Genomic DNA, 41,865 nt, shown 5'->3' on the forward strand with positions numbered 1-41,865 from the left:
GCCTCAAGCCGTCAACCCAAGGCGCTCATGCCACTGAGCAATGGACTCCTCAGGGTAAACCTCGAACTGCTGGTCACGCGGATGCGCCTCGACCTCGACCCACGGCGCCTTGGAGCCGAGCATCAGGTGGGTGTGCTCCGGCGGTACCGGCAGTGGTGTGTCGATGGCTGAGGCAAATGGGTGGATCAGCTCCGGCCATTCGGGGCTGAACAACCACAACCCCGAGCCGCACACTGAACAGAAATGCCGTTCGGCGCTGCTGCGGTGGGCGCGTTTCTCACCTTCTTCCTTGAGCCGCGCATGATAGATCGAGATGTGCTTGCGACCGCGTACTTTCAGGCTCGTGGCATCGCCCCCGAGGTTGATCGCAAAACCGCCGCCGCCCTGAGTCTTGCGACAGATCGAGCAGTAGCAGCGCTGGTAAGGGTAGGGGTGGACACAGGTGAGGCTGAACGATACCGCGCCGCAGTGGCAGGATCCTTCTAAGTGCATGGGGGCCTCCGGTTGGCAAGGGTTGGGCTCAGGAGAGCCTGGACGTACAGCGTTTGCAATCAGTGAAATCATCTGCGACAGCACTGGCCGCTTCGCGAGCAAGCCCGCTCCCACACCGTCCACTGACTGGCACGGAATATCTGCCTGACACAAAGCCCTGTGGGAGCGGGCTTGCCCGCGAAGAGGCCGGCACGGCCACCTCCGCAAGGGGGCGATGAACGATCACGCCGTACCGCGGGCAGGCACCCGCCACAGATACCACGCCGCCACCGTCCGATGCGGACTCCAGGCCAGGCCGATATCGATCATCTGCCGGCGGCTGGGCTGCTGCTCCAGTCCCTTGAGCCGACGATAACCTTCGCGTACGCCAAAATCATCGACCGGCAAAATGTCCGGTCGTTCCAGGCTGTAGATCAACAGCATCTCCACCGTCCAGCGGCCGACCCCGCGCAAGGTGACCAGGCGCTCGATCAACTGCTCATCCTCCATGGCCAGGGCGCTGGCGTAGTCCGGTACCACGCCGTCCAGCGCCGCTTGGGCGATGCCTTGAATGGTTGCAATCTTGCTGGCGGAGAATCCGCAGCCGCGCAACAACTCGAAATCCGTCGCCAGGATCTGTTCCGGCCTGGGAAAGTCCTGCTCGGGAAACAGTGCCAATAGCCTGCCGAAAATCGCATCGCCGGCCTTGGCGTGCAATTGCTGATAAGCGATGGAGCGCACCAGCACTTCGTAGGGATCACGGGCCGGCTTGGGTCGCAGCAGGCACGGGCCGACCGTTTCGACGTGGCGTTGCCAGTCTTCATCGAGGCTTGCCAGGAAGACACTGGCATCGTGGTACGGCACGGGCATTGGCTCTTCGCTCTGCGGGTCGATCAAAACGCCAGGGGCAGGGAAACCTGCACGGCGGCTTTTTCCAGCCGCAACAAGAACGCTTTGCGCGGTTGCCCGCCACCATAACCGGTCAGCGCGCCATCGGCACCGATCACCCGATGGCAGGGGACGACAATCGCCAGGCGATTCTGGCCGTTGGCCAGCCCGACGGCGCGACTGGCGCCGGGGCTGCCCAGGGCACTGGCGATCGTGCCGTAGCTTCGGGTTTCGCCATAGGGAATCGCTTGCAACTGCGCCCAGACCCTTACGGCAAAGGCACTGCCGGGCATGTGCAGCGGGACGGTGAACGCGGTGAGCTTGCCGGCGAAGTAGTCGGCCAGCTCGGTTTCGATCCGCTGCAAGTGCGCGTTGTGCCCCGGCGCGACGGTGTAGCCATAGCGCTGCTGCAACTCTTCGATCTCTCGGGTCAGTGCCGGGCGGTCGAGAAATTCCAGCAGTACCAGGCCGCGCTGCTCGGCCATGGCCAGCATGGGTCCCAGGGGCGTGGTCAGGCGCGTAAACAACAAGGGTTCGCTGAGGGCGGCCCGGCCCGGGGTGATGTGGAACGATTTTACGAAGGCGTCACGAAAGCCGCTCAGGGATTCGTAGCCGGAATCGAACGCCGCGTGGTCGATGGAGCTCCCTTGCTTGATGCCGCCCAGGGCGATACCCAGGCGGCGCGTGCGCAGGTACGCATGGAAGGTCATGCCGAAATGCTGCTTGAACCAGCGCCGCAACTTCAGCGGTTCGATGCCTTGTTCCAGCAGCAGGGCGTCGGTCCAGCGTTGCTCCGGCTCGGCGTCCACGGCCTTGAGCAGCGTCTGGATCCAGTCCGGGGCGATGGCGGCGGCGTCCAGCGGCTTGCAGCGCAGGCAGGCGCGGTAGCCGGCCGACATCGCTTCATCGGCATGGGCGAAGAACTCGACGTTCTCCGGTTTCGGCTTGCGCGCCGTGCAACTGGGGCGGCAGAAAATACCGGTGGTCTTGACCGCCGTGAAGAACACCCCCTCGTAGGCGGTGTCTCGTTCGAGCATGGCGCGGACCATCTCGGCGTGGGGTGGGAGCAGCGAGTCTTGTAGGTTCATGGGTTGAGCATAAGGCTGGGGCCGGGACGGCTCCACCGGAAAATCGACAGTGAATTTTATTCCCTGCGGTTGTAGAGGAACCGCCTCCTGTGGGAGCAAAGCTTGCTCGCGATGCAGGCAGCGCGGTTCACATGAGGCGCGGATGACTTCGTCGCGAGCAAGCTTTTATTGCCACTGATGTAGGCAGTTTTCTTCAATACCTTCGGCCTCGGGCCACTTACCTTGGTCGCTACCTCACGTACATTGAAAGAAGGTATGCAATGAATCTGATTTTTTCCATGGCGGCATTTGCCCTGGTCGCCTCGATCACACCGGGGCCGGTCAACATCGTGGCACTCAGTTCCGGGGCGCGCTACGGGTTTCGCGCGACGCTGCGCCATGTGGGCGGCGCGACCCTGGGGTTTGTCCTGCTGTTGGTGCTGATGGGCCTCGGATTGCATGAAGTGTTGCAACGCTGGCCCGGCCTTACGCGAGTGGTGCAACTGGGGGGCGTCGGGTTTCTGCTGTTCATGGCCTGGAAACTGGCGATGGACAACGGCCATCTGGGTAGCGGCGAGGAGGGACGGGCGCCCTCGATGTTCTACGGCGCGCTGATGCAATGGCTCAATCCCAAGGCCTGGCTGGCCTGCGTGGCGGGGATGGGCGCCTTCGTCGCCGATGGCGAGGCGCGGCTGGTCTGGCAGTTCGCGGCGATCTATCTGGTGATCTGCTATGTCTCGGTGGGGTGCTGGGCCTATGCCGGAAGCTTTCTGCGCAGTTGGCTGGGTAATCCGTCGACCATGCGCCTGTTCAACCGGGCGATGGCGGCGTTGTTGGTGGTGAGTGCGGTTTATCTGGTATTGCCTTGACAAACCCGCTTCTGTGGCGAGGCTTCTGTGGCGAGGGAGCTTGCTCCCGCTGGGTTGCGAAGCAACCCCCCCCGCTTTTTAATCCCTGCACAATCAACGCGCCTGCTGCGCAGTCGAGCGGGAGCAAGCTCCCTCGCCACAAGCAAGCTCCCTCACCACAAGCAAGCTCCCTCGCCACGGGTATCTGTCTGGCCCGGAAATCGCTGCGTCAGCCGCGATATTGCCCCGGCGTCGCTGCCAGGTGCTGCTTGAACGCCCGCTGGAAATGCGCCTGGTCGGCGAAGCCGCTGTCCAGCGCCACGTCGGCGATCAGCTTGCCTTCGCGCAGTTGGTGGCGGGCGAACTGGATCCGGCGATTGACCAGGAAGGCGTGGGGCGTCATGCCGTAATGGCGCTTGAAGGCGCGGCTCAGGTACGACGGTGAAAGTTGCGCGGCGGCGCAGATGTCCTCGAGCTTCAAGGCTTCGGTGCAATGGTCATGGATGAACTGCGCGGCCCGCATCAATCCCGGATGGCTGCCCCGGTCCGGACGTCCGGCGGGGTTGAGTCGCTGTTGCAGGTCGCTGAAAAACGCCTCGGCGGCGGCCTGTTTGTGGCGCGGGTCGAGCCGTTCGTCCACCAGCCGTTCATACAGCTCCTGCAAGGCGCCGAACAGCTCGGCATCGCGGCTGTGGGTCGTGGCAAAGGCCTGGAAGTCCAGGGTTTCGTCGAAGCCGATACGGCGTTGCAAGTCACGCAGCCACTGGGTATCGACGTACAGCATCACGTACGACCAGGGTTGATCGTCGATCGGATTGCAGGCATGGACATCGCCGGGGTTCATCAGCACCACTGTGCCGGCCTCGACCTGGAAGTGGGAGCGCTCGTGGACATAAGTGCTGCGCCCGGCGGTGATCGCCCCGATGGAGAAGTGATCATGGGCGTGGCGCCCATAGCAGACTTTGCGCCCGTCGGCGATTGCCCGGGCCTCGATGAAGGGCAGGGCCGCGTCGCGCCAGAAACGTGGGGCAGCGTCATGGGAGGCGTGCTTCATCGGTCAAGGTCCTCGTCTTGGATCGTGCTTCAGTGTATTAGCCCTCGTCGGCAAATGCCCGTTGGATTTTGTCGTTTGAAGTGCGACGGGTCTGGACTAGACTCCAGCAGTCCGCCCTCACAGGAGTTGTCGATGCTCGCGCCTGGTAAACCTGAAAATGAAGCCACTCGGCTCAACAGCCTGCACTCGCTCAAGCTGCTCGATACCGCGCCCGAAGAACGGTTCGATCGCCTGACGCGGCTTGCCCGGCGTCTGTTCAATGTGCCGATTGCCTTAGTGACCCTGGTGGACGCCAACCGTCAGTGGTTCAAGTCCAACGCGGGCCTGGACGCCAGCGAGTCCGGGCGCGATGTTTCATTCTGTGGGCATGCCATCCTGCAGGATCAGATCATGGAAGTGTGCGACGCTCGGCAGGATGAGCGGTTTCACGACAACCCGTTTGTCACGGACAGTCCGGGTATCCGCTTCTATGCCGGGCAGCCGTTGGGGCTCGCTGACGGCAGCAAACTCGGAACGCTGTGCCTGATCGATACCCGGCCACGCAAACTTGACGACGAGGAACGCGAACTGCTGCGCGACCTGGCGCGCATGGCCGAGGAAGAAATGATCGCTGTGCAGATGGCGAGCATGGACGAACTGACTCTGCTGTCCAATCGGCGCGGCTTCAGGACGCTGGCCCAACATGCGCTGAACGTGTGCACACGCCTGTCCCGCCCGGCGACGCTGCTGTTTTTCGATCTCAATGATTTCAAGCCCATCAACGACAGGTTCGGCCACGCCGAAGGCGATGCGGCGTTGAAAACCTTCGCCGACGTGCTGCGCATCGCTTTTCGCGAAAGCGACGTAATTGGCCGCTTGGGCGGCGATGAGTTCGTGGCGCTGCTCACGGGGTCGTCTCATGTGGAGACGACCGCGATCATGGCCCGCCTGCGAGAAATCCTCGACGAGCGCAACGCAACGTTGCAGCGCGGCTATGACATCCGCTTCAGCGTGGGCCAGATCGAATACGACCCATCGCGCCATGAGTCCATCGACAACCTCCTGGCCGATGCAGATGCGGCGATGTATGCACAAAAGCAGGCGGCACGCCGGTAAAAAAGTGGGGCGTGCCCACGACGGCGGCATATTCAGATCGATGCAAGCCGATCCACCGCTATCGCGAGCAAGCTCGCTCCCACAGGATCTGAGGCGTGCACACAATTTTCAGCCAAACAAAATCCCCTGTGGGAGCGGGCTTGCCCGCGAAGGCTGAGGCACATTCAACATTTTTGCTGACTGACACACCGCTATCGCGAGCAAGCTCGCTCCCACAGGGAATCTGCGATGTAGTCAAATAATCAGGCATAAAAAACGCCGCTTGCCCTGTCCAGGTCAAGCGGCGTTTCTACGCAGCGGTGCGCTGAAGATTACTCTTCGATGTTGCCCATGGCGGTGGTGTTGAAGCCGCCGTCCACGTACATGATTTCACCGCTGATGCCCGACGCCAGGTCGGAGCACAGGAAGGCGCCGGCGTTGCCGACTTCTTCGATGGTGACGTTGCGACGCAGTGGGGTTTGCGCCTCGTTGGCGGCCAGCATCTTGCGGAAGTTCTTGATGCCGGAAGCGGCGAGAGTGCGGATCGGACCTGCCGATACGGCGTTGACGCGAGTGCCTTCCGGGCCCAGGGAGCCGGCCAGGTAGCGTACGCCGGCTTCCAGGGAGGCCTTGGCCATGCCCATCACGTTGTAGTTCGGCATGGTGCGCTCGGCGCCCAGGTACGACAGGGTCAGCAGGCTGCCGTTGCGGCCTTTCATCATTTCGCGACCGGCCTTGGCCAGCGCCACGAAGCTGTAGGCGCTGATGTCATGGGCGATGCGGAAACCTTCACGGGTGGTGGCTTCGGTGAAGTCGCCGTCCAGTTGGTCGCCAGGGGCGAAGCCCACGGAGTGCACGATGCAGTCCAGGCCATCCCACTTCTTGCTCAGTTCTTCGAAGACCTTGGCGATTTCTTCATCGCTGGCCACGTCGCACGGGAAGCACAGCTCAGGGCTCGAACCCCAGCCTTGCGCGAACTCTTCGACACGACCCTTGAGTTTGTCGTTCTGATAAGTGAAGGCAAGCTCAGCGCCCTCGCGATGCATGGCGGCAGCGATGCCGGATGCGATGGACAGCTTGCTGGCGACACCGACGATCAGTACGCGCTTACCGGCGAGAAAACCCATGTGTTGCTCCTCTTTCAGGTTATTCGGCAGTCGTTGGGGCCAGGAAGGCGGCCTCCAGCAACTGCTGTGTATAGGGGTGCTGCGGCGCGGCGAATATGCCGCGGGCATCACCTTGTTCGACCACTTGGCCATGCTTGACCACCATCAGTTGGTGGCTCAGCGCTTTGACGACAGCCAGGTCATGGCTGATAAACAGATACGTCAGGTTGTACTTGGTTTGCAGCGACCGTAACAGCTCCACCACCTGGCGTTGCACGGTACGGTCCAGGGCCGACGTCGGTTCGTCCAGCAGAATCAACGCCGGCTTGAGCACCAGGGCCCGGGCAATGGCGATACGCTGCCGTTGCCCTCCGGAAAATTCATGGGGGTAGCGGTTCCGGGTTTCCGGATCCAGGCCTACCTCCTTCAGTGCCTCGATAATCGCTTGTTCCCGCTCGGCTTCGGTGCCGATCCCGTGGATCCGCAGGCCTTCGCCGACAATCTGGCTCACGCACATCCGCGGGCTCAGGCTGCCAAACGGATCTTGAAACACCACTTGCATTTCCCGGCGCAGCGGTCGGACCTGTTGCTGCGTCAGGCCGTCCAGCGCCTGGCCCTCGAAGCGGATCGCGCCCTGGCTGCCGATCAACCGCAGGATCGCCAGCCCCAGGGTCGACTTGCCGGAACCGCTCTCGCCGACGATGCCCAGGGTCTGGCCCTGGGGCAGGCTGAAGCGGATACCGTCCACGGCCTTGATGTAGTCTACCGTACGTTTGAACAGGCCTTTCTTGACCGGAAACCAGACTTTCAGGTCCTCGACCTCCAGCAATGGCGGCCCGATCACATTGTCTGCCGGGGTGCCGCTGGGCTCGGCGCCCAGCAGTTCCCGAGTGTACGGATGCTGCGGTGCGCGGAACAATTGTTCGCACGATGCCTGTTCGACGATGCAACCGCGCTGCATGACACATACGCGATGCGCAATTCTTCGCACCAGGTTCAAATCGTGGCTGATCAGCAGCAACGACATGCCCAATCGTGCCTGCAATTGCTTGAGCAATTCGAGGATTTTCAGCTGGACGGTGACGTCCAGGGCCGTGGTCGGCTCGTCGGCGATCAACAGTTCCGGCTCGTTGGCCAGGGCCATGGCGATCATCACCCGTTGGCGCTGGCCGCCAGACAGCTCGTGGGGCAGCGCCTTGAGGCGCTTGTGCGGCTCGGGGATGCCCACCAGCTCCAGCAATTCGAGGGTGCGACGGGTCGCGACCTTGCCGGTCAGGCCCTTGTGGATGCCAAGCACTTCATTGATCTGCTTTTCAATGCAATGCAGTGGATTGAGCGAGGTCATCGGCTCCTGGAAAATCATCGCGATCCGGTTGCCGCGGATGTGGCGGATGGTTTTCTCCTTCAGCCCCAGCAGATCTTGGCCGGCGTACTGGATGCTTCCGCTGGGATGATGGGCCAGCGGGTAGGGCAGCAAGCGCAGGATCGAGTGGGCGGTGACCGATTTGCCCGAGCCGCTTTCCCCCACCAGGGCCAGGGTTTCGCCGCGCTTGATGTCGAAACTGACGCCTTCGACCACCCGTTGGCGCCGTTCGCCGACAATGAATTCCACCGCCAGGTCGCGGACTTCGATCAGATTATCCTGGTTCATTTCACTTCCTCGGATCGAAGGCATCGCGAGCGGACTCGCCGATGAACACCAGCAGGCTCAGCATCAGGGCCAGCACGGCGAATGCACTGATGCCCAGCCACGGCGCCTGGAGATTGGATTTGCCCTGAGCCACCAGCTCGCCCAGGGACGGCGCGCCGGGTGGCAGGCCGAAGCCGAGGAAGTCCAGGGCGGTGAGGGTGCCGATGGCGCCCGTGAGGATGAACGGCATGAAGGTCAGGGTCGACACCATGGCGTTGGGCAGGATGTGGCGGAACATGATCGCGCCGTTCTGCATGCCCAGCGCCCGTGCGGCGCGCACATACTCCAGGTTGCGCCCGCGCAGGAACTCGGCGCGGACCACGTCCACCAGGCTCATCCAGGAAAACAGCAGCATGATGCCCAGCAGCCACCAGAAGTTCGGCTGCACGAAACTGGCGAGGATGATCAGCAGGTAGAGCACCGGCAGCCCCGACCAGATCTCCAGGAAACGCTGGCCGGCCAGATCCACCCAGCCGCCATAGAAGCCCTGCAACGCGCCGGCGATCACGCCGATGATCGAACTGAGCAGCGTCAGTGTCAGGGCGAACAGCACCGAGATGCGGAAGCCATAGATCACCCGGGCCAGCACGTCGCGGCCCTGGTCGTCGGTGCCCAGCCAGTTCATCGCCGAAGGTGGTGCCGGGGCCGGGACCTTCAGGTCGTAATTGATGCTCTGGTAGCTGAACGGGATCGGCGCCCACAACACCCAGGCGTCCTTGGCGGCCAGTAGTTCACGGATGTACGGGCTCTTGTAGTTGGCTTCCAGGGGGAATTCGCCGCCGAAGGTGGTTTCCGGGTAGCGCTTGAGGGCCGGAAAGTACCAGCCATTGTCGTAGTGCACCACCAGCGGCTTATCGTTGGCGATCAGTTCGGCGCCCAGGCTCAGCCCGAACAGGATCAGGAACAGCCACAGCGACCACCAGCCACGCTTGTTGGCCTTGAACAGTTCGAAGCGCCGACGATTGAGCGGGGACAGGTTCATCTCAGTGCTCCCGGCTTTCGAAGTCGATGCGTGGATCGACGAAGGTGTAGGTCAGGTCACCGATCAGCTTCACCACCAACCCCAGCAAGGTAAAGATGAACAGCGTGCCGAACACCACCGGGTAGTCACGGTTGATGGCCGCTTCGAAACTCATCAGCCCCAGGCCGTCAAGGGAGAAGATCACTTCCACCAGCAAGGATCCGGTAAAGAAAATCCCGATGAACGCCGAAGGAAAACCCGCGATTACCAGCAGCATGGCATTGCGGAACACATGGCCATAGAGCACTCGGCGGCGGGTCAGGCCCTTGGCCTTGGCGGTAACGACGTACTGCTTGTTGATTTCGTCGAGGAAGCTGTTTTTGGTCAACAGGGTCATGGTCGCGAAGTTACCGATCACCAGGGCGGTCACGGGCAGCGCCAAGTGCCAGAAATAATCGAGGATCTTGCCGCCCAGCGACAGTTCATCGAAGTTGTTGGAGGTCAGCCCGCGCAACGGGAACCAGTCGAAGTAACTGCCGCCGGCAAATACCACGATCAGCAGAATGGCGAACAGGAACGAGGGGATCGCATAACCCACGATGATCGCCGAACTGGTCCAGACGTCGAAGTGACTACCGTGGCGCGTGGCCTTGGCGATCCCCAGCGGGATCGACACCAGGTACATGATCAGCGTGCTCCACAGCCCGAGGGAGATCGACACCGGCATCTTTTCCTTGATCAGGTCGATGACCTTGGCGTCGCGGAAGAAGCTGTCGCCGAAATCCAGGTGGGCATAATTCTTGATCATGATCCACAGGCGTTCAGGGGCCGGCTTGTCGAAGCCGTACATCCGTTCGATTTCCTTGACCAGCGCCGGGTCCAGACCCTGCGCGCCACGGTAGGAGGAACCGGCTACCGAGACTTCCGCACCGCCGCCGGCGATACGGCTGGTGGCGCCTTCGAACCCTTCGAGCTTGGCAATCATCTGTTCGACCGGTCCACCCGGCGCGGCCTGGATGATCAGGAAGTTGATCACCAGGATGCCGAACAGGGTCGGAACGATCAGCAGCAGTCGCCGGATAATGTAAGCCAGCATCGGTTTACTCCACGCTCGCCGGAGCAGCGTTGTTCTGTTTTTCGATCACTTGTTCCACTTCTTCGGCAGGCTTGGTGTCCGGCTTGACCCACCAGGTGGTGGTGCCGATGTCATAGGTCGGCGTGACTTTCGGATGACCGATGTGGTTCCAGTAAGCCACGCGCCAGGTCTTGATGTGCCAGTTGGGGATCACGTAATAGCCCCATTGCAGCACCCGGTCCAGCGCCCTGGCATGGGCCACCAGGCTCTTGCGCGAATCGGCGTTGATCAGTTGCTCCACCAGTTGGTCCACCGCCGGATCCTTCAGGCCCATCGTATTGCGGCTGCCAGGCTTGTCGGCGGCGGCCGACATCCAGAATTCACGCTGTTCGTTGCCCGGTGAGCTGGACTGCGGGAAGCTGCCCACCACCAGGTCGAAATCCCGCGAGCGCACGCGGTTGATGTATTGGGACACGTCCACCCGGCGGATCACCAGGTCGATGCCCAGGTCGCTCAGGTTGCGCTTGAACGGCAGCAGCACCCGTTCGAACTCGGTCTGGGCCAGCAGGAACTCCAGCACCACCGGCTTGCCCTGGGCGTCGACCATCTTGTCGTCGACGATGCGCCAGCCGGCTTCCTGCAGCAGTTGGTAGGCCTTGCGCTGCTGGTCGCGGATCATGCCGCTGCCATCACACACCGACGGTTGGAACGCCTCGGTGAAGACCTGCTCGGGAATTTTGCCGCGCAGCGGTTCGAGAATCTTCAATTCGTCTTCGCCGGGCAGGCCGGTGGCCGCCATTTCCGAGTTTTCAAAATAACTGCGGGTGCGTGCATAGGCACTGTTGAACAGTTGCTTGTTGGTCCACTCGAAGTCCAGCAGCAGGCTCAGGGCCTTGCGCACCCGCACGTCCTGGAACACCGGGCGGCGCAGGTTGAAGACAAAGCCCTGCATGCCAGTGGGGTTGCCGTTGGGGATCTGCTCTTTGATCAGCCGGCCTTCCGTGACGGCGGGGATGTTGTAGGCGTTGGCCCAGTTCTTGGCGGTCATCTCCAGCCAGAAATCGAACTGCCCGGCTTTCAGGGCTTCGACCGCGACGGTGTTGTCGCGGTAGTAATCGGTGGTCAGCACGTCGAAGTTGTAGAAGCCGCGGTTGACCGGCAAGTCCTTGCCCCAGTAGTCCTTCACGCGTTCATAACGGATCGAGCGCCCGGCCTTCACTTCGGCCACCCGGTACGGGCCGCTGCCCAGAGGGATTTCCAGATTGCCCTTGTTGAAATCGCGATCCGCCCACCAGTGCTTGGGCAATACCGGCAGTTGGCCAAGGATCAGCGGCAGTTCACGGTTGTTCGTATGCTTGAACTTGAACAGAACCTTGAGCGGGTCTTCGGCGATGACCTCGGCGACGTCGTTGTAGTAGCCGCGAAACATCGGCGCGCCGTCCTTGGTCAGCGTCTGGAAGCTGAAAACCACGTCTTCGGCGCGCACCGGATGACCGTCGTTGAAGCGTGCTTCGGGCCGCAGGTAGAAGCGCACCCAGGCGTTGTCCGGGGCCTTTTCGATTTTTTCGGCGACCAGGCCGTACTCGGTGAAGGGTTCGTCCAGGCCTTGCTTGGCCAGGGTGTCGTAGATCAGGCCGATGTCATCGGCCGGCACACCTTTGCTGATGAATGGGTTGAGGCTGTCGAAGCCGCCAAAGCCGCCCTGGCGGAAGATCCCGCCCTTGGGCGCGTCGGGGTTCACGTAGTCGAAGTGTTTGAAGTCGGCCGGGTACTTCGGCGGTTCGTTGTACAGCGTCACGGCGTGCTGCGGCGCGGCACAGGCCAGCCCGGCGAACAGCAGGCCGCCGGCCTGTAGAAGCAGGGCGCGAAAAGGCTTCATTGATCTTTCTCCGAAGATTTCAGCCACCACGCGCTCAGGCCCAAGGTATAGGGCGGCGTGGTGACGAAGGCGAACCGGTTATGGTACGCGAGGCGATGATAGTTGATATACCAGTTGGGAATGCAGTAGTGCTGCCACAGCAGCACGCGGTCCAGGGCCTTGCCGGCGGCGACCTGTTCGTCGCGGGTCTGGGCGGCCATGAGTTTTTCCAGAAGGTGATCGACTACCGGGTTGGCGATCCCGGCGTAGTTCTTGCTGCCCTTGACCCCGACTTGGCTGGAGTGAAAGTACTGCCATTGTTCAAGGCCCGGGCTGAGGGTCTGGTTCAAGGTCAACAGAATCATGTCGAAGTCGAACTGGTCCAGCCGCTGTTTGTACTGGGCCCGGTCCACGGTGCGCAGTCGGGCCTGGATGCCGATGCTGGCGAGGTTCTCGACGTACGGTTGCAGGATCCGCTCCAGGTTCGGGTTCACCAGCAGGATCTCGAAACTCAGGGGCTGGCTGTTCGCGTTCAGCAGGCGCTGCCCGTTGAGGGTCCAGCCGGCCTCCTTCAATAGTCCCAGCGCCTTGCGCAAGGTTTCCCGCGGAATGCCGCGCCCCTCGGTCTGGGGCAGCCCGAAGGGCTCGGTGAGCAGGCGCGGCGGCAGTTGCTCGCGGTAGGGCTTGAGCAGTAGCCATTCATGCCCCACGGGAACGCCGGTGGCGGAGAACTCGCTGTTGGGGTAGTAACTGAGGGTGCGTTTGTAGGCACTGCTGAACAGCGTGCGGTTGGTCCACTCGAAATCGAACATCAGCCCCAGGGCTTCTCGCACCTTGACGTTGGCAAAGGTATTGCGCCGGGTGTTCATGAACAGGCCCTGGGTCTGGGTCGGGATCTGATGGGGAATCTGCGCCTTGATCACATCGCCGCGCTGGACCGCCGGGAAGTCATAGCCGTTGGCCCAGTTCTTGGCCTGATGCTCGATGTAGATGTCGAACTCACCGGCCTTGAAGGCTTCGAACGCGACGTCGCTGTCGCGGTAGAACTCGACCTCCATGCGGTCGACGTTGTATTTGCCGCGATTGACCGGCAGGTCCTTGCCCCAGTAATCCTTGACCCGTTCGAACACCAGCTGGCGCCCCGGTTGCACCTTGGTGATGCGGTACGGACCACTGCCCAGGGGCGGCTCGAAGGTGGTGACCTTGAAGTCGCGGTCTTTCCAATAGTGTTGGGGCAACACCGGCAACTCACCCAGGCGCAGGATCAGCAGCGGGTTGCCGGCGCGCTTGAAGACAAAACGGATTTTCAGCGGGTTGAGGATGTCGACCCGTAGCACCTCCTGCAGGTTGGTGCGGTATTGCGGATGGCCTTCCTTGAGCAGCGTGCGGTAGGAGAAGGCCACGTCGTACGCGGTAATCGGTACGCCATCATGGAACCGTGCCTCGGGCCGCAGATTGAATACCACCCAACTGCGATCCTCGCTGTACTCCACCGACCGGGCGATCAGGCCGTAGCTCGACGTCGGCTCGTCACCGGACGGCGCATACTGGCCGGTGCCGACCATCAGCGGTTCGTTCAGCTCGTTGATGCCATATTGCAGGAAGTTCGGTGTGGATACCGGGCTGCTGCCCTTGAAGGTATAGGGGTTGAGCGTATCGAAGGTGCCGAATGCCATGACCCGCAAGGTACCGCCCTTGGGCGCCTGCGGGTTGACCCAGTCGAAGTGGGTAAATCTGGCCGGGTACTTGAGCGTACCGAACTGCGCGTAGCCATGGCTTTCGCTGATGGTTGCGCTGGCGGGATAGCTCAAGGCCAGGCTGATCAGGAACAGGAGGAGGGGACGTATCAAGTCTGAGATCCGATCCAGGCGGCTTGGGCTTTTATGGCCTGTACAGTAACAGCTTGTATCGGCAGGAAAAAGGCGGGGGTGGAGGGGCGTCAGTTGAACGGCACCGCCGGGCACCGGACCTGTGGCGAGGGAGCTTGCTCCCGCTGGGTTGCGAAGCAGCCCCCGAAGCAGTGGCTTGATCTATCAGGTTCACCGAGGCGGCTGATTTGGGGCTGCTGCGCAGCCCAGCGGGAGCAAGCTCCCTCGCCACAGGGAGGCTGTCAGCGCTTAGTGCGGGGAGTAGACCGTAAGCATTTGCCCAGGCTTGAGGGCCTTGCCCATCCTTGGATTCCAGCGCTTGAGGTGTTGCATCTCGACGTTGAAGCGCTTGGCCACTACGTACAGCGAGTCGCCTTGCTGGACCTTGTATTGGGTTTGCTTGGTTTTTCCGTTCTTGCTGTTGGCGGCGACCACGGTGTTGATGCGCTTGCCAGTGCTCTTTGCCGCCTTGGTGGCCTTGGCGTCCTGCATCACCAGGGTCTGGCCGACCTTGAGCCTCTTGCCGCTGAGTTTGTTCCAGCGTTGCAGGTCCTTGGTCTGGACGTTGTTGGCCTTGGCGATCTGGGCCAGATTGTCGCCGCGCTTGACCCGGTAGGTGCGGCGTACGCCTTCCACTTCGCTGTCGTCGGCGGTTTCGAAGACTGGTTTGAGCGAGCGTTGGCTGATCAGCTCTTCCGGGCGCATGGTCGACAGGCTGGCGGACAGCAGTTGCGCCTTGGAGGTGGGCACCAGCAGGTGCTGGGGACCGTCGATGGTGGTGCGTTGCTTGAAGGCCGGATTGAGCTGGAACAGCTCGTCTTCATCGATGTTCGCCACCGCCGCGACCTTGGACAGGTCCATGCGCTGGTTGATCTCGACGACCTGGAAGTACGGCTCGTTGGCAATCGGGTTGAGGTTCACGCCATAGGCATCCGGGGACAGCACGACCTGGGACAGCGCCAGCAGCTTGGGCACGTAGGCCTGGGTTTCGGCCGGCAGCGGCAGGTTCCAGTAGTCGGTGGGCAGGCCGAGCTTCTCGTTGCGTTCGATGGCCCGGCTGACCGTGCCTTCGCCGGCATTGTAGGCGGCCAGCGCCAGCAGCCAGTCACCGTTGAACATGTCGTGCAGACGCGTCAGGTAATCCATGGCGGCCGTGGTGGAAGCGGTGATGTCGCGACGCCCGTCATAGAAGCGGGTCTGGCGCAGGTTGAAATAGCGCCCGGTTGACGGGATGAACTGCCACAGCCCCACGGCGTTGGCACGGGAATAGGCCATCGGGTTGTAGGCGCTTTCGATCACCGGCAGCAGCGCCAGCTCCAGCGGCATGTTGCGCTCTTCCAGGCGTTCGACGATGTAATGCATGTACAGGCTGCCGCGTTCACCGGCGCCTTCCAGAAAGGACGGGTTGCTGGCGAACCACAGGCGTTGCTGCTCGATACGTGGGTTGACCCCGGCGGTTTCCTGCAACTGGAAGCCCTGGCGCATGCGCTCCCAGATGTCCTGAGGCGCTTGGGGGCTGGGCTTTTCGCTGAGCCAGACAGGCTTCTGCTTGGCACGGGCGGCCATGTTCTTCGGCACTTGCGCCGTATCGGTCTGGGGCAGCTGGCCGCTGCTCTGGCAGCCCGCCAGTGTGGCGGACACAGCCACCGCGATGGCTTGAGCCAGGCGGGTCAAAGTGTCGGACTGGGCGGACCTGCGTATAGATGACGACATTGGCTGGAAGTAAGTTCCGGGCAAAAATGTCGGCCGATTCTAGAAAGCGCACCCCAACAGGTCAACCATTCAGAATTTTTGTATCAACCGGTAGGTCCCTTAGAACTTATCTTTCCAAGCTCTCAAGGCTGCAAAAACCTCACTCGGCGTCTGGTTTCGCTGGCCGTTCCGTTCGTCTGCTTTTTGTTTAACAGATGTTTCAGTCACCCTCAGGAACGGATTGGTGAGTTTTTCCAACGCCAGGGTCGAGGGCAGGGTGATGACGCCTTCGTCGCGTTGCCGGCTGACTTTTTCCAGGCGGGCGGCGATGTTCTGGTTGTCCGGTTCTACCGCCGCGGCGAATTTAAGGTTGCCGAGGGTATATTCGTGGGTGCAGTAGACCAGCGTATCCTCGGGCAAGGCGGCGAGACGGCTGAGGGAGTGGTGCATCTGTTCGGGCGTGCCCTCGAACAGCCGGCCGCATCCGGCGGCGAACAGCGTATCGCCACAGAACAGCAGGCCATGATGGTAGTAGGCGATATGCCCTAGCGTGTGGCCGGGCACGGCGTAGACATCGAAGTCCCAGCCGAGCACGTTGACCTTGTCATTGTCGTGCAGTGCCCTGTCCCGTGCCGGGATGTTCTCGCTGGCCGGGCCGTGGACCGTGGCCTGTGTGGCGTCTTTCAGCGCCTGGACGCCGCCGACATGATCATGATGATGGTGAGTGACCAGGATATCGCTCAGGACCCAGCCCGGATGGGCGTCGAGCCAGGCTCGCACTGGCGTGGCGTCACCCGGGTCGACCACGGCGCAGCGCTGGGTGGAGTGATCCTGTAACAACCAGATGTAGTTATCGGTGAACGCGGGCAGGGCACTGATCTGTATCATCGCGGAATTCGCCAAGCGGTAAACAAAGGCGCATCTTAGAACTTCCTGGCGCGTTGGAGAATGCAATGACCGATGAAGCGTTCGCTCAGGCTGATCCTGACTGGCTGGCGTTGATCAGCGCCGCCCGTGAATGGCTGTCCGGCCCGGTCGGGCAGTTTTTGCTGGAAGAGGAACGACGCATGCTCGAAGACGAGCTGGGTCGGTTCTTCGGCGGCTATCTTGTGCACTATGGGCCTTCGGCACAGACCCCGCCGTCAGCGCCGCAGGTCCAGCGCAACGTACGGCTGGGAGCGCCGTTGCCCGGGGTGGAAATCGTCTGCGAGGAGCAGGCCTGGCCGCTGAGCGAGCATGCCGCCGATGTGGTGGTGATGCAGCATGGCCTGGATTTCTGCCTGTCCCCCCATGGCTTGCTGCGTGAGGCCGCCAGCAGCGTGCGCCCCGGTGGGCACTTGCTGATCATCGGTCTTAACCCCTGGAGCAGTTGGGGGCTGCGGCACGTGTTCGCCCAGGATGCCTTGCGCCAGGCCCGTTGTATCTCGGCTTCCAGGGTGGGCGACTGGCTCAACCTGCTGGGCTTCGCGCTGGAGAAACGCCGCTTCGGGTGCTATCGTCCGCCGCTTGCGTCACCCAAGTGGCAGGCCCGCCTGGCTGGCTGGGAGCGCAAGGCCGGTGACTGGCAACTGTCCGGCGGCGGCTTCTATCTATTGGTGGCGCGCAAGATCGCGGTCGGGCTGCGCCCGGTGCGTCAGGTTCGACGCGAGCCGATGGGTAAGTTGATCCCCTTGCCGATGGCCAAGGTCAACCGGCGCCACATCGAGCCTTAACCCTTTTTCTGATGGTCTGGCCGGCAATTCGGTTGCAGGCGGTTTCGGGCCTGGCCGGCAGGCCTTTGCATTTTTCCTGGATAGATTGGCATGAGCGATAGCGTAGAACTCTTCACTGACGGCGCCTGCAAGGGCAACCCTGGTCCGGGCGGCTGGGGTGCGTTGCTGGTGTGCAAGGGCGTGGAGAAAGAACTCTGGGGCGGCGAGGCCAACACCACCAACAATCGCATGGAACTGATGGGCGCCATCCGCGGCCTGGAAGAACTCAAGCGGCCCTGCGACGTGTTGCTGGTCACCGACTCGCAATACGTGATGAAGGGAATCAACGAGTGGATGGCGAACTGGAAGAAGCGCGGTTGGAAAACCGCCGCGAAGGAGCCGGTCAAAAACGCCGACCTGTGGATGCTGCTGGACGAGCAGGTCAACCGCCACAACGTGACCTGGAAATGGGTGCGCGGCCACATCGGCCACCACGGCAACGAACGGGCCGACCAGTTGGCCAATCGTGGGGTGGATGAGGTGCGCGGTTACAAGCAGAGCTGACCGCGAGCGTGGCACCACGCCGGCCTTCGCCCGGCTGGCGTGGTTCAAGGTCTGCCCAACTGCTTCAGAAACCTGTGGATTGGATGGAAGCGCTCGTTTTTGGATTCCAGGATGCGAATGGTTTTCCAGCCGGGCCTTGTTCGGAGAGGGTAATACGACGCCCTATGTCATAGCCCAACGCCCGATGACCGTTGACCTGCGTTCTGGGGTAATTGATATCTTTGGTCGCGACCTGGGGGAAGCGATCACATTCGCCCAGCCACTGGTGCTTGCAGGCAGACAATCCCTGCTTGTAAAGCCAGATCGCTTCGCAGGAAAAGTCATTGTCGCCATCGCAGTTCGCCAACCTGTCGCTCCAGTCCGGGTTCGGTGGCATTGCCTCTTCTTGGGTCGACAACTTGACGTACAGGACCCGGATCCGGTTTTCAGCTGTGCATCCCTGGTCAGGGCAGATGTCGAAACGGAAGAACGGGTCGGATTTGACGAAGTTAAACCCGATATCCTTCCGAGTGAAAGTTTCGCAGGCGTCTGAGTCCAGAAATCTATCAGGGACGGTAGCACTGCCCTCCACCTTGTAGAACTTCAATCCCTCTTCCTTGCCCAGATGGCAGCGCAGGCGCTGTAATGCATCAAACACGGCCATGCGTTGGTCTCCCTTGCTGGTCGCCTCGTGCTCTGCATCAATCGTAATGATGTTTTTGACTCGTCTTTTAACCAAGGCGTAAAGCCCAAGGTTTTCCGAATGTCCACCATCACTCAGGTACACCGAGTCACGTGTTTCGTCATATCTACGGTTAGTTGCAAAATAAAAGGGAAACGGCAGTACTTTGTGCCAGGCTCGAGTGGCCGGCTCGACCCTCGGATTTGCCACGTACCGACCCAGGGACAAGTTCAAGGCGTCGGCGAATGCGTCTACCGGGACGTACACCAAAGGCAGGTCGGATAGCTTGAGGGAGTCGACTGCGGCCCCTGACATCATGACGGCTTCGGAGAGTTTCGGCGCTTCAGCGGGATAACAAGGTACCCCATAGGTACGGCGGTTTGTTTTGTCTTGATAATCACAGTAGCCAAACGCGGTATTGCCATAGGCCAGGGGGGAAAACTCATAGACGACGCTTGCCAGGTCAGAATTGAAACCCGCGAAATCAGCGGTGCGTAGCCATTCCACTTTCCCGCCATAGGCCGCCGTCGTGTTGACGATAAAGAAGGGTATTTCGCCCCGCTTGGCCGCGCCAGCCAGTTCGCTATAGCTGGGTGACGCGTTTTCTAAAGTCGAATGCCAGTCAGTCGGGTAGGCGCCAAAGGTTCGGTCGATTCCTTTCTTGTAGGCTGATTCCCACGGGTTCACGTTGACCTGCCAGCGAAAGATGCCGTTCGCGATGATATTGAGTGGAACGGACGGGACCCAGAGTGCGGTACGCCCCGTCATCTCGCCGATGTAGCTACTCTGGTCGATAAAAGCACCGTAGTAGGAGTCCTGCGTCCTGGTAATCAGATAGCTGTTGTTTTCTATGTAAGTCTGGAAGCGTCGGCTTGTTTGATCGGCATGGTGAGGCCGGGCCATGGGTTCGATGTCGGGGTTGTCTCTTACGGCTTTATAGACGTAGTAGCTTTTGAACAACTCGTCGGTGGCAGCCGCCGGCGTCTGGTAGTGTTTTGCGCCATAGAGCTGGTGAGTGAGCCATAAGTTGGCGTAACTGCCTCCTGATACGGAAGAAACAATATCTACCTGGTCGAGTAGACCCTGTTTCTGCAGCCCAGCCAGAACGCCAATTGAAAATGTAGCGGAGCGCATCCCGCCCCCGGAAAGCGACAGTCCAAGTTCCGGACGGTAGCCGGTAAGTTCTTGTCCTGTACAGCTATCATTGCTGGCACCGGATTGCGCATGAAGTTGTTGGCGATACGAGCGCAGGTGGCAATTTTCGGCGGCTCTCAAGGTAGCACTTCTTTCCTCATAGCGTGCCGGATCGGGTTGTTCGCCGTCGGTTCGACCGAGGTCAGGCCGGTCATCGAGTGATGCACAACCGGACAGTAATGCAAGGGTGAGCGTTGCCAGTTTTGCTCCGCCGCAGCCGGGTATTTTTTCATGGGGTCGAGAGATGAGACACATTTCACGCTCCTTATGGTAACTGGCGTTGAGCAACGACCAGTGGCATGAGGCTAGCATTTCACTGGCTTAGTGCCATTGCTCACCTGTACTCATTTGTAATAGCCGGATCCGGGGAAATTCCATCACGACTGGACCGTGTTAACATCCGCCCCTTTGCAAGCATGCCCCCGTTGAGAGCTGAGCACTGATGGCCAACAGATCTGTTGTACTGGATACCGAAACCACCGGCATGCCGGTGACCGATGGTCACCGGATTATCGAAATCGGTTGCGTCGAGCTGATCGGTCGGCGCCTTACCGGTCGCCATTTCCACGTCTACCTGCAACCGGACCGCGAAAGCGACGAGGGCGCTATCGGCGTCCACGGCATCACCAACGAATTTCTGGTGGGCAAGCCGCGTTTCGCCGAGGTGGCCGATGAGTTCTTCGAGTTCATCCAGGGCGCGCAGTTGATCATCCACAACGCGGCGTTCGACGTGGGGTTCATCAACAACGAATTCGCCTTGCTGGGCCAGCATGACCGGGCCGACATCACCCGGCACTGCACCATCCTCGATACCTTGATGATGGCCCGGGAGCGGCACCCTGGGCAGCGCAACAGCCTCGATGCCTTGTGCAAACGCTATGGCGTCGACAACTCCGGCCGCGAACTGCACGGCGCCTTGCTCGACTCCGAGATCCTCGCCGACGTCTACCTGACCATGACCGGCGGCCAGACCAGCCTATCCCTGGCCGGTAACGCCTCGGACGGTGCCGGTGAAGGGGCCGGCAGCCAGGTCACGCAAATCCGCCGTTTGCCTGCGGACCGTCAACCGTCGCGGATCATCCGCGCCAGCGAAAGCGACCTGGCCGAACACGCCGCACGTCTGGAGGCCATCGCCAAGTCGGCGGGTGCTCCGGCATTGTGGACGCAGTTGGTCGAGAATCAGGCAGCGAGCTGATTCATCCGGGGAGTGGCGAACCTCTGGCGAGGGAGCTTGCTCCCGCTGGACTGCGACGCAAACCTCTTTGGCGGTCGCGGCGCCCGAGCGGGAGCAAGCTCCCTCGCCACATGATTGAGTGAAGCCTTGAGTAAACCGCCGTGGCGATCGTTCATTTCACTCGCCACAATCGCCACGACCTTCTAACCTGAGGTAAAACGCAGGCTATTGGATCCAATTCGATGTCTGAAGATTTGCACAGCACGGGCAATGGATGGCAATGCGCCGTTGGTTGCTTCAAGGAATGAGGACCTTCTCCTGTATGCAGCCGGTCATGAATCCCAAGCACCCCGGGTTGTCGGTGCGCGTTGTCGATGATGGCTTTGCAGCCTACATCTGGGGCAGTGATTTCAGTTTCGAGGTCAGCGAATACGGTACGGCGCAGATCGGCCGGCCCGTGAGCCAATGGCCGGTGACGCCCATCGTTCCTTACAGCAAGTGCTACGGCATCGACCCGGAGGAGTTCAGCAGCTTCCGCGATGCGCCGGACAGTGAGATTTTCATGGCCTATCTCGACGACCAGCCGGTCGGGCACCTGGTCGTCAGCACCAACTGGAACGGCTTTGCCCACATCGACGAACTGGCGGTACACGCCCCGGCGCGTCGTCATGGGGTGGCCAAGGCATTGCTCGATGTCGCGCATTTCTGGAGTCGCAAGAAAAAACTGCCGGGCGTGATGCTGGAAACCCAGAACAACAACCTGGGAGCCTGCCGGCTCTACGAGCGCTGCGGGTACGTGCTGGGCGGCATCGACCACCTGCGCTATCGCGGCATCGACCGGCATACCGCCGAGGTGGCGTTGTTCTGGTACCGGTTGTTCGACGATCCGCTGGGCATGTCGATCAGTGGCCCAGCAGGGCCTCGGCTTGTTCCGTAATTCGTTCGAGCAGTGTTTGCAGGGCGGGTGAGGGCGTCGTGCCATTCAGGGTCAGCGCATAGAGGCTGATGGGGACGGCAGGTGATACCGGACAGACGTCCAGGCCGCCGCCCTTGGCGCCGGAAGCGGTGAACGGGTCGACGATCGCCAGGCCTTCGCCGGCTTCGACCATGGCGCGCATCATCTGGTGGGTCTGCACGCGGATCTGGATCACCGGCGCCGGGCGCAGTGCTCCCAGTTTATGTTCGAACGCCGGGCTCAGCGGATCATGCCCATCGAGTCCCACCAGCGGCTGGCCCGCCAGATCCTGAAGCGAAACGTATTTCTGTCGCGGTTGCAGCCAGCCATGGGGCGCGAGCAATTGCAGTTTGCCCTGGGCGATCATCCGGCACTGAATGTCGGGATGTTCGGGGTCATGCAGGCTCAGGCCGAGGTCGCTTGCTCGCAATAACAGGCTTCGGACGATTTCGCGGGTCGGCTGGCTGAGCAGGGTGCAAGGCGCGTCCGGGTGACGTCGGCGCAGGGCGGCGATGCTCTGGGGCAACAATTGCTGGGCCAGCGGCGGAGTGCAGATGATGCGCAGGGGCGGTGCCTGGTGATGTTTCAGGCTGCTGGCCAAGCGCTGCACCGGTTCCAGGGTATCGTACAGCCGCGTGATGCCGTCGCGCAGTTCAAGGGTTTCCCGGGTTGCCTGCAAGCGCCCCCGCACACTGGCAAACAGCATGAAGCCCAGTTGCGTCTCGGCGTCGCGAAGGATCGCCTCGACTTCCGTCGTCGGCAATTGCAGCCACTGCGCTGCAGTGCCGAGGTGGCCGGTTTGCAGCAGCGCCTGGATCACTTCGATGTGGCGTAAACGCATGCAAGAAGTCCATGTTCGGCGGGTGTGCCATTGAATGGCCGAATCCTAACCCAAGTCCGGGCATGACTTCTGCTCATAAGAGCAATTATGAAGCGATCAGCGTTTCAGGTTCGCGCGTCAGTTCGATGCCCGATTGCACCAGCAGGAATCGGTCCTCGTCGAGTTTGTTGACCCGATCGCCGATGGCCAGCTTATAGGTAGTGACAGGCTCCTTGCCGTTGCCGTCGGGCGACGGGGTCGATTCCTGGAACTCATGCACCGAGTAGACGCGACCTTCGGCGTCCCGTGCATGAAATTGTCCGACAAGTACTGCTGCCATTGCTTAGAACCTCTGGAAATAGATCACTCGATTTGCGGTTCTGTAGACCTTGGTCAAGCGCGGGAAGTTTTCCTACAAGAAAAAAATAGTCGAAGAGGCCGATTTCCGTCGCTCCACTGGTCCAATTGTCACGCCGATCATCTATAACTACAGGCTCCTTTGAATCGACAGTCGAGAAGCCTCTCATGAGTAATGTTTATAAAGTGGCCGTTCTGGTGGGCAGCCTGCGCAAGGCATCGATCAATCGCAAGATCGCCCTGGCACTGGCCGACCTGGCTCCCGCCAACCTGCAGTTGAGCATCGTCGAAATCGGTGAGTTGCCACTCTATAACGAAGACATCGATGTGACGCCGCCGGCGCCCTACACCACGTTCCGCCAGCAGGTGGGTGCGGCGGATGCGTTGCTGTTTGTCACGCCTGAGTACAACCGCTCGGTGCCGGCACCATTGAAAAACGCCATTGACGTCGGCTCGCGCCCGTATGGCCAGAGCTGCTTCAGTGGCAAGCCGGGCGCGGTGATCAGCGCTTCGCCGGGCGCCATCGGTGGTTTCGGCGCCAACCATCATCTGCGCCAATCCCTGGTGTTTCTCGACGTGCCTTGCATGCAACAGCCCGAAGGCTACCTGAGCGGCGCCGGGACGGCATTTGACGAGGCGGGCAACCTGTCGGAGTCGTTGAAGCCGTTCTTGCAGAAATTCATTGATGCTTATGGTCGGTGGGTGGAACAGCATAAAAAGGCCTGATTGGCCGCCAGACCCCGTGGCGAGGGAGCTTGCTCCCGCTGGCCTGCGCAGCAGGCCCCTTCTTTGGCGGTCGCTACGCCTGAAGCGTCGGACCGACCGAGGGGGAGCCAGCTCCCTCGCCACAAGAGCACGTTGCGTGACCAATCCAGGCTTTACCGAATATTCGGATTTCCATATATTCGCCCTTCGTTCACCCAGGCTCTTCATTGCCATGCCCGATTCCCACAATCCCGTCGAAGTCTTCAAGGCGCTGGCCGACGACACGCGCACGCGTATTGCGCTGCTGGTGGCGCGTGAAGGTGAATTGTGCGTCTGCGAACTCACCGCCGCGCTGGAACTGAGCCAGCCGAAGATCTCCCGGCACCTGGCCCAGTTACGCAACGCCGGTCTGCTCAGTGACAGGCGTCAGGGGCAGTGGATTTATTACCGTCTGCATCCACAGCTACCGTCCTGGGTCCGCTCTTCGCTGGAACAGGCGCTGGCGGCGAATGCGGGCTGGATGGAGGCGGATGTACAGCGCCTGGGCGCGATGACTGACCGTCCGGTGGCCCGTTGCTGCTGACTATCTCCTACCCATTGCTCTTTCAAGGCTGTTGCGCATGCTCATCGCGTCATTGATTTTCCTGCTGACCATTACCCTGGTGATCTGGCAACCCAAAGGGCTCGGCGTTGGCTGGAGCGCTACGTTCGGCGCGCTGCTGGCATTGTTGTGCGGGGTGGTGCATCTCGCGGACATCCCGCTGGTGTGGCAGATCATCTGGAATGCCACCGGCACTTTTGTCGCACTGATCATCATCAGCCTGTTGCTGGACGAGGCGGGGTTCTTCGCTTGGGCGGCCCTGCATGTGGCTCGCTGGGGGCGGGGCAGCGGGCGCAAGCTGTTCGGGTTCATGGTGTTGTTGGGAGCGTTGGTATCGGCACTGTTTGCCAATGACGGCGCGGCGTTGATCCTGACACCCATTGTGATTTCGATGCTGCTGGCGCTGCGCTTTTCCCCGGCGGCGACCCTGGCGTTCGTGATGGGCGCCGGTTTCATCGCCGACACTGCGAGCCTGCCACTGGTGGTGTCGAACCTGGTGAACATTGTCTCGGCGGACTTCTTCGGCATCGGCTTCAGCCGCTACGCGGCGGTCATGGTGCCGGTGAACCTGGTCAGCGTCGCGGCCAGCCTGGCGATCCTGTTGTGGTTCTTTCGCCGGGACATCCCCCGTGACTACGACCCGCAGCAACTGGACGAACCGGCCAGTGCGATCCACGACAAGGCCACCTTCATGGCCGGCTGGGCCGTGTTGGGGATTCTGCTGCTGGGCTGCTTTGCCCTGGAGCCGCTGGGGATTCCCATCAGCGCGATTTCGGCAGTCTGTGCGGTGCTGCTGCTGGGTGTCGCCGCTCGTGGACACAAAATCTCCACCCGCAAGGCGATGAAGGAAGCGCCGTGGCAGATCGTGATCTTCTCTCTGGGCATGTACCTGGTGGTCTATGGCCTGCGCAACGCCGGGCTGACCGGGTACCTGGCGCACTGGCTCGACAGCTTCGCCGGATACGGCGTGTGGGGTGCGGCGATGGGCACCGGGCTTTTGACCGCTTTGCTCTCCTCGGCGATGAACAACCTGCCGACGGTCCTGGTCGGCGCCTTGTCCATCGACGCCAGCCAGGCCACTGGAGCGGTGAAGGAGGCGATGATCTATGCCAACGTCATCGGCAGCGACCTGGGTCCGAAAATCACCCCCATTGGCAGCCTGGCAACCTTGCTCTGGCTGCACGTGCTGGAGCGCAAGGATATTCGGATTGGCTGGGGTTATTACTTCAAGGTCGGGATTGTGTTGACGGTGCCGGTGTTGTTGGTGACGTTGGCGGCGTTGGCTTTGCGGTTGTCTTTCTAGACTCAGGTGGCTTAATCGCGAGCAGGCTCGCTCCCACAGGGATTTGAGGTGCACGCCAAATCCGCGAACACCGCAGAACCAATGTGGGAGCGAGCCTACTCGCGATGAGGTCGCTCCAGACACAGCAATACTCAGCTATTACCCGGCACATCCGGCCAACGATCCGCCACCAGGAACACCCGCTCGGCCTCTTCCCACTCGCCGCCAGAGTTTTCAGTCAGGCGCACCATCAACTGCGCCGGCGCCATCGGATCCAGCTCACTCAACCAAGCCGCCAATTGCGCAACGCTCCAGGTCTGGTCGGCCGGATAGTGGGCCGGCGCCAGCCAGGCGGCGCGGGGCAGGGGTTGCCAGCGCCCCGGCGGGCGCTGGGTGACGAACGCCGGCCAATCCCGTTGATGCAACCAACGGCCGCGCAGGTGCCGGGGATGGGCGCCCGCCGGCGGTTCGGCGTTGCCGGGCCAGGGGTAGAGCAGGTATCCACCCAGCCATAGCTCGGAACGAAACACCTCGCTGCCCGCGCATTCGATGCCCAGTGCCGCCAGCGCTTCGCGGCTTTCCGGGCGGGTCGAGATCGGCAGCTGGTGCTCGCGCAGGTGCGCCAGTTTACGGTCCAGGCGGTCATGGCTACCCGGGCCCAGCCATTGCGCGGGGTCCTGGCCGTTACCGCCCTGAGGGCCCAGGTACAACTTGATCGCCAGTTCCAGGTGATGGACGCCATCGCCGTCGCGCAGCAGCAGGTCCAGCTCACCCAGGGTATGGCCCTGGTGGCGGATCGGCAGGTTCGCGGCGATCAGTTCGATGCCCGGCGCATGTTGCGCGGCAAACTGCCACAGCCGCTCGTAATACAGACCCAGGCGCCGCGTCCGCCCCTGGGACAGGCACTGCAGCAAGGGGTAGCTGTCGCGGTCCAGTTGCCGCAGCCAATGCTCCAGCCGATCCGGCTCGCGCACCCAGTCGCTGCCGGTCAGCGGATGGCGTTGCGGCCATGGCGTATCGATGAGCATCGGTGGGGCCAGCAGCGCCCACGCCAGGTCCCGCACTTCGGGATGGCGCAGGCGGCGGGGCAGGTCGAGTAAATCGGGGAACAGGATCATTTTGCGAGCATAGCCGCTACGGTGAAGGCTTAAAGAATTTTGTCTACGGAGCGCTTTCGCCCATAATCGGGTTTTTCGCCCGCCGCAGACCCTCGCAGGAGCCCCATGGAGCAATTTCGCAATATCGGCATCATCGGTCGCCTGGGCAGTTCGCAGGTGTTGGACACCGTTCGCCGCCTCAAGCGGTTCCTGCTGGAACGGCACCTGCACGTGATCCTGGAAGACACCATCGCCGAAGTCCTGCCCGGCCACGGCCTGCAAACCTCGTCGCGCAAGATGCTCGGCGAAGTCTGCGACATGGTGATCGTGGTTGGCGGCGACGGTAGCCTGCTGGGTGCCGCCCGGGCGCTGGCGCGGCACAATATTCCGGTCCTGGGGATCAACCGGGGCAGCCTCGGTTTCCTGACCGACATCCGTCCCGACGAGCTGGAAGTCAAGGTCGCCGAGGTACTGGACGGCCATTACCTGGTGGAAAACCGTTTCCTGCTGCAAGCCGAGGTACGCCGTCACGCCGAGGCCATCGGCCAGGGCGATGCCCTCAACGATGTGGTGCTGCACCCTGGCAAGTCCACGCGGATGATCGAGTTCGAGCTGTACATCGACGGCCAGTTCGTCTGCAGCCAGAAGGCCGACGGCCTGATCGTCGCCACGCCCACCGGTTCCACGGCCTACGCGCTGTCCGCCGGCGGGCCGATCATGCATCCCAAGCTCGACGCTATTGTGATTGTGCCCATGTACCCCCATACCTTGTCTGGGCGACCCATCGTGGTCGATGGCAACAGTGAGCTGAAAATCGTCGTGTCCAAGGATATGCAGATCTACCCGCAAGTGTCCTGTGACGGCCAGAACCATTTCACCTGCGCGCCGGGTGACACCATCACCGTCAGCAAGAAAGCGCAGAAACTGCGCCTGATCCATCCGCTGGATCACAACTACTACGAAGTCTGCCGGACCAAGCTCGGTTGGGGCAGCCGGCTGGGAGGCAGGGGCGACTGATGCTCGATCCTGCGCGCAGTTACGATCTGATCGGCGATGTGCACGGATGCGCCCTGACCCTGGAACGCCTGTTGGACCGACTCGGTTACCACAAGCACGGCGGGGTCTGGCGGCATCCGTCGCGCATGGCCGTGTTCCTGGGAGACATCATCGACCGTGGCCCGCGGATCCGCGAGGCGCTGCACATCGTCCATGACATGGTCGTGGCCGGGCAGGCCCTGTGCATCATGGGCAACCACGAGTTCAACGCCTTGGGCTGGAGCACTCCGGCGCTGCCCGGCAGCGGCCAGCGCTATGTGCGCGAGCACACGCCGCGCCACGCCCGGCTGCTCAACGAAACCCTGACCCAGTTCGAGCAGCACCCCGGTGACTGGCAGGACTTCCTCAAGTGGTTCTATGAGCTGCCGCTGTTCGTCGACGCCGGCCGTTTCCGGGTGGTGCATGCCTGTTGGGACGCCGGCCTGATCGAGCCGTTGCGTGGACTGTTCCCGGACGGCTGCGTCGACGAACATTTCCTCCAGGCCTCGGCGCAATCGGGCAGCTTCGCCTGCACGGTGTTCGACCGTCTGCTGCGTGGCACCGACATGCGCCTGCCCCACGGCATGACCCTGACCGGTGGCGACGGCCTGACCCGGGCGTTTTTCCGCACTAAGTTCTGGGAAGACAACCCGCAGACCTACGGCGATATCGTGTTCCAGCCCGATGCCTTGCCTGAGCCGGTGGCCCGCACGCCACTGACCCCGGAAGAAAAGAACAACCTGCTGCGCTACGGCGTCGACGAACCGATGCTGTTTGTCGGCCATTACTGGCGCAGCGGCAAACCGGCGCCGATCCGTCCGAACCTGGCCTGCCTGGATTACAGCGCGGTGCTCTACGGCAAGCTGGCGGCCTATCGACTGGACCAGGAAACCCGCCTGGACCCGCATAAATTCGTCTGGGTCGATGTCGAGCGCCCGGAGGTGATGCGATGAGCGTTGTCGCCGTCCTGCGTTTGCCCTTGGCCGAAGACTTGAGCGGCTTCGTCAAGCTGCTGCAACGCATGCAGGTGCCGCACCGCGTCAGCGAAGAGGCCGGCGAACAGGTACTCTGGGTGCCGGATGAAGTCGGCGACGATGTGCGCGCCTTGTATGCGCGTTTTCCGGCGGGCGATCCCGACCGACAGCTGGACCTGCCGGTTATCGGCAACACGTCGCGGCGCCCGGGTTTCGTCGAACAACTGACCCGCAGCCCGGTGACCGCGCTGGTGTTGCTGTTGAGCCTGATCGTCGGTGCGGTGACCCTGCTGGGTGAAAATCTTGAAACCCTGCGCTGGCTGACGTTCCTGGAGTTTCGTGTTGTCGGCGAGTACATCCAGTTCACCCCCCTGGCCGACAGCCTGGCGGCGGGGCAGTGGTGGCGCCTGGTGACACCGATGCTGGTGCACTTCGGCTTCCTGCACATTGCGATGAACGGCATGTGGTACTGGGAGCTGGGCCGGCGGATCGAAGCGCGCCAGGGCGGTATCAACCTGCTGGGGCTGACGCTGCTGTTCAGTCTCGTGTCCAATTTCGTCCAGTATGTTGTCAGCGGGGCCACGCTGTTCGGCGGCTTGTCCGGTGTGCTCTATGGCCTGCTGGGGCATTGCTGGATCTATCAACTGCTGGCGCCGACCCCGGCCTATCACTTGCCCCGCGGGGTGCTGGTGATGATGCTGGTCTGGCTGCTGTTGTGCCTGTCCGGGCTGGTCTCGCTGATCGGTTTCGGTGAAATCGCCAACGGCGCCCATGTCGGCGGGCTGCTCGTCGGTTGCTTCACGGGATTGTTGGGCGGGCTGTTTGCTCGCCGTAAAATGGCCCGACAATGATCCTGTGGCGAGGGAGCTTGCTCCCGCTTGGGTGCGCAGCACCCACTAGGAGGGCCGCTACGCAGCCCAGCGCGAGCAAGCTCGCTCGCCACGAATGACCAATAGCCCACTTAATCTTTATTGTCACTAAACGAACGCGCGGAGAACCCATGTCCTCGTTCAACGAAATGATCCAGAACATCACCCCCGACATCTACCGCAGCCTGAAGCTGGCGGTGGAAATCGGTAAATGGGCCGATGGCAACAGACTCACCGCCGAGCAGCGCGAGTTGTCGTTGCAGGCGATGATCGCCTGGGAAATCCAGAACCTGCCCGAAGAAGAGCGCACCGGCTACATGGGCCCGCAAGAGTGCCAGTCGAAGTCCACCGAAGTGCCGAACATCCTGTTCAAGTCGGACGCCATCCATTGATCGAGATTGGCCGCGGTGCAATCAGCAAGATGTCGGCGCGCCTTGACGGGCCGACCGTTCAATACGCCTTTCGCCTGGGTGATACGGAGGTGCCGGTCAACCCATTGATCGGCAGTACAGTGCGCCTGGAGTTTCTCGGTGCGATCCATTGCACCCACTGCGGGCGCCGGACCAAGACCAGTTTCAGCCAGGGTTACTGCTACCCATGCATGACCAGCTTGGCCCAGTGCGACCTGTGCATCATGAGCCCCGAGCGCTGCCATTTCGAGGCCGGCACTTGCCGCGATCCGGCCTGGGGCGAGCAGTTCTGCATGACCGATCACGTGGTGTACCTGGCCAATTCCTCGGGCGTGAAGGTCGGCATCACCCGCGCCACGCAGCTGCCGACCCGCTGGCTGGATCAGGGTGCCAGCCAGGCGTTGCCGATCCTGCGAGTCGCGACCCGGCAGCAGTCGGGGTTCGTCGAGGACCTGTTTCGCAGCCAGGTGGCGGACAAGACCAACTGGCGCGCCTTGCTCAAGGGCGATGCCGCCGCCGTCGACCTGCCACAGATCCGCGATTCGCTGTTTGAAAGCTGTGCCCAGGGATTGCAGGGCTTGCAGGAACGATTCGGTCTACAGGCGATCCAGACCATAGCGGACGTCGAACCGGTCGAGATCCGTTATCCGGTGCAGCAGTACCCGGCCAAGATCGTCAGCTTCAACCTGGACAAGAACCCGATTGCCGGAGGCACGCTGCTGGGGATCAAGGGCCAGTACCTGATTTTCGACACCGGCGTGATCAACATTCGTAAATACACGGCCTACCAGCTCGCCGTGCATCAGTAGAAGGACTCGACCCATGCGCACCGAACAACCGAAGATGATTTACCTGAAGGACTATCAGGCCCCCGAGTACCTGATCGACGAGACGCACCTGACCTTCGAGTTGTTCGAGGACCACAGCCTGGTCCATGCGCAACTGGTGATGCGCCGCAACCCCGAGCGCGGCGCCGGGCTGCCGCCGCTGGTGCTCGACGGCCAGCACCTGGAGCTGATCTCGGTCAAGCTCGATGATTCCGACCTCGGTGCCGGCGATTATCAACTGGATGACAGCCACCTGACCCTGCACCCCAAGGCGCAGGCTTTCACGGTCGACACCAGCGTGCGGATCCACCCGGAAACCAACACCGCCCTGGAAGGCCTGTACAAATCCGGCGGGATGTTCTGCACCCAGTGCGAGGCCGAGGGTTTCCGCAAGATCACCTATTACCTCGACCGCCCGGACGTGATGAGCAAGTTCACCACCACCGTGGTGGCCGAGCAGCACAGTTATCCGGTGCTGCTGTCCAACGGCAACCCGATTGCCAGTGGTCCCGGCGAAGATGGCCGGCACTGGGCGACCTGGGAAGATCCATTCAAGAAGCCCGCTTACCTGTTTGCCCTGGTGGCCGGCGACCTGTGGTGCGTCGAAGACACCTTCACCACCATGAGCCAGCGTACCGTGGCGTTGCGCATCTACGTCGAGCCGGAAAACATCGACAAATGCCAGCACGCCATGACCAGCCTGAAGAAGTCGATGCGCTGGGACGAAGAGGTGTACGGCCGTGAGTACGACCTGGACATCTTCATGATCGTCGCGGTCAACGACTTCAACATGGGCGCGATGGAGAACAAGGGCCTCAACATCTTCAACTCCAGCGCTGTGCTGGCTCGCGCCGAAACCGCCACCGACGCCGCGCACCAGCGGGTCGAGGCGATCGTCGCCCATGAGTACTTCCACAACTGGTCGGGCAACCGCGTGACCTGCCGCGATTGGTTCCAGCTGTCGCTCAAGGAAGGTTTTACGGTGTTCCGCGACGCCGGCTTCTCGGCTGACATGAACTCCGCCACCGTCAAGCGCATCCAGGACGTGGCGTACCTGCGCACCCATCAGTTCGCCGAAGACGCCGGCCCCATGGCCCACCCGGTGCGCCCGGACAGTTTCATCGAGATCTCCAACTTCTACACCCTGACCGTGTACGAAAAAGGCTCGGAAGTGGTCGGCATGCTCCACACGCTGTTGGGGGCCGACGGCTTCCGCAAGGGTAGCGACCTGTACTTCCAGCGTCATGACGGTCAGGCCGTGACTTGCGACGATTTCATCAAGGCCATGGAGGATGCCAACGGCGTCGACCTGACGCAGTTCAAACGCTGGTACAGCCAGGCCGGCACGCCACGGTTGGTGGTGAGCGAGTCCTACGACGCCGCCGCCAGGACTTATAGCCTGACCTTCAGCCAGAGCTGCCCGCCGACCCCGGACAAGGCGGAAAAACTGCCGTTCGTGATTCCCGTGGAGCTGGGCTTGCTGGACAGCAGTGGCGCGGAAATTCCCCTGCGCCTGAGCGGCGAAGCGGCGGCCAGCGGCACCTCCCGCGTGATTTCGGTGACCGAAGCCGAGCAGACGTTCACCTTTGTCGACATCGCTGAAAAGCCCTTGCCATCGCTGCTACGCGGCTTCTCGGCGCCGGTCAAGCTGAGCTTCCCGTACAACCGCGACCAGTTGATGTTCCTGATGCAGCACGACAGCGATGGCTTCAATCGCTGGGATGCCGGCCAGCAATTGTCGGTGCAGGTGTTGCAGGAATTGATCGCCCAGCACCAGAAGGGCGCCAGCCTGTCGCTGGACCCGCGTCTGGTTACCGCATTGCGCACGGTGCTGTCGGACGAATCCCTGGACCAGGCCATGGTCGCGGAAATGCTCTCGCTGCCAAGCGAAGCCTATCTGACGGAAATCAGCGAAGTGGCCGACGTCGAGGCGATCCATGCCGCTCGCGAGTTCGCTCGCCAGCAGTTGGCCGACAACCTGTTCGAAGCCTTGTGGCTGCGCTATGAAGCCAACCGCGACCTGTCGAAACGCACGCCGTATGTGGCCGAGGCCGAACACTTTGCCCGTCGCGCCTTGCAGAACATCGCGCTGTCGTACCTGATGCTCACCGACAAACCAGAAGTGCTCAGTGCCACCCTGGAGCAATTCGACACCGCGGACAACATGACCGAACGCCTGACGGCGCTGGCGGTGTTGGTCAACTCGCCCTTTGAAACCGAGAAGGCCCGTGCCCTGGAAGTGTTCGCGGAAAACTTCAAGGGCAACCCGCTGGTCATGGACCAATGGTTCAGCGTCCAGGCCGGCAGCCCGCTGCCGGGCGGTCTGGCGCGGGTCAAGGCGTTGATGGAACACCCGGCGTTCAACATCAAGAACCCGAACAAGGTGCGGGCGCTGATCGGTGCATTCGCCGGACAGAACCTGATCAACTTCCACGCCGCCGACGGTTCGGGTTATCGCTTCCTGGCCGATCTCGTCATCCAGCTCAACGGCTTCAACCCGCAGATCGCCTCGCGGCAACTGGCGCCGCTGACCCGCTGGCGCAAATACGACAGCGCCCGCCAGGCGTTGATGAAGGCCGAGCTCGAACGCATCCTGGCGTCGGGTGGGTTGTCCAGCGACGTGTTTGAGGTAGTGAGCAAGAGTTTGGCGTGAGCTTGATGCCGCGGTCTGCCTGGCGGACCGCGGTGCACGCCGCTTTCGCGAGCAAGCCCGCTCCCACAGGTCTTGCTGGTGCATGCCAAGGCGGCGTACACCCCAAATCCCTTGTGGGAGCGGGCCTGCCCGCGAAAGCGGTGTATCTGTCATGAAGGTGTTGAATGTGCCGCTGTCTTCGCGGACAAGCCCGCTCCCACAGTAGATTTCCAGCGAACACCTGTGCTGTGAGGCTTTCGACTTGGTCGACGAGGCTCATGAGCAATCCGGGCTAAAAGCTCCTTTTTGAAAAGTTAAGTTCTTTTCCAGAGCCATGAATGGCCAGTGCCCCTAGGCCAGCACCCGCCGTATAGTGCCTGGCAAGTAGAATGTTCAGGCTGAGGGCATTGACCAAGGCTTCTTCATTTCCTGGCGCGGGCTCCTCTGTTTCCTTAATGAATTCAGTGCTTGAGAATCTTAGGTCATCATGGAACGTAACACTGGCAGAATATTTATTGCTATGACCAATGCTCCCCATTACTTTGTAATTTATAAACGTTGCACCCTTGTATTTATTGGTGAAATTGAATGCTGGTAGATTCATGTCCCAGGAATATCCTGTTCCTTCCAGTAGCTTGACTACAGTAGGGACGTCCATGGCGTAGCTGTTATAGGGCTCGACATCAAATCCTTTTTCATCATTAACATTTTCAGGGGGGATCATGACACTCGCTCCTCTTGTGATTGCTAATGCAATATTTTGTCATTCACTGTTCCATCTGGAGAGTGTCGATTAAGAAAGGAAAGCGGGCTACTGTCAGAAGTAGCAGGGTTTTATATTGATTTTGAATAGAGCAAATAGGCTGTCGTTGTAATGGCCGTGCCATCACCCCACCGAATACCCCATCATTCACTCCCCGCGCAGCCCTCCTGGTTAACAAAAGATAACGTGGCGTCGATTGTCAGACCTTTCGAAAGCCCGATAGGATAGGTCAGCTTCCGAAGTGGCTCTAGATTGCAGGTTTCAGGACTATGCTCCAGAACAGGCAACGCACGAAGCCTAACAATAAGAAATGGGGGAAAGGTCTATGAGTGAGCCTGTCATGGCTGTGGGCCGCTGCCGCCCGCCGGTGCTGCGCAGAGTTGCGTTGCTGGCTTCAGCGCTCTCGCTGCTGGGCTCTGCCGTATTGTCGGCACCGGTGCTGGCCGTTGCGGCGTCAACGTCCGATGTCATTTATTCGGTCGAATCGGCCAAGGCCAGCAAGACCCTGATGCTCGATGTGGTCCATGCTGGCCAGCGCCTTGTGGCGGTGGGCGATCGGGGGCACGTTGTCTACTCGGACGACCAGGGCCGCTCCTGGACCCAGGCCAAGGTGCCGACCCGGCAACTGCTCACCGCTGTGTTCTTTGTCGATGACAAACACGGTTGGGCCGTGGGCCACGACTCCCAGATCCTCGCCAGCGAAGACGGCGGCAGCACCTGGACCAAGCAGTTCGAAGACCTGACCCGTGAAGCACCGTTGCTGGATGTCTGGTTCAAGGACGCCAACAACGGCTTCGCCGTGGGTGCCTACGGAGCGTTGGTGGAAACCACCGACGGCGGCAAGCACTGGGAAGACGCCAGCGAGCGCCTCGATAACGAAGACCAGTTCCACCTCAATGCAATCGCCGCCGTGAAAGATGCCGGGCTGTTCATTGTCGGCGAGTCCGGCAGCATGTTCCGCTCCAGCGATTGGGGCCAGACCTGGGAAAAACTCGAAGGCCCGTACGAAGGTTCGTTGTTCGGCGTCATCGGCACCGCCCAGCCTTCCACGCTGCTGGCCTACGGCTTGCGTGGCAATCTCTACCGCTCGACCGACTTCGGCAGCACCTGGGAGCAGGTGGAGCTCAAGGCTGCCCGGGGCGCCTTGGAGTTCGGCCTGGCCGGGGCCACGTTGCTGGAGGACGGGTCCATCGTGATTGTCGGCAATGGCGGCAGCGTGGTGCGCAGCACCGACGACGGCGTGACGTTCAGCGTGTTCAACCGCCCGGACCGGATTTCGGTGGCGGCGGTCACGGCGGCGGGCAACGGCAATCTGATCCTGGCGGGGCAGGGCGGCGTACGCGCCACCACGGCCACCGGCGCTGAACTGAGCAAATGAGTCAGGCCTGCACAACGGGCATAAAAACAACAAGGCGGACCCCATGAGCAGTCATCACCAAGACAAGGCGACCTTCCTCGAGCGCCTGATATTCAACAACCGCCCGGCAGTGATCGTCATTTGCCTGTTGGTCAGCCTCTTCCTCTTCTGGCAGGCCACGCTGATCCGGCCGTCCACCAGCTTCGAAAAAATGATCCCGCTCAAGCATCCTTTCATCGAGAAGATGCTCGAACACCGCAACGACCTGGCGAACCTGGGCAATACCGTGCGGATCTCGGTGGAAGCCACCGATGGCGATATTTTCTCCAAGGAATACATGGAGACCCTGCGCCAGATCCACGACGAGGTGTTCTACATTTCCGGCGTCGACCGTTCCGGCCTCAAGTCGCTGTGGAGCCCGAGCGTGCGCTGGACCGAGGTGACCGAAGAGGGCTTCGCCGGCGGCGAGGTGATCCCCCAGAGCTACAACGGCTCGGCCGACAGCCTCGACCTGCTGCGCAACAACGTGCTCAAGTCCGGCCAGGTCGGGCGCCTGGTGGCTAACGATTTCAAGTCGAGCATCATCGACATCCCGTTGCTGGAGTCCTATCCGGACCCGCAGGACCAGGGCAAACTGCTCGCCCTCGATTACCGCAAGTTTTCCCACGAGCTTGAAGACAAGATCCGCAACAAGTTCGAAGCCCAGAACCCGAACGTGCAGATTCACATCGTCGGCTTCGCCAAGAAGGTCGGCGACCTGATCGATGGCCTGGTCATGGTGGTGATGTTCTTCGGCGTGGCCTTCGTCATCACTCTGATCCTGCTGTACTGGTTCACTCACTGCATGCGCAGCACCATCGCGGTATTGAGCACCACCCTGGTGGCGGTGATCTGGCAATTGGGATTGATGCACGCCGCCGGTTTCGGCTTGGACCCGTACTCGATGCTGGTGCCGTTCCTGATCTTCGCCATCGGCATTTCCCACGGCGTGCAGAAGATCAACGGCATCGCCTTGCAGTCCAGCGAGGCCGACAATGCCCTGACCGCCGCGCGGCGGACTTTCCGCCAGCTGTTCCTGCCGGGGATGATCGCGATCCTGGCGGACGCCGTCGGCTTCATCACCTTGCTGATCATCGACATCGGCGTGATCCGCGAACTGGCCATCGGTGCGTCCATCGGCGTGGCGGTGATCGTGTTCACCAACCTGATCCTGTTGCCGGTGGCGATTTCTTACGTCGGTATCAGCAAGCGCGCCGTCGAGCGCAGCAAGAAGGACGCGAACCGCGAGCATCCGTTCTGGCGCGGGTTGTCCAACTTCGCAAGTGCCAAGGTCGCGCCGGTGTCCATTGTCTTGGCGCTGATCGCCTTCGGTGGCGGCCTGTGGTACAGCCAGAACCTGAAGATCGGCGACCTGGACCAGGGCGCGCCGGAACTGCGCCCGGATTCGCGCTACAACCAGGACAACAATTTCATCATCAGCAATTACTCCACCAGTTCCGATGTGCTGGTGGTGATGGTCAAGACCAAGGCCGAAGGTTGCTCGCGCTACGAAGCCATGGCGCCCATCGATGAACTGATGTGGAAGATGCAGAACACCGAGGGCGTGCAGTCGGCGATCTCTCTGGTGACCGTGTCCAAGCAAATGATCAAGGGCATGAACGAGGGCAACCTGAAATGGGAAACCCTCTCGCGCAACCCTGACGTATTGAACAACTCCATTGCCCGGGCCGATGGCCTGTACAACAACAGTTGTTCCCTGGCACCGGTGCTGGTGTTCCTCAACGACCACAAGGCCGAGACCCTGGACCGCGCCGTCACGGCGGTGCAGGCGTTCGCCAAGGAAAACAACCGCGACGGCCTGGAGTTCATCCTGGCCGCCGGTAACGCCGGCATCGAAGCGGCCACCAACGAAGTGATCAAGCAGTCGGAACTGACGATCCTGATCCTGGTGTACATCTGCGTGGCGACCATGTGCATGATCACCTTCCGTTCCTGGGCGGCGACCTTGTGCATCGTGCTGCCGCTGGTACTGACCTCGGTACTGGGCAACGCCCTGATGGCGTTCATGGGCATCGGCGTAAAAGTCGCGACCCTGCCGGTGGTGGCGCTGGGGGTGGGGATTGGCGTGGACTATGGGATCTATATCTACAGTCGCCTGGAAAGCTTCCTGCGGGCCGGGTTGCCGTTGCAGGAAGCGTATTACCAGACGCTGAAGTCCACTGGTAAAGCCGTGCTGTTCACCGGCCTGTGCCTGGCCATCGGCGTGTGCACCTGGATCTTCTCGGCCATCAAGTTCCAGGCCGACATGGGGCTGATGCTGACGTTCATGCTGCTGTGGAACATGTTCGGTGCGCTGTGGCTGCTGCCGGCGCTGGCGCGGTTCCTGATCAAGCCGGAAAAACTCGCTGGGCAGAAGGGCAATTCGTTGTTTGCCCATTGATGGATCAAGGCTGGCGCAGACCCCTGTGGCGAGGGAGCTTGCTCCCGCTGGGCTGCGCAGCAGCCCCAAAAGCCTTCGGCCCCAGGTCACCAGATCCATCGGGTTGACTGTTAAAGGGGCCGCTGCGCAGCCCAGCGGGAGCAAGCTCCCTCGCCACGGTTGTTGGCAGTGTTCGGCGATCAAGGCGCCAACGGCAAGAACCGGCTCTGGGCCAACGACTTGCTGATCTGCCCTCGATGCACATTCACCACCGCGTAGGGGCTGGTGGCTTTGGCCAGCAGTGAGTGGTAGTGCTCCTTGCGTTGCTCCTTGGTCTTGAGGTGCGCGACGCTGAAGTTGTCCTTCGGTGTGTCGGCCGCGGCGTAATGAAAATGCGCGTACCAGATCGGGAAGCCGTCACGGTCGTTGATGGCGTATTCCTGGAGGAAATCCTTGCGGGCCCCTTGCAGGGCCGTGCGATCTCCGAGTCGGGCCACCTGTATCAGATTTTTCTCGAACAGAAACCGCAGGTTGCCGTCGGTGGGTGGCAGTTTCAGGCTCAGTTCGATACGCAGGTCGCTGCCCTTGGTCGCCAGTTGGTTGGCGGCGCCTGCCAGTTGTCGGCCCAGCTCCTCGTTGGCCGGGGTGCGGGAGGCTGGCGATGCGGCGAGTGCCCGGTCGAGTTCTTCGGAAAGCGTGCGGAAGTGACTCGCCTCATTGTTCAGGATTTCCTCGATTTCCTGAGGATGACGGCAGTGGGTCTTGTAGCTTTCGGCCCGGCTCATGCGCTTGTCCAGATCGTCGAGCAGTTCTCGCCCATTGGCCCGGATCGCCTTGATCGATCGCGTCTGGGGCACCGAGGTCGGGCGGCGTACATCGACCACGTCCCAGACATCCTCATGACGCGAATAGGTGGCGAGTACTTGGTTGTTGGCTTCGGAGCGCATTTCGACGACTTCGATGGGCAGGCTCGTGCCGGCGGGTTTCAGGTCGCCGATAAGAACGCCATTGTGGCGGGTCCTGATCAGTTTTTTCTGCTGCAGCCCGGCGCCTGTCCGGGGGCGTTTCGGCACACGCTTGCGCGGTTTTGCCTCGGGTTTGATTTCTGCGGCGAGCTTCCTGGAGACCTCCTGGTAAAGACCCTCGACCATTTTGACCAGCCTGTCGAAATAGGATTCGTGGATGTCGTCCAGGTAAAGAGCCTTCGTCCCCTTCAACGTATCCAGGGTCTTGCCGTAATGCTCGGTCAGGCTGGTCAGTACCTCGAGTTTTTCCGCCGGGGATACGTCGTATGTTTGCAGGTCCCAATGGGAGCGCATGTGCTCCATCAATGGCATGAGAATGCGAAGCAGGCGTTCGGGCAGGGCGGATTGGCGGTTTCTCACCGCCAGCACGGGCAGCGTGGAGAGTTGCATGGTTTTGCTGCCGATGGCGTTCTTCTCATCCAGGGGACGGTTGCTGGTCAGGCGTTCGAATGCGCGTGCGCCCGACGCATCGAGGTTCGATAGCTGCTCGAGATAATTGTCCTTGAGTTCCAACCAGTGGATCGCCCGGTCGTTGATGTCGCTCTTGGCGTCGAGATACTTCATGTAGGCTTCGTAGTCACGGGCGACAATTTCCCTGATGTCGGCATGCTCTCCAAACTGCGGATGGGCTCGCTGGATGGCGACCCGTTCCTTTTCGGTGATCAGAACCGCCTTGCGGGCATTGTTGATCACGTTTTCCATGAGCACATGCATGTAGCCCGACGGGAAGCTGACGCCCAGGCTGGCGCGTTCGGCCGCGCTGTTCACCAGTGTCAGGTACATCTCGGTCTGTTCGTTGAGCAGGTCATAGAAAATCTGGCGTTTGGCCGCCCGTTGGTCCTCGGTGTACTGGGCGCCTTCCTCGGTCCGGGTCATGACTTGCTGGGCCACGTCCAAGGCTTTTTGTCGGTCGGCGTCTTGCGCCTCCAACCGTTTGGATTCATCCATCAACTGCTTGGCCCGCTCCAGGTTGATACGCCGCTGTGCCTCCACCCGCTTGGGCGGTGAACCGCCGAGCAGGCGCAGGCGCAGATCCAGGTGCCAATGGCCCTGGGCATCGACGCGCAGCGGCGGGCCGTTCCTGTCGGCGTCGAGCGCAGCGAGTGGGTCGACGATGGTTGCACTGCCATCGTATTCGGGGGTGACCCGATAGAAGGCCCCTTCGACCTGGGCATGCCATTTGCTGTCGATCACGTACAGGCCTTTGAACGGGCCGTTTTCAATGGGGTCGGGTAGGGTCTTGGGGGACGGCACCCGCAAACGTTGCAATCGCGCCTGTTGTTGCGGTGTCGGTTGGCCGCTGGCCCTGGCGAAACTGAAGTCCAGGCGCCGACTGGCGGCCTCGGCGTGGGCATCCGGCACGGCCACGGTGCCCTCCACGAAGGTAGGCGCCGCCGGTTCGGGCCATTGTTCGGCAATGGCGCGCGGCGCGGGCGAACGCATGGCCTCCTGCTGCACCGATTCGGGCAGCGCGGCACGCGCCACAGGCCCATGGCCGGCAGGCAGTTGGCTCACCAGCAGGGCCAGATTGACGAGCAGGTCGACCGCGGCAAACTCCCGGGCCACCGGGTCTGCGCTGATCAGCGCCGGGATGTCCTGTTGGGCGCTGGCCATCAGGTTCCAGAGCCAGACGGTGGTCATGGCCGGGCCGCGCAGCAAAGGAAACAGCAAGGTGTTGAACAACAGGCCGCCGCCTTCAAGCAACACTGCCCAGCGGCTTTCGCGGTTCGACACCGAATCCCGGTCGGCCTGGGTCACCAGAGCCTGGGCGTTGCAGCCATAGAGATACTGCATGAGCTCACCGTGGTGCAGCGATTGCAGCAATTCGCCATGGGCGTCGTCGAGGGCGAGGGTCGCGGGGGCGGGCTTGTCCGGAACGCTGAATTCGTCACCGCTGAAGAACCGCACGATGTGAGGCTCCAGGAACCCACCGTTGGCGTAGATCGGGCGGGCGGCGTCGGGCAGCCAGGTCAGGATGCTGTCTTGCAGGGCCCCGGAAGCGGCAATGGCTTGCATCAGCGCCTCGCGGGTCGGGAACTCCCGTAGCGAGGGCGCGTAGAATGGCCGATACAACAGGTGCGGGCCGGTGGCGATGTCCTGCGCCTCGATGACGAACATATTGGCCACGGTGTCGGGCTGGGCCTGGGCCTTGCGCAACACCGCCAAGTGGCGAATGACCACCGGACGACCGTTGACCCGTTGGCTCGCCGCGTCGGGTTGGAGAACGGCTGCCAGCAGGCGCAGGCCCTGGGCGGTCATGCCATTCTCCCGGGCCAGCTTCTGTTTCAATGCTTCCAGCATCAGTTGCGCCGGGAGCTGTTCGGCGAAGATCCGTTCCCGCTCCTTCGCCCTGAGAGAGTCGTCGAGCAGATGCTGGCGCAGATAGCGAGGATAGGTCGCCCCGATGTCGACCTGTTCGATCAGTTGGGTGACAAAGGCTGGCGTCAGCCAGGTCGGCAGCGCGTGGCCCAGGCGATGGCTGAGGCTGAAGGTGCCACTGGGACGGCCGACGAGGTTGTGGATAGCCAGTTCGGTCAGGCTCATCTGCCGTTTTTCGCTGAGGCCGATAGTGCCGGGATAACCCGCCGAAACACTGAACGTCAGCACCACGTCGTCAGGCTGGAGTTGGCTCGCTGGTAGCGGGTCAGGGCTGCGGTCGTTGGCCTTTTCCAGGCGTTCGAGCAGGGCGTGGGTGGTAAAGGCCCGAATGTCGTCGATGCCGCCGAGAAAAGTCTGGCCCTGGTGACGTCGCTTGGGGTTGGTGCGGGCCAGAAGGTAGTGCTGCTGTTTCTTCTACCCCT

35 protein-coding genes are annotated in these 41,865 nt (G+C 61.6%); 17 read left to right on the forward strand and 18 right to left on the reverse strand.

Translation table 11 applies throughout. The features are described 5' to 3' along the window. Positions 1 to 3: 3 nt before the first annotated feature. The 3 genes from ACLEJR_RS25425 to ACLEJR_RS25435 all read right to left on the reverse strand — a co-directional run bounded on the left by ACLEJR_RS25425 (position 4) and on the right by ACLEJR_RS25435 (position 2,447). Positions 4 to 492, reverse strand: coding sequence for a GFA family protein (locus ACLEJR_RS25425; protein WP_440817369.1), 489 nt, complete (start codon positions 490 to 492; stop codon positions 4 to 6). A gap of 222 nt (positions 493 to 714) precedes the next feature. Continuing rightward, positions 715 to 1,341 (reverse strand): DNA-3-methyladenine glycosylase family protein, encoded by a 627-nt coding sequence (locus ACLEJR_RS25430; protein ID WP_440817371.1) that lies wholly within the window; start codon positions 1,339 to 1,341, stop codon positions 715 to 717. A 23-nt stretch (positions 1,342 to 1,364) separates the two neighbouring features. Further along, complete coding sequence (locus ACLEJR_RS25435) at positions 1,365 to 2,447, reverse strand: bifunctional transcriptional activator/DNA repair enzyme AdaA (protein WP_440817374.1); 1,083 nt, start codon at positions 2,445 to 2,447, stop codon at positions 1,365 to 1,367. A 260-nt stretch (positions 2,448 to 2,707) separates the two neighbouring features. On the opposite strand from ACLEJR_RS25435, the gene ACLEJR_RS25440 reads away from it, so the two are divergent. Next, complete coding sequence (locus ACLEJR_RS25440) at positions 2,708 to 3,295, forward strand: LysE family translocator (protein ID WP_440817375.1); 588 nt, start codon at positions 2,708 to 2,710, stop codon at positions 3,293 to 3,295. 208 nt (positions 3,296 to 3,503) lie between these two features. Here ACLEJR_RS25440 and ACLEJR_RS25445 read toward each other — a convergent pair whose 3' ends face one another. Then, the gene (locus ACLEJR_RS25445; RefSeq protein WP_440793432.1) at positions 3,504 to 4,328 is read right to left on the reverse strand and encodes an AraC family transcriptional regulator; all 825 of its coding nucleotides are present in this window, start codon (positions 4,326 to 4,328) and stop codon (positions 3,504 to 3,506) included. Positions 4,329 to 4,460: 132 nt separating this feature from the next. On the opposite strand from ACLEJR_RS25445, the gene ACLEJR_RS25450 reads away from it, so the two are divergent. Next, complete coding sequence (locus ACLEJR_RS25450; protein ID WP_440817377.1) at positions 4,461 to 5,423, forward strand: diguanylate cyclase; 963 nt, start codon at positions 4,461 to 4,463, stop codon at positions 5,421 to 5,423. 311 nt (positions 5,424 to 5,734) lie between these two features. Here ACLEJR_RS25450 and fabI read toward each other — a convergent pair whose 3' ends face one another. From fabI to gloB, 8 genes are all read right to left on the reverse strand, one after another. Further along, complete coding sequence (gene fabI, locus ACLEJR_RS25455) at positions 5,735 to 6,529, reverse strand: enoyl-ACP reductase FabI (protein WP_053153864.1); 795 nt, start codon at positions 6,527 to 6,529, stop codon at positions 5,735 to 5,737. Positions 6,530 to 6,548: 19 nt separating this feature from the next. Next, positions 6,549 to 8,159, reverse strand: a complete 1,611-nt coding sequence (locus ACLEJR_RS25460) for an ABC transporter ATP-binding protein (protein ID WP_440793425.1) — start codon at positions 8,157 to 8,159, stop codon at positions 6,549 to 6,551. A gap of 1 nt (position 8,160) precedes the next feature. Further along, positions 8,161 to 9,180, reverse strand: coding sequence for an ABC transporter permease (locus tag ACLEJR_RS25465; protein WP_440793423.1), 1,020 nt, complete (start codon positions 9,178 to 9,180; stop codon positions 8,161 to 8,163). A 1-nt stretch (position 9,181) separates the two neighbouring features. After that, positions 9,182 to 10,255 (reverse strand): microcin C ABC transporter permease YejB, encoded by a 1,074-nt coding sequence (locus tag ACLEJR_RS25470; RefSeq protein WP_440793421.1) that lies wholly within the window; start codon positions 10,253 to 10,255, stop codon positions 9,182 to 9,184. A 4-nt stretch (positions 10,256 to 10,259) separates the two neighbouring features. Then, on the reverse strand, positions 10,260 to 12,113 hold the full coding sequence (locus tag ACLEJR_RS25475; RefSeq protein ID WP_440793419.1) for an extracellular solute-binding protein: 1,854 nt from the start codon (positions 12,111 to 12,113) through the stop codon (positions 10,260 to 10,262). Then, positions 12,110 to 13,942, reverse strand: a complete 1,833-nt coding sequence (locus ACLEJR_RS25480) for an extracellular solute-binding protein (protein ID WP_440817380.1) — start codon at positions 13,940 to 13,942, stop codon at positions 12,110 to 12,112. The genes ACLEJR_RS25475 and ACLEJR_RS25480 overlap by 4 nt, the downstream gene beginning before the upstream one ends. A 267-nt stretch (positions 13,943 to 14,209) precedes the next feature. Beyond that, positions 14,210 to 15,673, reverse strand: a complete 1,464-nt coding sequence (locus ACLEJR_RS25485; protein ID WP_440817381.1) for a transglycosylase SLT domain-containing protein — start codon at positions 15,671 to 15,673, stop codon at positions 14,210 to 14,212. Between the two features lie 99 nt (positions 15,674 to 15,772). Then, positions 15,773 to 16,540 carry a hydroxyacylglutathione hydrolase gene (gene gloB / locus ACLEJR_RS25490; protein ID WP_440793413.1) on the reverse strand — a complete coding sequence of 256 codons (768 nt, stop codon included), beginning with the start codon at positions 16,538 to 16,540 and terminating at the stop codon, positions 15,773 to 15,775. Positions 16,541 to 16,605: 65 nt separating this feature from the next. Here gloB and ACLEJR_RS25495 point away from each other — a divergent pair, with 65 nt between their 5' ends. Then, on the forward strand, positions 16,606 to 17,364 hold the full coding sequence (locus tag ACLEJR_RS25495) for a class I SAM-dependent methyltransferase (protein WP_440793411.1): 759 nt from the start codon (positions 16,606 to 16,608) through the stop codon (positions 17,362 to 17,364). Positions 17,365 to 17,454: 90 nt separating this feature from the next. After that, complete coding sequence (rnhA, locus tag ACLEJR_RS25500) at positions 17,455 to 17,907, forward strand: ribonuclease HI (protein WP_440793409.1); 453 nt, start codon at positions 17,455 to 17,457, stop codon at positions 17,905 to 17,907. 64 nt (positions 17,908 to 17,971) lie between these two features. On the opposite strand, the gene ACLEJR_RS25505 is transcribed toward rnhA, so the two are convergent. Further along, positions 17,972 to 20,017: a patatin-like phospholipase family protein gene (locus tag ACLEJR_RS25505; RefSeq protein WP_440793407.1), complete on the reverse strand. Its 2,046-nt coding sequence runs from the start codon at positions 20,015 to 20,017 to the stop codon at positions 17,972 to 17,974. A gap of 187 nt (positions 20,018 to 20,204) precedes the next feature. Between ACLEJR_RS25505 and dnaQ the strand changes: the two genes are divergently transcribed. Next, positions 20,205 to 20,957, forward strand: coding sequence for a DNA polymerase III subunit epsilon (dnaQ, locus tag ACLEJR_RS25510; protein WP_440793405.1), 753 nt, complete (start codon positions 20,205 to 20,207; stop codon positions 20,955 to 20,957). Positions 20,958 to 21,258: 301 nt separating this feature from the next. Further along, complete coding sequence (locus ACLEJR_RS25515) at positions 21,259 to 21,873, forward strand: GNAT family N-acetyltransferase (protein ID WP_440793403.1); 615 nt, start codon at positions 21,259 to 21,261, stop codon at positions 21,871 to 21,873. On the opposite strand, the gene ACLEJR_RS25520 is transcribed toward ACLEJR_RS25515, so the two are convergent. Next, on the reverse strand, positions 21,839 to 22,732 hold the full coding sequence (locus ACLEJR_RS25520; RefSeq protein ID WP_440817383.1) for a LysR substrate-binding domain-containing protein: 894 nt from the start codon (positions 22,730 to 22,732) through the stop codon (positions 21,839 to 21,841). The genes ACLEJR_RS25515 and ACLEJR_RS25520 overlap by 35 nt on opposite strands. 85 nt (positions 22,733 to 22,817) lie before the next feature. Beyond that, positions 22,818 to 23,051: a hypothetical protein gene (locus ACLEJR_RS25525; RefSeq protein ID WP_440817384.1), complete on the reverse strand. Its 234-nt coding sequence runs from the start codon at positions 23,049 to 23,051 to the stop codon at positions 22,818 to 22,820. Positions 23,052 to 23,236: 185 nt separating this feature from the next. Here ACLEJR_RS25525 and ACLEJR_RS25530 point away from each other — a divergent pair, with 185 nt between their 5' ends. The 3 genes from ACLEJR_RS25530 (at position 23,237) to ACLEJR_RS25540 (ending at position 25,677) form a co-directional block, all read left to right on the forward strand. Continuing rightward, the gene (locus ACLEJR_RS25530; RefSeq protein ID WP_440817386.1) at positions 23,237 to 23,794 is read left to right on the forward strand and encodes an NADPH-dependent FMN reductase; all 558 of its coding nucleotides are present in this window, start codon (positions 23,237 to 23,239) and stop codon (positions 23,792 to 23,794) included. A gap of 211 nt (positions 23,795 to 24,005) precedes the next feature. Continuing rightward, complete coding sequence (locus ACLEJR_RS25535) at positions 24,006 to 24,356, forward strand: metalloregulator ArsR/SmtB family transcription factor (protein WP_440817387.1); 351 nt, start codon at positions 24,006 to 24,008, stop codon at positions 24,354 to 24,356. 37 nt (positions 24,357 to 24,393) lie between these two features. After that, positions 24,394 to 25,677: an arsenic transporter gene (locus ACLEJR_RS25540; RefSeq protein ID WP_440817389.1), complete on the forward strand. Its 1,284-nt coding sequence runs from the start codon at positions 24,394 to 24,396 to the stop codon at positions 25,675 to 25,677. A 131-nt stretch (positions 25,678 to 25,808) separates the two neighbouring features. Here ACLEJR_RS25540 and ACLEJR_RS25545 read toward each other — a convergent pair whose 3' ends face one another. Continuing rightward, positions 25,809 to 26,774, reverse strand: a complete 966-nt coding sequence (locus ACLEJR_RS25545) for a DUF1853 family protein (RefSeq protein WP_440793392.1) — start codon at positions 26,772 to 26,774, stop codon at positions 25,809 to 25,811. A gap of 105 nt (positions 26,775 to 26,879) precedes the next feature. Here ACLEJR_RS25545 and ACLEJR_RS25550 point away from each other — a divergent pair, with 105 nt between their 5' ends. The 6 genes from ACLEJR_RS25550 (at position 26,880) to pepN (ending at position 33,521) form a co-directional block, all read left to right on the forward strand. After that, complete coding sequence (locus tag ACLEJR_RS25550) at positions 26,880 to 27,770, forward strand: NAD(+) kinase (RefSeq protein WP_245144498.1); 891 nt, start codon at positions 26,880 to 26,882, stop codon at positions 27,768 to 27,770. After that, positions 27,767 to 28,741 carry a metallophosphoesterase gene (locus tag ACLEJR_RS25555; RefSeq protein ID WP_440793545.1) on the forward strand — a complete coding sequence of 325 codons (975 nt, stop codon included), beginning with the start codon at positions 27,767 to 27,769 and terminating at the stop codon, positions 28,739 to 28,741. The genes ACLEJR_RS25550 and ACLEJR_RS25555 overlap by 4 nt, the downstream gene beginning before the upstream one ends. After that, a complete protein-coding gene (locus ACLEJR_RS25560; protein WP_440793390.1) occupies positions 28,738 to 29,613 on the forward strand; it encodes a rhomboid family intramembrane serine protease in 876 nt (291 codons plus the stop codon). Before ACLEJR_RS25555 ends, ACLEJR_RS25560 begins: the two co-directional genes overlap by 4 nt. 149 nt (positions 29,614 to 29,762) lie before the next feature. Then, positions 29,763 to 30,023, forward strand: coding sequence for a YeaC family protein (locus ACLEJR_RS25565; protein ID WP_440793388.1), 261 nt, complete (start codon positions 29,763 to 29,765; stop codon positions 30,021 to 30,023). Next, positions 30,020 to 30,850, forward strand: coding sequence for a DUF2797 domain-containing protein (locus ACLEJR_RS25570; RefSeq protein WP_440817392.1), 831 nt, complete (start codon positions 30,020 to 30,022; stop codon positions 30,848 to 30,850). Before ACLEJR_RS25565 ends, ACLEJR_RS25570 begins: the two co-directional genes overlap by 4 nt. Positions 30,851 to 30,863: 13 nt before the next feature. Then, positions 30,864 to 33,521 carry an aminopeptidase N gene (pepN, locus tag ACLEJR_RS25575; protein WP_440817393.1) on the forward strand — a complete coding sequence of 886 codons (2,658 nt, stop codon included), beginning with the start codon at positions 30,864 to 30,866 and terminating at the stop codon, positions 33,519 to 33,521. 271 nt (positions 33,522 to 33,792) lie between these two features. On the opposite strand, the gene ACLEJR_RS25580 is transcribed toward pepN, so the two are convergent. Then, positions 33,793 to 34,224, reverse strand: a complete 432-nt coding sequence (locus tag ACLEJR_RS25580) for a hypothetical protein (RefSeq protein ID WP_440817396.1) — start codon at positions 34,222 to 34,224, stop codon at positions 33,793 to 33,795. A 364-nt stretch (positions 34,225 to 34,588) separates the two neighbouring features. On the opposite strand from ACLEJR_RS25580, the gene ACLEJR_RS25585 reads away from it, so the two are divergent. Both ACLEJR_RS25585 and ACLEJR_RS25590 read left to right on the forward strand, forming a co-directional pair. Continuing rightward, positions 34,589 to 35,641, forward strand: a complete 1,053-nt coding sequence (locus ACLEJR_RS25585; RefSeq protein ID WP_440793380.1) for a WD40/YVTN/BNR-like repeat-containing protein — start codon at positions 34,589 to 34,591, stop codon at positions 35,639 to 35,641. Positions 35,642 to 35,684: 43 nt separating this feature from the next. Beyond that, positions 35,685 to 38,060: an efflux RND transporter permease subunit gene (locus ACLEJR_RS25590; RefSeq protein WP_440793378.1), complete on the forward strand. Its 2,376-nt coding sequence runs from the start codon at positions 35,685 to 35,687 to the stop codon at positions 38,058 to 38,060. Between the two features lie 179 nt (positions 38,061 to 38,239). On the opposite strand, the gene ACLEJR_RS25595 is transcribed toward ACLEJR_RS25590, so the two are convergent. After that, positions 38,240 to 41,836 carry a dermonecrotic toxin domain-containing protein gene (locus ACLEJR_RS25595; protein ID WP_440817399.1) on the reverse strand — a complete coding sequence of 1,199 codons (3,597 nt, stop codon included), beginning with the start codon at positions 41,834 to 41,836 and terminating at the stop codon, positions 38,240 to 38,242. Positions 41,837 to 41,865 lie beyond the last annotated feature (29 nt).

Origin of the sequence: Pseudomonas sp. SMN5 (genome assembly GCF_052041925.1) — a bacterium.
GTDB lineage: Bacteria > Pseudomonadota > Gammaproteobacteria > Pseudomonadales > Pseudomonadaceae > Aquipseudomonas.

Coding starts and splice junctions, on each gene's coding strand:
- ACLEJR_RS25495 (WP_440793411.1), top strand. CDS start 16,606: ATGACCGATGAAGCGTTCGCTCAGGCTGATCCTGACTGGCTGGCGTTG.
- ACLEJR_RS25535 (WP_440817387.1), top strand. CDS start 24,006: ATGCCCGATTCCCACAATCCCGTCGAAGTCTTCAAGGCGCTGGCCGAC.
- ACLEJR_RS25560 (WP_440793390.1), top strand. CDS start 28,738: ATGAGCGTTGTCGCCGTCCTGCGTTTGCCCTTGGCCGAAGACTTGAGC.
- ACLEJR_RS25440 (WP_440817375.1), top strand. CDS start 2,708: ATGAATCTGATTTTTTCCATGGCGGCATTTGCCCTGGTCGCCTCGATC.
- ACLEJR_RS25460 (WP_440793425.1), bottom strand. CDS start 8,159: ATGAACCAGGATAATCTGATCGAAGTCCGCGACCTGGCGGTGGAATTC.
- ACLEJR_RS25470 (WP_440793421.1), bottom strand. CDS start 10,255: ATGCTGGCTTACATTATCCGGCGACTGCTGCTGATCGTTCCGACCCTG.
- dnaQ (WP_440793405.1), top strand. CDS start 20,205: ATGGCCAACAGATCTGTTGTACTGGATACCGAAACCACCGGCATGCCG.
- ACLEJR_RS25445 (WP_440793432.1), bottom strand. CDS start 4,328: ATGAAGCACGCCTCCCATGACGCTGCCCCACGTTTCTGGCGCGACGCG.
- ACLEJR_RS25435 (WP_440817374.1), bottom strand. CDS start 2,447: ATGAACCTACAAGACTCGCTGCTCCCACCCCACGCCGAGATGGTCCGC.
- ACLEJR_RS25450 (WP_440817377.1), top strand. CDS start 4,461: ATGCTCGCGCCTGGTAAACCTGAAAATGAAGCCACTCGGCTCAACAGC.
- ACLEJR_RS25550 (WP_245144498.1), top strand. CDS start 26,880: ATGGAGCAATTTCGCAATATCGGCATCATCGGTCGCCTGGGCAGTTCG.
- ACLEJR_RS25585 (WP_440793380.1), top strand. CDS start 34,589: ATGAGTGAGCCTGTCATGGCTGTGGGCCGCTGCCGCCCGCCGGTGCTG.
- ACLEJR_RS25475 (WP_440793419.1), bottom strand. CDS start 12,113: ATGAAGCCTTTTCGCGCCCTGCTTCTACAGGCCGGCGGCCTGCTGTTC.
- ACLEJR_RS25565 (WP_440793388.1), top strand. CDS start 29,763: ATGTCCTCGTTCAACGAAATGATCCAGAACATCACCCCCGACATCTAC.
- ACLEJR_RS25465 (WP_440793423.1), bottom strand. CDS start 9,180: ATGAACCTGTCCCCGCTCAATCGTCGGCGCTTCGAACTGTTCAAGGCC.
- ACLEJR_RS25545 (WP_440793392.1), bottom strand. CDS start 26,774: ATGATCCTGTTCCCCGATTTACTCGACCTGCCCCGCCGCCTGCGCCAT.
- pepN (WP_440817393.1), top strand. CDS start 30,864: ATGCGCACCGAACAACCGAAGATGATTTACCTGAAGGACTATCAGGCC.
- ACLEJR_RS25525 (WP_440817384.1), bottom strand. CDS start 23,051: ATGGCAGCAGTACTTGTCGGACAATTTCATGCACGGGACGCCGAAGGT.
- rnhA (WP_440793409.1), top strand. CDS start 17,455: ATGAGCGATAGCGTAGAACTCTTCACTGACGGCGCCTGCAAGGGCAAC.
- ACLEJR_RS25505 (WP_440793407.1), bottom strand. CDS start 20,017: ATGTGTCTCATCTCTCGACCCCATGAAAAAATACCCGGCTGCGGCGGA.
- fabI (WP_053153864.1), bottom strand. CDS start 6,529: ATGGGTTTTCTCGCCGGTAAGCGCGTACTGATCGTCGGTGTCGCCAGC.
- ACLEJR_RS25515 (WP_440793403.1), top strand. CDS start 21,259: ATGCAGCCGGTCATGAATCCCAAGCACCCCGGGTTGTCGGTGCGCGTT.
- ACLEJR_RS25425 (WP_440817369.1), bottom strand. CDS start 492: ATGCACTTAGAAGGATCCTGCCACTGCGGCGCGGTATCGTTCAGCCTC.
- ACLEJR_RS25485 (WP_440817381.1), bottom strand. CDS start 15,673: ATGTCGTCATCTATACGCAGGTCCGCCCAGTCCGACACTTTGACCCGC.
- ACLEJR_RS25520 (WP_440817383.1), bottom strand. CDS start 22,732: ATGCGTTTACGCCACATCGAAGTGATCCAGGCGCTGCTGCAAACCGGC.
- ACLEJR_RS25430 (WP_440817371.1), bottom strand. CDS start 1,341: ATGCCCGTGCCGTACCACGATGCCAGTGTCTTCCTGGCAAGCCTCGAT.
- ACLEJR_RS25580 (WP_440817396.1), bottom strand. CDS start 34,224: ATGATCCCCCCTGAAAATGTTAATGATGAAAAAGGATTTGATGTCGAG.
- ACLEJR_RS25540 (WP_440817389.1), top strand. CDS start 24,394: ATGCTCATCGCGTCATTGATTTTCCTGCTGACCATTACCCTGGTGATC.
- ACLEJR_RS25590 (WP_440793378.1), top strand. CDS start 35,685: ATGAGCAGTCATCACCAAGACAAGGCGACCTTCCTCGAGCGCCTGATA.
- ACLEJR_RS25530 (WP_440817386.1), top strand. CDS start 23,237: ATGAGTAATGTTTATAAAGTGGCCGTTCTGGTGGGCAGCCTGCGCAAG.
- gloB (WP_440793413.1), bottom strand. CDS start 16,540: ATGATACAGATCAGTGCCCTGCCCGCGTTCACCGATAACTACATCTGG.